Origin of the sequence: Embleya sp. NPDC050154 (assembly GCF_044460165.1) — a bacterium.
Taxonomy (GTDB): domain Bacteria; phylum Actinomycetota; class Actinomycetes; order Streptomycetales; family Streptomycetaceae; genus Embleya.
Window position 1 is genome coordinate 429,637 of the sequence record NZ_JBITJP010000001.1, and the last position, 55,702, is coordinate 485,338.

General features: G+C 71.8%; 54 protein-coding genes and 3 riboswitches (1 of these 57 cut by a window edge). Of the genes, 26 read left to right on the forward strand and 28 right to left on the reverse strand.

Translation table 11 applies throughout. The annotated features are described in order from the left end of the window. Positions 1–282: 282 nt before the first annotated feature. The 3 genes from ACIBSV_RS01985 to ACIBSV_RS01995 form a co-directional block, all read right to left on the reverse strand. A complete protein-coding gene (locus ACIBSV_RS01985) occupies positions 283–1,248 on the reverse strand; it encodes an ABC transporter substrate-binding protein (protein WP_395858949.1) in 966 nt (321 codons plus the stop codon). Positions 1,249–1,396: 148 nt separating this feature from the next. Then, entirely contained in the window at positions 1,397–2,542 is a 1,146-nt protein-coding gene (locus tag ACIBSV_RS01990; RefSeq protein ID WP_395858950.1) for an ABC transporter permease, read from the reverse strand. Then, positions 2,539–3,312, reverse strand: a complete 774-nt coding sequence (locus ACIBSV_RS01995) for an ATP-binding cassette domain-containing protein (RefSeq protein WP_395858951.1) — start codon at positions 3,310–3,312, stop codon at positions 2,539–2,541. The genes ACIBSV_RS01990 and ACIBSV_RS01995 overlap by 4 nt, the downstream gene beginning before the upstream one ends. A gap of 373 nt (positions 3,313–3,685) precedes the next feature. Between ACIBSV_RS01995 and ACIBSV_RS02000 the strand changes: the two genes are divergently transcribed. The 3 genes from ACIBSV_RS02000 to ACIBSV_RS02010 all read left to right on the forward strand — a co-directional run bounded on the left by ACIBSV_RS02000 (position 3,686) and on the right by ACIBSV_RS02010 (position 7,335). Next, entirely contained in the window at positions 3,686–5,128 is a 1,443-nt protein-coding gene (locus ACIBSV_RS02000) for an AGE family epimerase/isomerase (RefSeq protein WP_395858952.1), read from the forward strand. Positions 5,129–5,267: 139 nt separating this feature from the next. Beyond that, positions 5,268–6,299: a LacI family DNA-binding transcriptional regulator gene (locus ACIBSV_RS02005; protein ID WP_395858953.1), complete on the forward strand. Its 1,032-nt coding sequence runs from the start codon at positions 5,268–5,270 to the stop codon at positions 6,297–6,299. A gap of 88 nt (positions 6,300–6,387) precedes the next feature. Next, positions 6,388–7,335 carry a carbohydrate kinase gene (locus tag ACIBSV_RS02010; protein WP_395858954.1) on the forward strand — a complete coding sequence of 316 codons (948 nt, stop codon included), beginning with the start codon at positions 6,388–6,390 and terminating at the stop codon, positions 7,333–7,335. A 28-nt stretch (positions 7,336–7,363) separates the two neighbouring features. Here the strand turns inward: ACIBSV_RS02010 and ACIBSV_RS02015 are convergent, their stop codons facing one another. Then, the gene (locus tag ACIBSV_RS02015; RefSeq protein WP_395858955.1) at positions 7,364–8,014 is read right to left on the reverse strand and encodes a TetR/AcrR family transcriptional regulator; all 651 of its coding nucleotides are present in this window, start codon (positions 8,012–8,014) and stop codon (positions 7,364–7,366) included. A gap of 220 nt (positions 8,015–8,234) precedes the next feature. Here ACIBSV_RS02015 and ACIBSV_RS02020 point away from each other — a divergent pair, with 220 nt between their 5' ends. Both ACIBSV_RS02020 and ACIBSV_RS02025 read left to right on the forward strand, forming a co-directional pair. Further along, positions 8,235–9,665, forward strand: coding sequence for an amidase (locus ACIBSV_RS02020; RefSeq protein ID WP_395858956.1), 1,431 nt, complete (start codon positions 8,235–8,237; stop codon positions 9,663–9,665). 107 nt (positions 9,666–9,772) lie between these two features. Continuing rightward, positions 9,773–10,300 (forward strand): nucleotidyltransferase domain-containing protein, encoded by a 528-nt coding sequence (locus ACIBSV_RS02025; RefSeq protein ID WP_395858957.1) that lies wholly within the window; start codon positions 9,773–9,775, stop codon positions 10,298–10,300. A 366-nt stretch (positions 10,301–10,666) separates the two neighbouring features. Here the strand turns inward: ACIBSV_RS02025 and ACIBSV_RS02030 are convergent, their stop codons facing one another. Continuing rightward, positions 10,667–11,425 (reverse strand): YqjF family protein, encoded by a 759-nt coding sequence (locus ACIBSV_RS02030; RefSeq protein WP_395858958.1) that lies wholly within the window; start codon positions 11,423–11,425, stop codon positions 10,667–10,669. Between the two features lie 127 nt (positions 11,426–11,552). Between ACIBSV_RS02030 and ACIBSV_RS02035 the strand changes: the two genes are divergently transcribed. After that, complete coding sequence (locus tag ACIBSV_RS02035) at positions 11,553–11,879, forward strand: hypothetical protein (RefSeq protein WP_395858959.1); 327 nt, start codon at positions 11,553–11,555, stop codon at positions 11,877–11,879. Here the strand turns inward: ACIBSV_RS02035 and ACIBSV_RS02040 are convergent. Then, the gene (locus ACIBSV_RS02040) at positions 11,843–12,895 is read right to left on the reverse strand and encodes an ArsR/SmtB family transcription factor (protein ID WP_395858960.1); all 1,053 of its coding nucleotides are present in this window, start codon (positions 12,893–12,895) and stop codon (positions 11,843–11,845) included. The two genes, ACIBSV_RS02035 and ACIBSV_RS02040, sit on opposite strands and share 37 nt — an antisense overlap. Positions 12,896–12,954: 59 nt before the next feature. Between ACIBSV_RS02040 and ACIBSV_RS02045 the strand changes: the two genes are divergently transcribed. The 5 genes from ACIBSV_RS02045 to ACIBSV_RS02065 all read left to right on the forward strand — a co-directional run bounded on the left by ACIBSV_RS02045 (position 12,955) and on the right by ACIBSV_RS02065 (position 19,498). Further along, on the forward strand, positions 12,955–14,136 hold the full coding sequence (locus ACIBSV_RS02045; protein WP_395858961.1) for an MFS transporter: 1,182 nt from the start codon (positions 12,955–12,957) through the stop codon (positions 14,134–14,136). A gap of 108 nt (positions 14,137–14,244) precedes the next feature. Then, on the forward strand, positions 14,245–16,347 hold the full coding sequence (gene ligA, locus ACIBSV_RS02050) for an NAD-dependent DNA ligase LigA (protein WP_395858962.1): 2,103 nt from the start codon (positions 14,245–14,247) through the stop codon (positions 16,345–16,347). Positions 16,348–16,557: 210 nt separating this feature from the next. Then, the gene (locus tag ACIBSV_RS02055; protein WP_395858963.1) at positions 16,558–17,658 is read left to right on the forward strand and encodes a hypothetical protein; all 1,101 of its coding nucleotides are present in this window, start codon (positions 16,558–16,560) and stop codon (positions 17,656–17,658) included. A 435-nt stretch (positions 17,659–18,093) separates the two neighbouring features. Continuing rightward, on the forward strand, positions 18,094–18,402 hold the full coding sequence (locus ACIBSV_RS02060) for a hypothetical protein (protein ID WP_395858964.1): 309 nt from the start codon (positions 18,094–18,096) through the stop codon (positions 18,400–18,402). A 295-nt stretch (positions 18,403–18,697) separates the two neighbouring features. Further along, positions 18,698–19,498: a putative protein N(5)-glutamine methyltransferase gene (locus tag ACIBSV_RS02065; RefSeq protein ID WP_395858965.1), complete on the forward strand. Its 801-nt coding sequence runs from the start codon at positions 18,698–18,700 to the stop codon at positions 19,496–19,498. 27 nt (positions 19,499–19,525) lie between these two features. On the opposite strand, the gene ACIBSV_RS02070 is transcribed toward ACIBSV_RS02065, so the two are convergent. Then, positions 19,526–20,134 (reverse strand): MarR family winged helix-turn-helix transcriptional regulator, encoded by a 609-nt coding sequence (locus ACIBSV_RS02070; RefSeq protein ID WP_395858966.1) that lies wholly within the window; start codon positions 20,132–20,134, stop codon positions 19,526–19,528. 127 nt (positions 20,135–20,261) lie between these two features. Here ACIBSV_RS02070 and ACIBSV_RS02075 point away from each other — a divergent pair, with 127 nt between their 5' ends. Further along, complete coding sequence (locus ACIBSV_RS02075; RefSeq protein WP_395858967.1) at positions 20,262–20,807, forward strand: YceI family protein; 546 nt, start codon at positions 20,262–20,264, stop codon at positions 20,805–20,807. Between the two features lie 274 nt (positions 20,808–21,081). Here the strand turns inward: ACIBSV_RS02075 and ACIBSV_RS02080 are convergent, their stop codons facing one another. Together ACIBSV_RS02080 and ACIBSV_RS02085 are read right to left on the reverse strand one after the other, a co-directional pair. Then, entirely contained in the window at positions 21,082–22,305 is a 1,224-nt protein-coding gene (locus ACIBSV_RS02080) for an MFS transporter (protein ID WP_395858968.1), read from the reverse strand. 74 nt (positions 22,306–22,379) lie between these two features. Continuing rightward, positions 22,380–23,012: an HAD family hydrolase gene (locus tag ACIBSV_RS02085; protein ID WP_395858969.1), complete on the reverse strand. Its 633-nt coding sequence runs from the start codon at positions 23,010–23,012 to the stop codon at positions 22,380–22,382. A 61-nt stretch (positions 23,013–23,073) separates the two neighbouring features. Between ACIBSV_RS02085 and ACIBSV_RS02090 the strand changes: the two genes are divergently transcribed. The 5 genes from ACIBSV_RS02090 to ACIBSV_RS02110 all read left to right on the forward strand — a co-directional run bounded on the left by ACIBSV_RS02090 (position 23,074) and on the right by ACIBSV_RS02110 (position 26,189). Next, positions 23,074–23,832: a DeoR/GlpR family DNA-binding transcription regulator gene (locus ACIBSV_RS02090; protein ID WP_395858970.1), complete on the forward strand. Its 759-nt coding sequence runs from the start codon at positions 23,074–23,076 to the stop codon at positions 23,830–23,832. Between the two features lie 122 nt (positions 23,833–23,954). Beyond that, positions 23,955–24,374 carry a YybH family protein gene (locus ACIBSV_RS02095; RefSeq protein WP_395858971.1) on the forward strand — a complete coding sequence of 140 codons (420 nt, stop codon included), beginning with the start codon at positions 23,955–23,957 and terminating at the stop codon, positions 24,372–24,374. A gap of 178 nt (positions 24,375–24,552) precedes the next feature. Beyond that, on the forward strand, positions 24,553–25,335 hold the full coding sequence (locus ACIBSV_RS02100) for an aminoglycoside adenylyltransferase family protein (protein ID WP_395858972.1): 783 nt from the start codon (positions 24,553–24,555) through the stop codon (positions 25,333–25,335). 58 nt (positions 25,336–25,393) lie between these two features. Next, the gene (locus ACIBSV_RS02105) at positions 25,394–25,795 is read left to right on the forward strand and encodes a VOC family protein (protein ID WP_331771055.1); all 402 of its coding nucleotides are present in this window, start codon (positions 25,394–25,396) and stop codon (positions 25,793–25,795) included. Positions 25,796–25,946: 151 nt separating this feature from the next. Next, positions 25,947–26,189, forward strand: a complete 243-nt coding sequence (locus tag ACIBSV_RS02110) for a hypothetical protein (protein WP_395858973.1) — start codon at positions 25,947–25,949, stop codon at positions 26,187–26,189. A 75-nt stretch (positions 26,190–26,264) separates the two neighbouring features. Here ACIBSV_RS02110 and ACIBSV_RS02115 read toward each other — a convergent pair whose 3' ends face one another. The 14 genes from ACIBSV_RS02115 to ACIBSV_RS02180 all read right to left on the reverse strand — a co-directional run bounded on the left by ACIBSV_RS02115 (position 26,265) and on the right by ACIBSV_RS02180 (position 44,792). After that, positions 26,265–26,903, reverse strand: coding sequence for a hypothetical protein (locus ACIBSV_RS02115; RefSeq protein WP_395858974.1), 639 nt, complete (start codon positions 26,901–26,903; stop codon positions 26,265–26,267). A 240-nt stretch (positions 26,904–27,143) separates the two neighbouring features. Beyond that, a complete protein-coding gene (locus tag ACIBSV_RS02120; protein ID WP_395858975.1) occupies positions 27,144–28,130 on the reverse strand; it encodes an ECF transporter S component in 987 nt (328 codons plus the stop codon). After that, positions 28,127–29,857, reverse strand: coding sequence for an ABC transporter ATP-binding protein (locus ACIBSV_RS02125; protein WP_395858976.1), 1,731 nt, complete (start codon positions 29,855–29,857; stop codon positions 28,127–28,129). Before ACIBSV_RS02125 ends, ACIBSV_RS02120 begins: the two co-directional genes overlap by 4 nt. Then, a complete protein-coding gene (locus tag ACIBSV_RS02130) occupies positions 29,854–31,089 on the reverse strand; it encodes a CbiQ family ECF transporter T component (protein WP_395858977.1) in 1,236 nt (411 codons plus the stop codon). The genes ACIBSV_RS02125 and ACIBSV_RS02130 overlap by 4 nt, the downstream gene beginning before the upstream one ends. After that, positions 31,086–32,114 carry a hypothetical protein gene (locus ACIBSV_RS02135; protein ID WP_395858979.1) on the reverse strand — a complete coding sequence of 343 codons (1,029 nt, stop codon included), beginning with the start codon at positions 32,112–32,114 and terminating at the stop codon, positions 31,086–31,088. The genes ACIBSV_RS02130 and ACIBSV_RS02135 overlap by 4 nt, the downstream gene beginning before the upstream one ends. Next, a complete protein-coding gene (locus ACIBSV_RS02140; protein WP_395858980.1) occupies positions 32,111–33,607 on the reverse strand; it encodes a prenyltransferase/squalene oxidase repeat-containing protein in 1,497 nt (498 codons plus the stop codon). Before ACIBSV_RS02140 ends, ACIBSV_RS02135 begins: the two co-directional genes overlap by 4 nt. Positions 33,608–33,704: 97 nt before the next feature. Next, a riboswitch (cobalamin riboswitch) is annotated at positions 33,705–33,846 on the reverse strand. Positions 33,847–34,027: 181 nt separating this feature from the next. Further along, the gene (gene metE, locus ACIBSV_RS02145) at positions 34,028–36,352 is read right to left on the reverse strand and encodes a 5-methyltetrahydropteroyltriglutamate--homocysteine S-methyltransferase (protein WP_395858982.1); all 2,325 of its coding nucleotides are present in this window, start codon (positions 36,350–36,352) and stop codon (positions 34,028–34,030) included. A gap of 156 nt (positions 36,353–36,508) precedes the next feature. Further along, positions 36,509–36,730, reverse strand: a riboswitch (cobalamin riboswitch). Positions 36,731–36,950: 220 nt separating this feature from the next. Next, positions 36,951–37,484 (reverse strand): flagellar hook-length control protein FliK, encoded by a 534-nt coding sequence (locus ACIBSV_RS02150; protein ID WP_395858983.1) that lies wholly within the window; start codon positions 37,482–37,484, stop codon positions 36,951–36,953. 184 nt (positions 37,485–37,668) lie between these two features. Next, positions 37,669–37,743, reverse strand: a riboswitch (cobalamin riboswitch). A 255-nt stretch (positions 37,744–37,998) separates the two neighbouring features. Beyond that, positions 37,999–38,370, reverse strand: coding sequence for a signal peptidase I (locus tag ACIBSV_RS02155; RefSeq protein WP_395858984.1), 372 nt, complete (start codon positions 38,368–38,370; stop codon positions 37,999–38,001). A 42-nt stretch (positions 38,371–38,412) separates the two neighbouring features. Further along, positions 38,413–39,726 (reverse strand): low temperature requirement protein A, encoded by a 1,314-nt coding sequence (locus ACIBSV_RS02160; RefSeq protein ID WP_395858985.1) that lies wholly within the window; start codon positions 39,724–39,726, stop codon positions 38,413–38,415. A gap of 446 nt (positions 39,727–40,172) precedes the next feature. Next, positions 40,173–42,170 carry an IPT/TIG domain-containing protein gene (locus ACIBSV_RS02165; RefSeq protein WP_395858986.1) on the reverse strand — a complete coding sequence of 666 codons (1,998 nt, stop codon included), beginning with the start codon at positions 42,168–42,170 and terminating at the stop codon, positions 40,173–40,175. 242 nt (positions 42,171–42,412) lie between these two features. Then, a complete protein-coding gene (locus ACIBSV_RS02170; protein WP_395858988.1) occupies positions 42,413–43,354 on the reverse strand; it encodes a GNAT family N-acetyltransferase in 942 nt (313 codons plus the stop codon). A gap of 144 nt (positions 43,355–43,498) precedes the next feature. Then, on the reverse strand, positions 43,499–43,981 hold the full coding sequence (locus ACIBSV_RS02175; protein ID WP_331771068.1) for an NUDIX hydrolase: 483 nt from the start codon (positions 43,979–43,981) through the stop codon (positions 43,499–43,501). Positions 43,982–44,072: 91 nt separating this feature from the next. Next, entirely contained in the window at positions 44,073–44,792 is a 720-nt protein-coding gene (locus ACIBSV_RS02180; RefSeq protein ID WP_395858989.1) for a maleylpyruvate isomerase family mycothiol-dependent enzyme, read from the reverse strand. Positions 44,793–44,863: 71 nt separating this feature from the next. On the opposite strand from ACIBSV_RS02180, the gene ACIBSV_RS02185 reads away from it, so the two are divergent. Further along, positions 44,864–45,784: a LysR family transcriptional regulator gene (locus tag ACIBSV_RS02185; RefSeq protein ID WP_395858990.1), complete on the forward strand. Its 921-nt coding sequence runs from the start codon at positions 44,864–44,866 to the stop codon at positions 45,782–45,784. 181 nt (positions 45,785–45,965) lie between these two features. Beyond that, the gene (locus tag ACIBSV_RS02190) at positions 45,966–46,826 is read left to right on the forward strand and encodes a hypothetical protein (RefSeq protein ID WP_395858991.1); all 861 of its coding nucleotides are present in this window, start codon (positions 45,966–45,968) and stop codon (positions 46,824–46,826) included. Between the two features lie 166 nt (positions 46,827–46,992). On the opposite strand, the gene ACIBSV_RS02195 is transcribed toward ACIBSV_RS02190, so the two are convergent. Continuing rightward, positions 46,993–47,763 carry an SDR family NAD(P)-dependent oxidoreductase gene (locus ACIBSV_RS02195; protein WP_395858992.1) on the reverse strand — a complete coding sequence of 257 codons (771 nt, stop codon included), beginning with the start codon at positions 47,761–47,763 and terminating at the stop codon, positions 46,993–46,995. A gap of 258 nt (positions 47,764–48,021) precedes the next feature. After that, the gene (locus ACIBSV_RS02200; RefSeq protein ID WP_395858993.1) at positions 48,022–48,930 is read right to left on the reverse strand and encodes an LPXTG cell wall anchor domain-containing protein; all 909 of its coding nucleotides are present in this window, start codon (positions 48,928–48,930) and stop codon (positions 48,022–48,024) included. A 512-nt stretch (positions 48,931–49,442) separates the two neighbouring features. Between ACIBSV_RS02200 and ACIBSV_RS02205 the strand changes: the two genes are divergently transcribed. After that, positions 49,443–49,832 carry a hypothetical protein gene (locus ACIBSV_RS02205; RefSeq protein ID WP_395858994.1) on the forward strand — a complete coding sequence of 130 codons (390 nt, stop codon included), beginning with the start codon at positions 49,443–49,445 and terminating at the stop codon, positions 49,830–49,832. Between the two features lie 78 nt (positions 49,833–49,910). Here ACIBSV_RS02205 and ACIBSV_RS02210 read toward each other — a convergent pair whose 3' ends face one another. Together ACIBSV_RS02210 and ACIBSV_RS02215 are read right to left on the reverse strand one after the other, a co-directional pair. Continuing rightward, positions 49,911–50,219 carry a hypothetical protein gene (locus ACIBSV_RS02210; RefSeq protein WP_395858995.1) on the reverse strand — a complete coding sequence of 103 codons (309 nt, stop codon included), beginning with the start codon at positions 50,217–50,219 and terminating at the stop codon, positions 49,911–49,913. Positions 50,220–50,392: 173 nt separating this feature from the next. Further along, entirely contained in the window at positions 50,393–50,641 is a 249-nt protein-coding gene (locus tag ACIBSV_RS02215) for a hypothetical protein (protein WP_395858996.1), read from the reverse strand. A gap of 11 nt (positions 50,642–50,652) precedes the next feature. Between ACIBSV_RS02215 and ACIBSV_RS02220 the strand changes: the two genes are divergently transcribed. The 6 genes from ACIBSV_RS02220 to ACIBSV_RS02245 all read left to right on the forward strand — a co-directional run bounded on the left by ACIBSV_RS02220 (position 50,653) and on the right by ACIBSV_RS02245 (position 55,265). Beyond that, the gene (locus tag ACIBSV_RS02220; protein ID WP_395858997.1) at positions 50,653–52,047 is read left to right on the forward strand and encodes a Twin-arginine translocation pathway signal; all 1,395 of its coding nucleotides are present in this window, start codon (positions 50,653–50,655) and stop codon (positions 52,045–52,047) included. Between the two features lie 10 nt (positions 52,048–52,057). Beyond that, positions 52,058–52,351 carry a 4a-hydroxytetrahydrobiopterin dehydratase gene (locus tag ACIBSV_RS02225; protein WP_395858998.1) on the forward strand — a complete coding sequence of 98 codons (294 nt, stop codon included), beginning with the start codon at positions 52,058–52,060 and terminating at the stop codon, positions 52,349–52,351. 402 nt (positions 52,352–52,753) lie between these two features. Beyond that, entirely contained in the window at positions 52,754–53,686 is a 933-nt protein-coding gene (locus ACIBSV_RS02230) for an alpha/beta hydrolase (protein WP_395858999.1), read from the forward strand. 16 nt (positions 53,687–53,702) lie between these two features. Beyond that, positions 53,703–54,422: a helix-turn-helix transcriptional regulator gene (locus tag ACIBSV_RS02235; RefSeq protein WP_395859000.1), complete on the forward strand. Its 720-nt coding sequence runs from the start codon at positions 53,703–53,705 to the stop codon at positions 54,420–54,422. A gap of 54 nt (positions 54,423–54,476) precedes the next feature. Next, the gene (locus ACIBSV_RS02240; RefSeq protein ID WP_395859001.1) at positions 54,477–54,770 is read left to right on the forward strand and encodes a 4a-hydroxytetrahydrobiopterin dehydratase; all 294 of its coding nucleotides are present in this window, start codon (positions 54,477–54,479) and stop codon (positions 54,768–54,770) included. 297 nt (positions 54,771–55,067) lie between these two features. After that, positions 55,068–55,265, forward strand: a complete 198-nt coding sequence (locus ACIBSV_RS02245) for a hypothetical protein (protein WP_395859002.1) — start codon at positions 55,068–55,070, stop codon at positions 55,263–55,265. A 390-nt stretch (positions 55,266–55,655) separates the two neighbouring features. Here the strand turns inward: ACIBSV_RS02245 and ACIBSV_RS02250 are convergent, their stop codons facing one another. Beyond that, a protein-coding gene (locus ACIBSV_RS02250) for a DUF4267 domain-containing protein (RefSeq protein ID WP_395859003.1) crosses the window boundary here: on the reverse strand, positions 55,656–55,702 show its final stretch. It continues 400 nt past the right edge of the window; 47 of the gene's 447 nt are visible here — the last part of the coding sequence; its start codon lies off the right edge, out of view; the stop codon is at positions 55,656–55,658.

Genomic DNA, 55,702 nt, shown 5'->3' on the forward strand with positions numbered 1-55,702 from the left:
CCACAGCCGGGGGGGCCCCACCCCCCCCCCCCCCCCCCCCCCCCCCGCCGCGGCGGGGGGGGGGGGGGGGGGGGGGGGGGGGCCCCCGGGGGCCCCCCCCCCCGCCTGCGTGCGCTCGCGGATCGACCGTGCTCGGGCCGCTGGGCCGTGTTCGGATCGCTCGGTCCGAGGCCGCCTCGCGGCAGGCCGCACGCACGTCCGGCCCCGGAGGGGCCGGGGCCGGACGCCGGGCCGGGTGGGACCGCGCGCCGCGCGCGGGTCGTCCGGACCAGGTGTCAGGGCTCAACAGGCGCCCTTGTAGAGGTACTTGCTCACGTCGGGCTGGTCCATGTTCTCCTTGGTGACGGCGACCAGGTCGGTGGAGATGGTCTTGGGGACCGACTTCTTGTCCAGTGCGGCGACGGCCTGCTCGACACCCTGCGAGCCGATGTCGAACGGCTTCTGCGCGATCAGGCCCTGGATGGATCCCTTGCGCATGGCCTCGACCTGCTTGGGTGTGGCATCGAAGGCGACCAGTTTGACCTGACCGGCCTTGCCGGCCTGCTCGATGCCGGTGGCCGCGCCCTCGCCGCTGAACACATTGGCGGCGAAGACGCCGACCAGGTCGCGGCGCGAGGCGATCGTCGAGGTGACGATCGAGGCGGCCTTGGCCGGATCGTCGTCGTTGTACTGCACGCCGAGGTAGGTGATGCCGGGATGCTTCTTGATCTCGGTCTCGAAGCCCTTGAGCCGCGCGTCCGTGGTGGAGATGCCGGGCTTGACGCTGATCGCCGCGACCGTGCCGCGGTCCTGGACCAGATTCGCCAGGGTCTGCGCGGCGAGCATGCCGCCGCGTTCGTTGTCGGAGGAGATCGAGGTCTCCCGGATCGAGCCGTCGTCGAGCTTGGTGTCCACCTCGATCACCTTCGTACCCCGGGACTTGAGCTGTTGTTCGGGTTGCCGCAGGGCCTGGGTGTCGGTCGGCGCGATGAGCACGGCGTCCGGGCGCTTGGCCGCGACGGCGTTCACGACGGGGGTCTGCAGCGACGCGTCCCACTTGTCCGCGCCGGTCACGTCGAGCTTCACGCCGAGTTCCTTGGCCTTCTGCTGCGCACCGCAGGCCATCGAGATGTAGAACTCGTCGCCCTTGACGCCCTGGATAAAGGTGATCTTGCGCCCGCCCCCGGAACCGCTGTCACTGCCGCACCCGCCGAGGGTGACGGCCGCGGTCAGGGCGATGGTCACGGTGACGTACGTCGGTGTCTTCATCGGGCAGTGCCTCCTGGCGGTGGTGGGGCGAAGCGATGGTGGGACCGGGCGGCGGGGCCGGCAGCCGGGGCCGGGGGATGGGCCCGGACGGCCGACGGGTCGAGCGGGGGCGGCCGGACCGGGCGCTCCGGACGAACGGCCCGCGCGGTCAGCGGCGTTGTCGGCCGCGGCGGCGCAACTGGTCGGCGTACACGGCGGCGATCAGCACGGCTCCGACCGCGACGCTCTGCCAGAACGGTTGTACGCCGAGGATGACGAAGCCGTTCTGCAGGATGGCGGGGATGAACACGCCGATCAGCGTGCCGACCACGGTGCCGACACCGCCGAACAGGCTGGTGCCGCCGAGGACGACGGCCGCGATGGCGCCGAGCGAGTCGTTCGCGTGGCCGCCGATCGTGGTGGTGGTGAAACGAGCGAGGGAGAGCACACCGGCGAGACCGGCCAGCGTGCCCGACAGGGCGTACACCTTGATCATGTGCCGGTCGACGCCGATGCCCGCGCGACGGGCCGCCTCGGCGTTGGAGCCGACCGCGTAGGTGCGTCGGCCGAACCGCGTGGTGGCCAGCGTGAGCGCGCCGAGCGCGGTGACCACCAGGGCGATCACCACCAGCCAGGGGATGCCCAGGAATCGGCCGTTGCCGATCGTGTCGGTGAATCGGGTGGGTACGCCCCGGACGTCCTGACCCTCCGTCATCACCTGGGCCAGGCCGAGCGCCATGCCCAGGCTGCCGAGCGTGACGATCAGCGCGGGCACTCGGGCCTTGGCGATCAGGAAGCCGTTGAACGCACCCCAGGCGGCGCCGGCGGCGAGACCGGCGAGGACGCCCAGCAGAATCGCGCCCCAGCCGGCGTCCGCGCCGGCGACGGCGGTCATCGTCTTGGCCGCCGCGACGCCGGAGAACACCAGGACCGAGCCGACCGAGAGGTCGATGCCGGCCATGATGATCACGAAGGTCATGCCGACACCGACGATCAGCAGCACCGCGGCGTCGGTGGCCACGTTGCGCAGGTTGAAGGTGGTCGGGAACTCCTCGGGCCGCATGATGGAGAAAGCGGTCACCAACACCATCAGGACCAGGAAGGTCCACCACGAGTTGGTGCGGGCGAACCGGCGCCGGATCGCGGCGCGCAACGCGGATCCCGGACCCTGGGGGGCGTCCTCGCCGTGTTCGTCGGGCCGCCCCTCGTCCCGGCCCTCGGGTCGGTGGTCGGGCCGGGCCTCGGGCCGCTCGTCGCACCGGTCCCTGTCCGGTTCCGGGTGACCCGGTGGGGTGGCCGTCTTGTCGAGGTTCATACCGGCGCTCCTTGCGTATCGAGTCCGTCCAGTGCGCCGGTCATCGCGCCGACGAGTTCCTCCACCGTCGTGTCCGCCGCGGTGAAGCTCGCCACTCGACGACCCAGGCGCAACACCTCGACGCGGTCCGCGACCGACAGCACCTCGGGCATGTTGTGGCTGATCAGCACCACCGCGATGCCGCTGTCCCGGACCCGGCGGATCACGTCCATCACCCGGCCGCGCTGCAGAACGCCGAGCGCCGCGGTGGGCTCGTCCATGAAGATCACCTTGTCCGCCCAGGCGACCGCGCGGGCGATGGCCACGCTCTGCCGCTGGCCGCCGGAGAGTGTCCCGATCGGGGCGTCCACGTCCTGCAATTCGACGCCGAGCCGGGCGAACGCCTCGACCGCTCGCGCGCGCATCGCGGCCTTGTCCAGCACGCCCAGACGTCCGGCCAGGCCCTTGCGCAGCAGTTCGCGGCCGAGGAAGAGATTGGCCGGGCCGTCCAGGTCGGGCGCCAGGGCGAGGTCCTGGTAGACCGTCTCGATGCCCAACTCCTGGGCGTCCGTCGGTCGTTGCATGGTGACCGGACGGCCCTCGAAGAGAATCCGGCCGGCGTCCGGACGTTCGGTGCCGGCGAGCGCCTTGGTCAGAGTGCTCTTGCCCGCGCCGTTGTCACCGATCAACGCGACGACCTCGGCCGGGAAGACGGTGAAGTCGGCGCCGCGCAGGGCCTGCACCTGGCCGTACCGCTTGACCAGGCCGCGGCCTTCGATCAGGGGTTGCACGTGCCCAACTCCTTCGGATTGTCGGGTTGTTCCGCACGAGCCGTCTCGGCCGGGACCGGGGGCGCCGCGAGTTCGCACGTGTGTCAGAACGGGGGCGAGGGGAGTTGGTGCGATCCGCCGTCTGACAACGGTGTCAGTACAGTGCTGGCCCCACCGGCAGGTGTCAAGAGTTTCGGCAACCTCGGATGTGACGCGCATCTCCCGTTGTTCTGTTGGGGATTACGGCGATTGCCCCCGAGATGGGTCACACCATGGGCTGCTCGTGCGATGGCTGGGGGTTGATCGAGGGCTGGTTGAGGTGTGGCGTATCGACAGCTTGCGGGGAGCCGAGTACGGTCCGTCTGACAACGATGTCAGAGGGAGCGTGCGGCATATGGCGGCTGAACCCCTGGGGGACTCCCCCGAACACGTGGCCTGGCTCGACGCGGAGTGCGATCGACTGATCCGATTCGCCCGGGGCTCGCGGCTGGCCGAAGGCGGCTTCGGGTGGCTCGACGACGTCGGCAGGCCGGTGGCGGACGGGGTCGTGCACACGTGGGTGACGGCACGGATGACGCATGTGTTCGCGCTGGCGCAGCTTCGCCGGGACGGTGGGGCGGGCGTGGGCGAGGCCGGCGGGGTGGCCGCGGGTCCTTCGGCCGAGAGGTTCGCGGCGGATGGGTTCGCCGCGGATGGGTTCGCCGCGGATGGGTTCGTGAGCGGGCCTCTCGGGTCGGGACCGTTCGGCGGGCGGTCGTTCGGGGACGGCCCGCCGGGAGGGACGGCCGGCGGCGACGATGTCGATGCCCGCGAGGCGGCGGGCCTGGTGGCGCACGGTCTCGCCGCGTTGACCGAGCTGCTGCACGACCACGAGCACGGCGGCTGGCATCCGGTGGTGACCCGATCCGGGCGACCCGTACTCGACGCCGAACGCCTCGACGGCAAGCGCATGTACGACCACGCGTTCGTCGTCCTGGCCGCCGCGAGCGCGTCTGCCGCCGGCCACCGGGACGCGTCCGCCCTGCTCGCCAAGGCCCTGGACCTCGTCGAACTCCGGTTCTGGGAGGCCGACCGGGGTGCCTGCGCCGAATCCTGGGATCGAACCTGGACCATCGGCGAGCCGTACCGGGGCGCCAACAGCAACATGCACGCCGTCGAGGCGTTCCTGGCCGCCGCCGACGCCACCGGCGAGCACAAGTGGCGTACCCGCGCCCTGCGCATCGCCGAACGCGTCGTCCACGACCACGCCCGCGCCAACCGATGGCGGCTGATCGAACACTTCGACCCGGATTGGACACCGCGCCGCGAGTACCACCGCGAGCGCCCCGCCGACCCGTTCCGCCCCTACGGCGCGACCGTCGGGCACTGGTTCGAGTGGTCCCGGCTGCTGCTCTCCCTGGCCGACTCGCTGCCGGATCCGCCCGGGTGGCTGCGCGCCGACGCGGTCGACCTGTTCGCCGCCGCGGTACGCGAGGGCGGACACGCGGACGGTCGGCCCGGGTTCGTGTACACGCTCGACTGGGCCGGGCAACCGGTCGTCCGTACCCGCATGCACTGGGTCCTGGCCGAGGCCATCACGGCCGCGGCGGCACTGCGTCGGGCCACCGGGGTCGCCGACTACGATGACTGGTACCGAGCTTGGTGGGAGCATGCCGACGCCGTGTTCCTGGACCGCGAGCACGGCAGCTGGCATCACGAACTCGACGCCGACACGCGGCCCTCGGCCACCGTCTGGCAGGGGAAACCCGACGCGTACCACGCGGTCCAGGCCACCCTGCTGCCTCGGCTGCGGTCCGCTCCGACCATCGCCGAGGCACTGCGCCGAGCCACCCGCTGATCCGACGACCACCTTCATCGCCCGCCGCCCGACCCCGATACCCCGTTTCCCGCTCCCCCGCCCCCGCTTTCCACGTCCCACGAGCTACGCACCATGGGTGCCGGGCACGAGCCCGGCCGCTCGAAAGGTAGGACCCCCGATGGCCGGCCCCACGACACCGGAGCGACCGCGCGGGCGCGGTCGCTCCACGATGAAGGACGTGGCCGCCATCGCCGGCGTCGGCATCAAGACCGTCTCGCGAGTGATCAACGGTGAGCCGAACGTCAGCGCCGTGAAGCAGCAGGCGGTGTGGGCGGCCGTCGCGCAGACCGGGTTCCGCCGCAACGACAGCGCGGCGCAGCTCCGCTCGGGACACACCTCCAGCATCGGCCTGGTCCTGGAGGACGCCGCGGACCCGTTCTCCTCCGCGCTGACCCGGTCCATCCAGGACATCGCACACCAGCACGGCACGGTGTTGTTCAGCGCGTCGTCCGCGGAGGATCCCGACAAGGAGCGCGATCTCGTGCTGGCCCTGTGCGCGCGCCGCGTGGACGGACTGATCGTGGTTCCGGCCAGCGGCAGCCACACCTACCTGTTGCCGGAGATCGAGGCCGGGATGGTGTGCGTGTTCGTCGACCGCCCGCCGGGCGACATCGAGGCGGACACCGTACTGGTCGACAACGTCGGCGGTGCCCGGAACGGCGTCGAGCACCTGATCCGGCACGGCCATCGGCGGATCGCGTTCATCGGCGACCGCCTGGAGATCTTCACCGCGCACGAACGACTGCGCGGCTACCGCGAGGCGTTGACCGAGGCGGGCGTCGAACTCGATCCGCGTCTGGTCTACAACGGGCCGCCGTACGGTGCGGAACTACGCGTGTGGTTGCGCGCGATGCTCGGCGGCGCGGATCCGGCCACGGCGGTCTTCTGCGGTAACAGCCGTTTCACGGTGGAGACCGTGCGGGAGATCCGCCGGTCCCCGGTGCAACCCGCCCTGGTCGGTTTCGACGACTTCGAACTCGCCGACATGCTCGTGCCCGCCGTGACGGTGGTCGCCCAGGACCCGTTCGGCATCGGTCAGGCCGCCGCGCACCTGCTGTTCCGCCGGCTGGCGGGCGACGCGACGCCGGTACAACACATCCACATGCGCACCCGCCTGATCCCCCGCGGCTCCGGCGAGGTCGGTCCGTGACCGGCCGCACGTCCCCCCAGGCCCGGCCGGTCGGGGCCGGTCGTCGGGTCACCCACCGCAACGACGGCTCAGCCGGGAGGACCCACCCGTGATCACCGTGATCGGCGAGGCGCTGATCGACCTCGTGTCCGTGCGGGGCGGCGAACCGCTCGCCCACCCCGGGGGCAGTCCGGCCAACGTCGCGGTGGGTCTGAGCCGGCTCGGCGTGCCGGTCCACCTGATCACCCGCCACGGGAGGGACCCGCACGGCGCGTTGATCGCCGCGCACCTGGCCGCGAGCACGGTCGAGGTCGCGCCCGGCAGCGCGCACGCGGGTCGAACGAGCGTGGCGCGCGCCGATCTGGACGCGGCGGGTGCGGCCACCTACACCTTCGACATCGCCTGGGAGCTGCCGGAGCCGATCCGCGTTCCGGCCACGACCCGGTGCGTACACACCGGTTCGATCGCGGCGACGCTCGCTCCCGGCGCGGACGCCGTGCGGCGTGTGCTGGCGGCCGAGCACGCGAGCGGGACGACGTTGGTCTCCTACGACCCGAACTGCCGGCCGTCCCTGATGGGCGATCGGGAGCGGACCCGGACCCGGATCGAGTCGTTGGTGGCCCTGTCGGATGTGGTCAAGGTCAGCGACGAAGACCTCGAATGGCTATACCCGGGGCGGGACTTCGTCGCGGCGGCGGATGCCTGGCGGGCACTGGGTCCGAGCCTGGTGGTGGTCACGCGCGGTGCCGAGGGCTCGTACGGGGTATGCCGGGCGGGTCATGCGACGGCGCCGGCCCGACCGGTGCGGGTGGTGGACACGGTCGGCGCGGGCGACGCGTACACGGCCGGCCTCCTGGACGCGCTGCGTCGCCGGAATCTGCTGGACCCCGCCGGCATTCGCGACCTCGACCCGACGACGCTCGGCACGCTGCTCGCGGACGCGTCGGTGGTTGCTGCCCTCACCTGCTCCCGAGCGGGCGCGAACCCGCCCACGGCGGCGGAGCTGAGCGCGTATCGGCGCACGCACGGGCTCTCCTGTGAAGCCGGTCGGGAGTAGCGAGCGAAGCAGGGGTCGCGACGGTGGCTCAGCCGGTCCCGGGCGGGCGGTGCCAGAGGTTTTCCAGGTGGGTGTGCAGGACCTCCCGAGCCTGCTCCGGGGTGAGGTGACCGATCAGGACGTGGGTGGTGAGCCCGTCCGCGAGGGCGAGCAGGGTGCGGGCCTCGCCCTGTGCGTCCAGCGGTGCGGCGTGGTCGGCGACATCGGCTCCGGCGGCGTGGTCGGCGGCGGGGGTGTGGTCGGCGGCGGCTGCCGTGACGAGGTGGGTGAATGCCGCGTGGAGCGCCGCGTAACTCGCCGTCAGCGGTCCGGCGAGCGCGTCGCTGACGGCCGCCTGGGCGACGAAGGCCAGCCAGACCCTGGCCTCGGCCCGGTGCTCCTCGTCGAGCAGCGCGATCTCGGTGACCGCGTGGCCCAGTTCGGAGCGGGCCGACTGGGCCGGGCCGGCGACCAGTCGGGCCCGGACGCGTTCGTCGATGCGTTCGCCGATCTGCCCGAGCGCGAACACCAGCATCTCCTCCTTGGTGGCGAAGCAGCGCTGGACGGCGCCCATCGACACCTGCGCCCGGGCGGCGACGTCGCGCAGGGTCACCCCTTCCAGGCCGCGTTCGTCGGCGAGGGAGCACACGGCCTCCGCGATCTGCCTGCGGCGGCTCGCGTGGTCCACCTGTTTGGGCATGTCCGGTTGCCTTTCCGTATCCCGGCGCGCTCGTGCACGGTCCGGTCGACTCGTTCGCGACCACGCGCCGCCGATTCGCGGTCGGCGCGTCGCCCGTTCGCGGCCGGCCGCGCGCGACGCTCGTTCGTGCCGGCGACTTTATCCGATGCGCTCGTATCGATTCCCGGGTTACAGTTCCGATGCAAGTGCATCGGAACGTGGACGGAAAGGAGTGCGCACCATGCGGGAGGCCCTGTGGAGGATGTCCGCCGCCGCGTTGGCGGCGGCGGTGCGCGATGGGGAGGTCTCGGCCATCGAGGTGGTGGACAGCCATCTGGAGCGCATCGCCGAGGTGAATCCGCAGGTGAACGCGGTCACCCAGGTCATGGCCGAGCGCGCCCGAGAGGCCGCGGCGCGCACGGACCGCCGGCGGGCCGCCGGTGCGACGCCGGGTCCGCTGGCGGGCGTGCCGTTCACGGTCAAGGAGACCACCGCCGTCGAGGGTGTGCCGACCACATTCGGCGTGCCGCGCTTTCGCGACCTGGTGGCGCCGTCCGACGCGCCGCCGGTGGCCCGGCTGCGTGCGGCCGGCGCCATCCCGATCGGACACGCCAACATTCCGACGCTGATCCTGGCCGGGATGCACACGCGCAGCGAGTTGTTCGGCGACACGGTCAACCCCTGGGATCGCGACCGCACGCCGGGCGGCACCAGCGGCGGCGACGCGGTGGCGGTGGCCACCGGCATGGCCGCGCTCGGACTCGGCAACGACTCGGGCGGGTCGCTGCGGGTGCCTGCCCAGTTCTGCGGCGTGGCCGCGCTCAAGCCGTCCACCGGCCGATTCGCCGCGGACCATCGCGCGTTCGGCCCGGACGACCCGGGCCCGGCGTCTCAACTGCTGGTCACCGACGGCCCGCTCGCGCGCACCGTGGGCGATCTGCGGCTGGTGCACGAGGTGCTGGTCGGGGCCGATCCGCGCGATCCGCAGGCGATGCCGGTGCCGGCGTACGGCGAACCGCTCCCCGGTCCCATCAAGGTCGCGGTGGTGAGCGATCCGGGCGGGCACGGGGTGCATCCGACGGTGCGCGCGGCCGTGGAGACCGCCGCCGTCGCGCTGCGCGACGCCGGGTACGACGTACGCGAAGTGGCGGATGTGCCGAGGCTGGACGAGGCATTGGAGGCGTACGGCCGGATCACCGTGACCGAGTTCGCGCCGACCTGGCCGATGGTGCGCACGCTGCTCGGCGAGGGCGGCGATCGGTATATCGCGATGGCGATGGAGCAGACCCCGCCGGTCGGCGCGGACGAGTTGGTGCGGCTGAGCGGAACCTGGCTGAACATCCGCCGCTCGTGGGCCGAATTCCTGGACGAGTACCCGCTGTTGCTCGGCCCCTCGTTCACCGAGCCGCCGGTCGAACCGGGACTGGAGTCGCGCGATCGGGCCGGGCGGGACCGGGTCGCCTCGGGGATGCGGCTGTGTACGGCAACCAGCTTCGTGGGCGTGCCCGGCGTGGCCGTGCCGACCGGGGTGGTCGACGGGCTCCCGACCGGCGTGCAGATCGTCGGGCGCGCGTTTCGGGAGGACCTGTGCCTGCTCGCCGCACAGGCGATCGAGGACCGGCTCGGGGTCCTGGCCCCGATCGATCCGCGCGGGCCGGCCGGGGGGCGATGAGGCCGCTGTTCGACTCGGGGTCGGCCTAGGGTCGTTTTCGGTCACGGGTGGATGACGTCGTGGGCGGACCGTGCCGGCGCCGGGGGCGGGAGCCCTACGGTAAACCTATGACTGTGTCGTCGGATGCCGACCGGCAACTCGCACTGATCGTCGAAATCCAGGACCTGGCCCGGGAGTTGGGTATAGAGGTCTGGTTGCGTGGCGGATGGGCGATGGACTTCTTCCTGGGCCGGATAACCCGGGAGCACGCGGACGTGGACTGGTTCGCGTGGGCCCAGGACGCCCCGGCTCTCACCGCCGCGTTCTCCGCGCGTGGATTCGTTCGCCTGCCTCGTGCTCCCGCCGAGCAACAACTCGATTACACGACGGGGGCCGTGGAGTTGGGATTCGCCTTCCTGGCCCGCGATCCCGACGGTCACGTGATCGTGGCCGGCGGACCGTGGGCGGGCTCCCGGTGGCCGGAGGGAATGCTGGACGGCCCGCCGGGCAAGTTGGCCGGGCTGTCCTGTCCGATCATCTCGCCCGAGGCGCAAATAGAGATAAAGCTGATGACGCCCACGTGGATGCCGCATCGTCCGCGTCGGGCCAAGGACATCGAGGACGTGGACCGACTGCGGAAGGGGATGGCCGGGTAGTCCGCGCCCGGGTCGTCGCGACCGTGGTGGGGCGCGACGAGTTCGTGGCGTGGGACGCCGGGTTCGTGGGGTGGGGGCGGTGGGGCGGCCGACGTGGGGTCGGCGGCTCGGAGGCGACCGGCGTGGGGTCGGTGCCTCGGGGGATCGATCGTATGAGCGATCCGTTCGCGTTGTTCGTCCGCACTCCGGCGTGTCCCGGCCAGAGTGGAGTGTCGAGGTGGGGTGTGACCGTGTGGCCGGTGGTGCCGACCGTGTGCGGGGGTCGATGCCGGGCCCGGGGTCACCGGCGTCCGAGGTGACCGGCAGCCGACCGGCGGTGATCGCGATCGTGCGCGCCGCCGGTCGTCGGCCGGTCCCGGGAGCGTCTCAGCCGGGCTGCCCACGGGGTTCGTCGTCGACCGGGAGGGGTGGGCCGAAGCGGACCGGGACGCCGGGTGAGTAGAGCACGCTGTCCGGCTTGCCGCCGACCTGCGGCAGGCCGGCGGCCGCGACCAGGTCGTCGTCGAGATGCAGCAACTCGGCGCGGTGGAGCGACCATCGCGGGTGTGCGTTGGGCAGGTAGAGGGTGCGTCCGGCGACTCGGGTGTGCAGGCCCCAGCGGGCGGTGACGAAGTGTTCGAGCGGGCTGGGGTCGCTCACCGGTGCGCCGACCCGGACCTCGACCGTGCCGCCTCTCGGCGCGCCCTCCGGGCGATGTCGCCGGGTCGTGTAGCGCACCCGGTCCCCGGTGTGGTCGATCCGCATCCGGGCCCATCGGTAGGGCAGGCGCAGGGTGGCCCTGGCGGTCAGGACCGGCACCAGGCGGGCGGCCTCCAGCGAGCGGAACACGACGCCGCGCCGGCCGGCCCTGTCCACCGAGTACAGCCGCACGTTGGTCTCCGGGAAGGTGCCCAGCCACGGCACGCCCGGCAGCCGCAGGAAGCCGACGCCCACCATGCGAAACGGTACGAGGCCGACATAGGTCACGCCGTCCAGGACATCCGGCCGGGTTCCCTCCGGAAGCAGCGGGGCGACCGCCTCGGGCGGCACGGCCCAGTGCACGAAGGTGAGTTCGCTCCAGCGCTGGGTGAGCAGCACGTGCGGGATGCCGCGCGGCGACAACGGCGTGACGGGTTCGGTCCTCATCCGGTCATGGTGGCCCATCCGGTACGGCCCCGCGCGCCATCGCGCGGGCGGCGGTCCGCGGTTCGGGCCTCGCCTCGGCGGGAAGGTCGTCGTAGGCTTCGGTTCAGTCGAGCCGGGGGACGACGCGATGCGGCAGCAGTGGCCCGAGGGACCCGAGGCCGACCCGGTGGCGGCGCGGGAGCGGTACGACCGGGACATGCGGGCGTCGCGCGGTGCGTTGCGCGAGGTCTTCCGCGCCGACACGCGCGACGCGCACTTCGGCCTGGGCCTGGTACTCGTGGCCGGTGTGGTCGCGGCCTTCCTCGGTGGCCTCGTCGTCGGGGCCCTGGTGGTCGCCGCCTTCGCCACGCTGTTCGTGCTGACGCTGACGGTGATGCTCGTCCGAGGCATCCGGGGAGCGGAGGCGGGGCGCCGGGCCTATCGCTTCACCTTCGGCTGGTCACAGTGGTTCTGAAGCGCGCTCTCGGTCGGTGTCTGGGCGGTGATCAGGGACTCGCCCGCCGGTGAGCGGTAGTACAGGACGGAGCGGCCGGAGCGGCGGCGGAGGATGAGGTGGGCGTCCAGGAGGACTTTGAGGTGGCGGCCCACGGAGCCCAGGCCCTGGCCGGTGAGCGCGACCAGTTGGGTGGTGCTCTTGGGGGTGTCCAGGCGGATCAGCACGCCGGCGCGGGCCGGGCCGAGCAGGCGGGCCAGCGAGTCGGGGACGGCGCTGTGGTGGGGATCGGCCAGCGTGCCCGAGCAGGGGTAGATCACCGCGTAGTGGCGGGCCTCCGCCCAGGCCACCCAGCCGCGCCCGGCGGTGACCGGCACGAACGACAGGCGGGCGCCGCCGAGTTCGCGGGGCGGGTAGTCGTACGCGTTGATGCGCAACCGGCTCGCGCCCAGCCAGCGCATGCCCGGGCGCAGCTCGTCCAGGGCCGCCGCCCAGCCGCCTCGGCTCAGTTGGCCGGTACGCGCGACGATGTCGGCCTCGATGATCCGTCGCCGGCGTGGCCAGTCCGGCCGGACCACCCGGGCCCAGACCCAGTCCAGGATGTCCGCGGCGCGTTCGGCGAGGTCGGATCGGTGCAGGGCGGCGGGTAGCGGGCCGCCCATCGACACCTCCAGGTCCGCCCGGGCCGCGGCGCCGGACGTGCCGCGGATCCCGGCCAGTTCCGCGGCGAAGGCCGATCCCGCGGCGAGGGCGGGTTGCGCGACGAAGGCCCGCTCCCCCGCACACGGGGGCGGCGGCGTGAGGAAGTCCGCGTTCCAGGTGCCGCCGAAGCCGATCCGCAACAACGATGCCGTGATCGGGTCCCCGGCCAGCCGGGCGCGATAGGCGGGCAGGTGCGCGTTCAGCCAGACCCGCTCGCCCGGATGCGCGGCCGACCCCCGTTCCAGGGTCTTCAGCGTCGCGGTGACCTCGGCCAGTGGCGACACCGTGAAGCGGCTGCCCGCGAGGGTGTCCGCGTCGACCTGCCACCACCCCATGGTTTCGCCTCCCGGCGAAACACTAACGTCCGCCGCCCGTCGGGCCGGAGGCTCTCGCCATGCGCACCTATCGAGAGTTGTTCGAAGCGCCGGAGTACACCCCGCTGTTCGCCGTCTCCTCCGCGCACGTCGCGGCCACGACGGTGAGCGCACTGGCCCTGGGCACGCTCGTCTACGACCGGACCGGCTCGCCGTTGCTGGCCGCGCTGGGGATGTTCGGCGGCTCGCTCGCGCAGGTGATCGGGGCGACGACGCTGATGTCGGCGGCGGACCGGTTGCCGCCGCGGGCCGCGATGACGGTGATCGGACTGATCTTCGCGTCGGGCACCGCCGCACTGGCGATCCCCGAGCTGCCGCTGTGGGCGGTGTTCGTCATCGTGTTGGCCGAGGGCGCGGTGGCCGCGGTGGGCGGCGGCGTGCGCTACGGCCTGCTCAACGAGATCCTGCCCAGGGACGGGTTTCTGCTTGGGCGATCGGTGCTCAACATGAGCAACGGGACGCTTCAGATCGTCGGCTTCTCGCTCGGCGCGGTCCTGGTCGGCGCGCTGACCGCGCGCGGCACGCTCGTGGTGGCCGCCGGGTTGTACCTGCTCGCCGCCGTGGTGGCCCGGTTCGGCCTGGCCCGGCGACCGCCGCGCGCGGCCGGACGGCCGTCGCCGGCCGAGACCTGGCGCAACAACACGCTGCTGTGGTCGGTCAAGCCGCGCCGGTACGTGTATCTCGCCCTGTGGGTGCCCAACGGCCTGATCGTCGGCTGCGAGTCGTTGTTCATCCCGCTCGCGCCCGACCACGCGGGCCTGCTGTTCGCGTTCGCGGCGCTGGGGATGCTCGCCGGGGACGTGCTGGGCGGTCGCTTCGTCCCGGGACCGTGGCGGCGCCGGCTCGGGCCGCCGATGTTGCTGCTGCTGGCCACGCCGTACCTGCTGTTCGCGGCGCACCCGCCGCTTCCGCTCGCGGCGGCCGTGGTCGCGCTCGCGTCGATCGGGTATTCGGCGAGCCTGCTGTTCCAGGAACGCCTGATGGCGATGACGCCGGACGAGTTGAGCGGGCAGGCGTTGGGACTGCACTCGTCGGGGATGGTCGCGATGCAGGGGATCGGCGCCTCGATCGCGGGCGGGATCGCCCAGGTGACGTCGCCGACCACGGCGATCACCGTGCTGGCCGGCGCGTCGATCACGGTCACGCTGACGTTGGCGGCGGGGCTGCGGGCGCACCCCTGGCCGGTGGTCCAGGGGGCGTGAGGGGCGCGGGTGAGGCGGTCGGCGGTCCGGCGCGGGCGCCGGCCGGACGGCCGGGTTTCGCAACCGCGCCATCCGGCCGATGTCGGTCCGGTTCGAGAGTATGTGCGCATGACCGACACCCCGGCGCCGGCCGCCGTTCTCGCCGACTTCGACGCGTATGCCCAGGCCGTCGAGGCCGTGACCGCCGCCGCGCGGGCCTACTACGGCGGCGCCGAGTCCACCGTCGACGACGACACGTACGACAGCCTGCTGCGCGGGATCGGCGTGTACGAGCGCGAGCACCCCGACCGGGTGCTCGCCGAGTCGCCGGTGGGCAAGGTCGCGGCGGGCGCGCTGTCCGGCGGCGACGTGCCGCACACGGTGCCGATGCTCAGCCTGGACAACGTGTTCGATCCCGAGGGCCTGACCGCGTGGGCCGCCTCGCTGGAGCGACGGATCAAGCGGCCGGTCGCGGCGCTGACGGTGGAGCCGAAGATGGACGGCCTCGCGGTCGCGGTGCGCTACCGCGAGGGTCGGCTGGAGCGGCTGGTCACACGCGGCGACGGCGTCGCCGGGGAGGACGTCTCGCACGCGATCGGCACCGTCGTCGGCCTGCCGGATCGGCTGACCGAGCCGGTCTCGATCGAGGTGCGCGGCGAGGTCCTGCTCACCGCGGAGCAGTTCGAGGCGGCCAACGAGATCCGCCGGGAACACGGCGCGACGGTGTTCGCCAACCCGCGCGGCGGCGCGGCCGGCACGCTGCGCGCCAAGGACCGGCCATACGTGATCCCGATGACCTTCTTCGGCTACGTCGCACTGCCGCTCGCCGACGACGAGAGCGCGTTCGCCGAGGACTTGCGCACCGCCGACCACTCCGCGGTGATGGCCCGGGTCGAGGCGCTCGGCGTGCTCACCACCGGGCGGACCTCGGCGCGGCTGCGGGTGTGCGCGAGCGTCAAGGAGGTGCAGGCCGCCGTCGACGAGATCGCCGGGTCGCGCGCCGACCTGCCGTTCGGCATCGACGGCGTGGTGATCAAGGCCGACAGCGCGCAGGACCAGGCCGACGCGGGCAACGGGTCGCGCGCGCCGCGCTGGGCGATCGCGTACAAGCTGGCCGCCGTGCACAAGATCACCCGGCTCGTCGGCGTGGACTGGGCGGTCGGTCGGACCGGGGTGATCGCGCCGCGCGCGATCCTGGACCCGATCGAGATCGACGGCAGCATCGTCGGCTTCGCCACGCTGCACAACCCGGCCGACATCGAACGACGCGGGCTGATGATCGGCGACCAGGTCAGTGTCTACAAGGCGGGCGACATCATCCCCCGGGTGGAGGCCCCGCTGGTGCACGTGCGCACCGGGGACGAGACGCCGATCGAATTCCCCACCGCCTGCCCGCAGTGCGGCGGCGAGTTGGACACCTCGCAGCAGCGCTGGCGGTGCGCGCAGGGCCGCGCGTGCGGTCTCCAGGCCGGGATCCTGTACGCGGTGGGCCGCGACCAGCTCGACATCGAGGGCATCGGCGGCCGGATCGTCGGGCAACTCGTCGCCTCCGGCGCGGTCGTCGACATGGCCGACCTGTTCACCCTGACCCGCGAACAGTTCCTGGCGCTGGACCGGGTGGACAAGATCGCCGACAAGCTGCTGGCCGGCATCGAGGAGGCTCGGGTCAAGCCGCTCAGCCGGGTGTTGTGCGCGCTGGGCGTGCGGCAGACCGGGCGGTCGATGTCGCGGCGGATCGCTCGGCACTTCGGCACGATGGACGCGATCCGGGCGGCGGACGTGGAGACGATGGCACAGGTCGAGGGGATCGGTCCCGGCAAGGCGGCGGTGATCGTCGCCGAGCTGGCCGAACTGGCCGACGTGATCGACAAGTTGGTCGCCGCCGGGGTGAACATGACCGAGCCCGGTGGGCGACCGGTCGCGGCCGAGAGCTCGACCGAGGCCGAGCAGGGCGGCGCGGTGGGCCCGATCGAGGCGGGCCCGCTCACCGGGAAATCGGTCGTGGTGACGGGTTCGATGACCGGGGCGCTGGCGGCGCTGTCCCGGAACGAGATGAACGAACTGATCGAGCGCGCCGGCGGCACCGCGTCCTCCGGCGTGTCCGCCAAGACCTCCCTGGTCGTCGCGGGGGACAAGGCGGGCTCCAAGCGGGCCAAGGCGGAAAAGCTCGGCATCGAGATCATCACCCCGGAGCAATTCGCCGAACTGGTAGGGGCGTTGCTGCCGGCGTGAGCGCCGCGCCCGTGCCCCCGTCGGGGCACGGGCATGGGGACGATCCATAGCAGATCCACATTCGTCCTGCGGTGGAAACGGGCGATATCGCTGTGCCGCGCCCCTGACGCCGGCATCGTCGCGTTCGGGAGCCGGTGGTGGCCGGGAAGGTCCGCGGTACGCGGAAACCCCTTGGCCGCACCACCCTTCGACGACGAATGGAGTCCCCCCATGGTCGAGGCACATCCCCCGCGAATACCACTGCCGTTCGCCCTCGACCGCAATCCGCACGCGCCCGACGCGGAATGCGGGCTGTTCGACTGGGCCCGACGGCACCACCTGCTCGACGGCCCGGGCATCGAGAAGCGACTGGTCGGAGCACGACTCACCGATCTCGCCGCCTATACCCACCCCGACGCCGCTCCGGAACTGCTGTGCCTGTACGCGCAGTTCATCGCATGGCAGTTCCTCGCCCACGACCGCTACGCCGAATCCGAGGAGCACACCGCGCCCACGGAGGAGCACCTGATCGATCAGATCGAATCGGTGTACCGCACCGGGCGGGCCGAACCCGGCGCCGGCGCGATGGCGCACGCCCTGGCGGACATCCTGGAGCGGGTGTATCCGGCCATGAGCACGAAGTGGCGCGAGCAATTCGTCGTCGAGGGCGTGGAAACGCTGCACCGGGTGGCGCGCCGGTCGGCGAACACGTCCCATCCGGCGACCCGGGAACTCTCCTGCGGCGTGGACGCCTACATCCGGTATCGACGGGTCGCCAGCGGGCAGTTCCCATGCCTGCTGCTCGACGAGTACCTCGCGGGCGGCGAACTCCCGGCGGCGATTCGGGACGGCGCCGCCTACGACGACGTCCGCAACGCCCAAGCGGACGTGGTCTCTTGGACCGGCGACTACTACGCATCCCGGGACGGCGTCGGCACCGACCCGCCCGCCGACCTGGTCGGCGTGCTGGCCTACGTCGAGCACGTCGGCCGCGAGCACGCGGAGGCGGCGGTGGCCGCGCGGATCCAGGATCGGGTGGCCGACTTCATGGCCGCGCGGCGCGCCCTGCAGGGCGGGCGCGGCGCGGCGGCGGCCGACCCGAGGACCGAACTGGTGCTGGGGCGTTGCGTGTCCGTGATGCACCATCGCATGGCCGGCACGGAGGCCTGGGCCTGGGAGAACATCCGGTGCGTCGGCCGCCGCCAGGGCTCCGGGCGCGGCCGGGCGACCGGCGGCGGGCTGCACGTCCCGGAGTACGTCGCGAACCTCCTCGATTCACGCGGTCGCCCCCGGGGCTGGGACGGCGGCGCGGCAGGACACCGGTGGCCCTAGGGCGGTGCCACCGACGCGGCGCGGCGAGGGGCGCGGGCTGTACGGCGCGGCGGTCGGCGTTCCGGCGGTCCTGGGCCTTTTGCCGGCTCGGTGGATGAGCGAACACCTGGGGATCACCGCGGTGTTCGCGCTCTCGACGGCGTGCGCGCTCGGCGCGTTCGGCACCGCGATCGTGCTGCCGAACGAACCGACCGGCGGCCTCGACGAACCGGGGCGGCGTGTTGGCCGGCCTGTGTACCGGTGTGCTCGCCCGGCCGGCGGTGGTCTTCGCTGCCTGCACGTTCGCGGCGGGCGTGATCCGCACGTTCCTGCCGCCGCCGGTGTCCTCGGATCGGCTTTCCTTGGTTCACGCTCGCGCTGTCGACGCAATCCGGGACCACACCGGCGGCCCGTTGGTGAGCCGGGTGGTTCGGTGATCGGCACCGGCACGCCCGGTTGTTCGCACCGTCGATCGCGGCGACCGCGCTGGGTAGCGGGCTGTTGGCCCGCCCGGACGAGCCGGTCACCGTGCTGATCGGCGCGGCGTTTTTCGGGGCCGGTTTCGGCACCGCCCGGAACGTGTCCCAGTCGCTGATGTTCGAGCGGGTCGCACCACACGAGTTCGGCCGGGTCAGCGCGCTGTGGAATCTCGCGTTCGACGCGGGCATGGGCATCGGCGCGGTCGGGTTCGGTGCGCTGATCGGCGGTGCGGGCTACCCGGCGGGCTTTCCGGGCACCGCCGCGCTCGTCCTGGCCGGCCTCTGATCCTGGTCGCCGTGGACCGGCGCGCTGCGGGTGCGGACACGCGACCCTCGCGTACGGCGCGCCCTCCGGCGTGAACCGCGGGAACGGGCGCGGGTGACGCGACCCCGGCGTGCGGCGGGGTTCGCGTCCGGTAGTGTGGCCGCCGCGCCCAACCGTGGGCAAACCGGATCCGAGTTTCGAGGAGGTGGCACCGATTACCGCTGTATCAGGTCGGGTGCTCTCCTTCCACGACCGTGCGGTCCACCTGGCATAGGTGAGTCCACGAGAGCACCCTTCGGCATCCCGAAAGGCTCTCATGTCGGTTTCCGCGTCACCGTGGCCCACATCCGTGATCGTCACCAGACTTCGTACCGCCGGTTGCGTATTCGCCGAGGACGAGGCCGAACTGTTGGTCGCCGCGGCGGCCTCGCCGGCCGAACTGGCGGTCATGGTGGATCGCCGCGTCGCCGGCCTTCCGCTCGAACACGTACTCGGCTGGGCCCAGTTCCGGGGTCTGCGGATCGTCGTCGACCCCGGGGTCTTCGTCCCGCGCAGGCGTACCGAGTTCCTGGTGGACCAGGCCGTCACGCTGGCCCGTCCCGGCGCCGTGGTGGTCGACCTGTGCTGTGGCTCGGGCGCGCTGGGCGCGGCCCTGGTGGCGGCGGTCGACAAAGTCGAGGTGTACGCCGCCGACATCGACCCGGCGGCGGTGCGGTGTGCTCGGCGCAACATCGCCGCCGACCGGGTCTTCGAGGGCGACCTCTTCGCACCGCTGCCGGCGACGCTGCGCGGGCGGATCGACGTCCTGGTCGCGAACACGCCCTACGTACCGACCGATGAGTTGCAACTGCTGCCCTCGGAGGCCCGGATCCACGAGCCCCGGGTGGCGCTGGACGGCGGCGCGGACGGCCTGGACGTGCAGCGCCGGGTCACCGCGGCGGCCCCGGACTGGCTCGCCCCGGGCGGCCGGTTGCTGGTCGAGACGAGCGAAAGGCAGGCCCCGCAGGCCGTCGAGGTCTTCCGTCGCGCGGGCCTGATCCCGCGGGTCGTGGAGTCCGAGGAGTGGTACGCCACGGTCGTGATCGGCACCCGGCCCACCGGCCGGAACGAGTTCTAGGCGAGGACGGGCGGAGCGGCGGACCGCCTAACGGCCGGCTCCGCCTTCTCCCGCACACGCGGTCCCGTCGAGTCCATCGAGTGGACAGTCCATCCCGGTATCGATCTCCTCCGTCTCCGTCCCGTCCGCGTCCTCGTCGTCGGCGCCCGCGCCCGCGGCCGCGGCCCGCGCGCTCGCGCAGACCACGCCCAGGCCGTCCTGGATGGCCCGGCCGATCTCGGCCAGCGCGGCCACCTGGGTCGGCGTCAGCACGTCGAACAGGTGTTGTCGCACCGTCGCGGCATGGGTCGGCTCGGCGGCGCCGAGGGCGGTCAGGCCCGCGTCGGTCAGGCGCGCGACCCAGCCGCGCCGATCCCCCTCGACCGGGCGGCGGGAGACCCATCCCGACTTCTCCAGGGCGGTCACCGCGTGCGAGACCCGGCTGGTCGACGACAACGACGCCGCGGCCAACTCGCTCATCCGCAGGCTCCGATTCGGCGACTCCGCGAGCAGGCCCAGGATCTCGAAATACGTCATCGGCATGCCTGCCTCGCGGCGCATCCGCCGGTCCAGATGGGCCGCGAGTTCCCTGGTTCCGGTGAAGTACGAGCGCCAGATCTCGTGCTCCGAGGCGGTCAGCCGATCGTCGTCGTTCATGGGAACAGCATAGGTCTTGTTGAAGACTCAACTTGTGGGTGTTATGTTTCTGAGCGTTCAACAAAACCGCCGCGGCCTGTGGCGGCCGATCGACGCATCCCGTCGCAGTGCACCATAAGGAGCTCCCATGACCACCTCCGTCGAGACCGTTCCCGGCTACATCGCGGGCACCTGGGCCATCGACCCGGTCCACTCGGACGTCTCGTTCTCCGTACGCCACCTGGGCGTGGCCAAGGTGCGCGGGCGCTTCGACACCTTCGAGGGCTCGATTGTCACCGCCGAGAACCCGCTCGAGTCGTCGGTCACCGCCACCATCGAGACCGCCTCGGTCAACAGCAACAACAAGATGCGGGACGACCACATCCGCAACGAGGACTTCCTCAACACCGACGAGTTCCCGAGCCTGACCTTCGTGTCCACCGGTATCCGCGCCGAGTCCTCCGTGGTCTACCAGGTCGACGGCGACCTCACGCTGCGCGGCGTGACCAAGCAGGTCACCCTCGAACTCGAGGTCAACGGCTTCGGTACCGGCTTCGACGGCAGCCCGGTCGCGGGCTTCACCGCCACCACCGAGATCAGCCGCGGCGACTTCGGCGTCACCGGCGGCCCCGCGGGCGCGGCCGTGGGCGACAAGATCACCATCGTCCTGGAGATCGAGGCCAAGCAGGCGTGACACCCGCGCGCCGACCGACCGCCACCCCGGACGTGTCCCGCGCCGCGGCGAGATCCGGTTCCGGTCCGCCGACCTCCGACCTGGTCGGACGTCGGCGGACCGTTGCACCCGACGGTACGTACGACGTCGGCACCACGCGACGCCTCGGTGACTCGGCGGATGTGCCGGACCCGGCGGGCCCGCGTACGCCGGGCAACCCCGCCCGGTAACCCCTCCCTCGGCGGCCCCCCTCGGTGGCTTCGCGCCGCGCCCGCTCGGCGACCCCGCTCGGCGCTCAGCCGCGACCGGCGCCGACCGGCCGCCCGATCCGGGCGCAGCCCACCGCGGCCACCAGGCACAGCACCGACAGGGCTCCCAGCAACAGCGGAATGGAGCCCGCCGAGGACGTGACCTCGAAGACCCCGCCGAGCAGCGGCGGGAAGGCGATGCCGCCGATCATCGAGGCCGCGATCACCCATGCGGCGGCGCTCGCCGAGCCCGGAACCCGGGCGGCGAGCCAGGCCAGGCCGGTCGGGAAGATCGGGGCGATGGCGAGTCCGACACCCAGATAGGCGTACGGCGCCAACACCGGGACGGCCGCGAGGAAGAGGAAGCCGGTCATCGCGGCGCACCCGGCCAACACGACGGCCTGCGGACTCAACCGCAGACTGATCGGCGCGACCAGGAACCGGCCGACGGTCATCGCGAGCCAGAACCCGGCGGTCGCACCGGCCGCGGTCGAGGTGGAATGGCCCAGCGCCTCCAGATGGGTGGGCTCCCAACCGCCGACGCCGGTCTCGATCCCGACGTGCAGGATGTACACACCGACGAAGGCCGCGACGAGCAGCGCCGTCGTACCCGGCGCGAGTCCGGAGCGCGGGACGCGGCTCCCGGTGCCGACCGGGGTGTCGCGCACCGCGAGCAGCGGTGGCACGAGCAGCACGCACACCACGCCGCAGCCGACGAACACCGCCGGATAGCGGCCGGCGCCGAGTGCGCCGAGCAGGACCGGTCCGGCGATCGCGCCGAGGCCGAAGTGCGCGTTGAGAATGTTGAGCATGGCCGGTCCGCGGCGACCGAATCCGGCCGCGACCATGACGTTGAGCCCGTAGTCGATGCCACCGAACCCGAGCCCCAGCACGAACACCGCGGCCAGGGCGAGCGGCCAACTCCCGGCGAGGCCGAAGCCGACCGCGCCCGCCGCCATCGACAGGCAGGACACGGCGAGGAGTTGGCGATCCGGACGGCGGCGGCGCAACGCCGCGCCGCCGAGTACGCCCAGCAGCGCGCCGGCGAAGTGCGCGCTGAGCGCGAGGCCGGCTCCGGCGGGGCCGAGGTCGAACTCGTCGCGCAGCGCCGGGATGGCCGGTCCGTACAGCGCCTGGAGCGCGCCGATCAGCACGAAGGCCACACAGGCCGCGATCGCCGCGCCGGGTGGGAACGCCGGGGCGTCGTCGGGTGGACCGACGGCCGGCGCGGGTGCCGCCGGGCCCGGCGCCGGGGCGTCCTCGGCGCGCACGGGCCCGATCGTGGCCGCGCCCGGGGGCTCCTGTCGTCCGGGTCTGTCGCCGGGCCCGCCGTCGCGCCCGGCGTTCACCGGATCGATCCCGCGAATCGGGTTCCGGCGAGCGCGGCACGGAGCGTGGGAGTGTCGGTGAACAGCACCGATTCGATTCCCAACTCCCGGGCCGCTTCCAGGTTTTCCGCGCGGTCGTCGACGAAGAGGAGTTGGCCGGGGTGCGCGTCCAGCCGCTCGCACAGGTGCCGGTAGATGCGCGGGTCGGGCTTGGCCAGGCCCAGGTCTGCGCTGAACACCCGGTGCCGGAACAGCGCCGCCCAGGGCTGCTCTTCGATCCGTCGGGCCATCTCGGCCGGGGCGTTGGAGAGCAGCGCCAGGGCGATGCCCCGGTTGGTAGGTTCGCCCAACTCGGCCAGCAGGTCCAGGGTTTGCTGATTCAGGTGCATCCACGCGTCGAGGTCCGCGGCCACCAGGAGGTCCACCAGTTCCGGATCCGGAGCGGGCCGCTCCAGGCCCGCGCACACCCCGCGCCAGAACCCGGCGGCGTCGATGACGCCGGCGTCGTAGGCCGCCCGGTCCGGCCAGTAGGCGGGCCACAACCGCCCCTGGGTGACCCCGAGCGCTCCGGCCAGCGCCTCCCCCGCGTGGTCCGGCGGCGGCGTACAGATGACCCCGCCGAAGTCGAAGACGATCCACTCCGTGCGCATGAGAGCTCCTCGATCGAGTCGTCGATTGACTTTCGAACATACAACACGTTTGATTGCACACATGGAAGGTGCGGAGCGGCAACTTTCGCTCATCGAGAGAATGCGTACGACGGAACGTGTCACCGTGGCCGAGCTGGCCGAGGAGACCGGTTGCTCGGAGATGACCATCCGGCGCGACCTCGACCAGCTCGCCGAACAGGGGGTCCTGCGGCGGGTCCGGGGCGGCGCGGTCAGCCTCGTGCTGCGCGGCGAGGTGCTGCCCTTCGGTGTGCGCGAGCACGAGGCGCCGGAGAGCAAACGTCGGATCGCCGCCGAGTTCGATTCCCTGGTCACCGACGGCGAATCGCTGATCCTGGACGGCGGCACCACGAGCCTGGCCATCGCGCGCGTGCTGGCCCGACGCCGGGTCACCGTGGTCCCGCTCGACCTGCACTCGGCCCACCTGCTCGGGAACGCGCCCGACGTGCGCCTGCTGGTCCCGGGCGGCCAGACCACGCCGGGCGCCCTGACGCTCGGCGGCCACCTCACCGAGACCTCGCTGCGCACACTGCGGGTGGACACCGCCGTGCTGGGCGTCTGCGGGCTGTCCGTCACTCACGGGCTGACCGCCAACGACCTCACCGAGGTGCCGGTCAAGCAGGCCGCCATCGCCTCGGCGCAGCGCGTCGTCGCGGTCTGCGCCGGAAGCAAGTTCGGTCGCACCGGCCTGGGTCACGTGTGCCCGGCCACCGACCTCGACATCGTGATCACCGACGCGAGCGCGCCGGCCGACGCGGTGTCGGGGCTGCGCGAGCTGGGCGTGGACGTACGGGTGGTGTGACGGTCCCAGGGGCCGTTCCGGGGCTCCGACCAGGGTGGTTGACTTCAAGTTTGCTTGAAGTTCCATACTCCTTCCCGAAGGGCACGCCGCCCTTGCGACACCAGCCACTTGGGAGAGTTCACATGAGCACCGAATCGTCCGACCTCGTCGCCATCCGTCGTCTCGTCGCGGACGCAGTGCAGCTTCAGAACGACATCGAGGGGCTCATGGCGCTGCACACCGCCGAGGTGAACATCGTCAATTTCGGCGGGCGCCGCGTGTCCGGCCGGGACGCGCTGACCGCGGCGATGCGGCAGGCGTTGGCCTCGCCCCTGGCGGATGTGACCACCACCGCCGAGATCCAGGACGTGCACTTCGTCCGCGCGGACGTGGCGATCGTGGCCTGCCTCAAGCAGGTCTTCGACGGACGGCCGAACGTCGGCGCGGAGGATTCGGCCACGCCCGCCCTGCCCGCGACCTCCGGCCAACTCACCTACGTGCTGGTCAAGGAGGACGACGACTGGCGGATCGCCTCGGCCCAGACCACCCCGATCCTGGGCTGATCCCGACGGTGCGGGCCCTGCCGACTCGTGCGCGACTCGGCGGGGCCCACCCGCGCCTCGGCCACGTCGGCCGAAACCGGTTGGTGCCCGGGAGGCCGACTTCCTACCATGCGATGCAGGCGAAGGGGCCCGGCCGCCTGCCGGCGGCCCGCGTCCGAAGGGGACGGAGAGCACACGGGTGGCACCGACCGATGACGTCGTTCGCGTCGTTCGCGACACACTCGACACGAACGACGTCATCGGCATGTACCTGCACGGTTCCGCCGTGCTCGGCGGCCTGCGCCCGCACAGTGATGTGGACGTGCTGGTCGTCGTGCGACACGGCACCACGACGACACAGCGTCGGGCACTGGTCGAGGCGACCTTGGAGATCTCCGGCGAGCGCGCCCGATCCGGGCCCGCGCGGCCGGTGGAGTTGACCGTCGTCGTGCAATCCGAGGTCAGGCCGTGGCGCTACCCGCCGCGCTGCGAATTCCAGTACGGCGAGTGGCTGCGCGAGGAGTACGAGCGTGGCGAGACACCGGCGCCGACACCGAGCCCGGATCTCGCGCCGCTGATCACGATGGCGCTGCTGGGCCGGGCGCCGCTGCTCGGGCCGCCACCGGACGAGGTGCTCGACCCGGTCCCGCGCGCCGACCTGAATCGGGCGATCGTGGCGGGTGTACCCGAGTTGCTCCGGGAGTGGGCGACCGACACCCGCAACGTACTGCTGACTCTGGCCCGGATCCGAGCGACGCTCGCGACCGGGGTGATCACCTCGAAGGACGTCGCCGCCGACTGGGTGCTCGCACGCCTCCCGGCCGAGTACCGACCCGTGCTCGCCCGGGCACGGGCCGGCTATCTCGGCGCCGAGCGCGAGGATTGGCAGGACCTGCTGCCTCGGGTGCGGGCGCTGACCGAGTACATGGCTGCCGCGATCGAGCGCTCGGCGGGCGAACCGGGGTACACCGGCGCGCAGTAGGCTCGGGCCATCCCGCTCGAACGGGTGGGGGGCACGGCGGCCACGAAGGGCGGAACACGTGTCGAAGGCGAGCTTCTCCGGCGTCCACCATGTCGCACTGAACGTACGCGACCTGGACGCGTCGGTCCGGTGGTATTCCGAGGTCCTGGACTTCGCACCGCTGATCCCGTGGGACACCGACGACTTCGAGCGGCGGATCATGCGTCACCCGAGCGGCGTCGTCGTCGCCTTGACCCGGCACCGGCACCCGGAGGCGGGCGCCGAGTTCGAGGAGCACGTGACCGGACTCGACCACTTGGCCCTGACGGTGGACTCCCGGGCGGAACTGGACGCGTGGGAGGCCCGGTTGACCGAAGCCGGTGTCATCCACTCCGGGGTCCGGGTCACCCCGAGGACCGGGTTCACCCTGATCGCGTTCCGGGACCCCGACAGCATCCAACTGGAGCTGTACCTCGCATAGTGCCGGACGGTCGCCGCACGCGATCGCCCCCGACCCCGTGCCGGCCGGCAACTCCCCCCACATACCCGGAAGTTGTTCCGAAAGGATCTTGACGGCACTTCGGTCGACCTGAAGCATGAGCGTTCGTACATGATCGACGAACGGGGGAAGCATGTCGAAGTTGACACGTCGCGTGGCGGGTCTGGCGCTCGCCGCGACGGCGTCGGTGGGATTGGTAACGGCGGCGGCCGGTTCGGCGCAGGCCGCGGGCGGCAGTTACATCGCCACGTACCGGTATCTGTCCGAGTGCCAGAACACGGGCGCGATGTACGTGCACTATGCCGGCGCAAGCACCTACCACTGCACCGGCAACGGCGCGGTCGGGTTCTCGCTGTATGTGGAGTACTGGGCCTGACCCGGCCAGGTACCGCCTCTCGACGAGGGGCGGTATCTCGGCGGTTGGGCCCCCGGCGGGGACGGGGTGCGGCCGTCAGCCGGCCGTGGCGGCCAGGCGGCCGGGGGCGGCGGATCGGCGGCGGCACAGGTACGCGATGGTCACCGCGGCGAGTAGCGGGCCCCACAGCACGAGTGGCGCGTAGGACATGTAGTAGTAGGCGGATTCCCAACCGCCGGCCCGCGACGGGAAGTCGTCCGGAAGCGGATCGCCGTTCAGCTTGGTCCGCGTCACCTCCGTGACGACTCCGATCGCCGTCCACATCAGGGTGAGGACGGTCGCCCCGATCGCTGCGGGCACCGCGGCCGCGGCCGTCGGCACCCGGCGTCCGCGCAGGACCGGAACCCAGCGTGGGAACACCTCGCCCCAGCGGGCGATCAGGCCGATCGCCGTGAACGCGAGGAGTTCGGACAGGACGGACAGCAGCACGACGTAGCCGTCCATGGCCCAGTCCGGCAACATCCCCCCGCGCTTGTCGTCACCGAAGATCACCCCGAGGCGCCAGATGCTCGACGGCAGGACGACCAGGGGCACGGCGTACGCGGCCCGACGCGCCCACGTCGGCACCCCCGGGACGGGCTCGTGGGCGGCCCGCCAGGCGCGCCGCAGCCGACCGGCGGACGTTCGTGCGGCCTTCGAATCCGAGTGCGCGACCTGCGATTGCGCCTGGTGCATCGGTGTTCCTCCCGTTGACGGACCGATCGGTCCCTGCGCTACGAACCTCCCAGAGGTCGGCGTGGGCGCGGATCGCTCGACGGTCGGAACCGGGCTACGCGCCAGGGCTGATCGGTCCCCCCTCGCGGGTACGCCGCCGGTCGCCCGGGCAGGGCGTCCCGGGTCCGATGACAAGGCGTCGGGTACGCCCGAGGTCGCGGGGGTGCGGTCGGGCCTGCCGGCGCGATGAACGAGGACGGATCAACGGTTTCGGTCACGAGTGCGACTGTGGGCGGTGCCGTCTCCCTTCGGCGGTGCCTTTCCCTCCGCGGCGGCCGTGCCGGCCGTAGTGCCCGCCGTGCCCGCCGTGCCCGCAACTTCCGCGGTGCCCGCCCTCGGGCGGTCGCTGTCCGCCCGGGCGGGTTCGAAGACGATCGGCGCCTCGAACGCCGCTTTGCGGGACGCGCGGCGCAGCGCGGCCAGCACTGCCGGACCCACCAGCACGATCGCCACGCAGTTGGTGATCGCGCGCCCGGTGTCCCAGCCGAAGGTGGACGTGAGCATGGTGAACACGAAGAATCTGTGCAGGTTGTCCAGGATGCCGTCGCCGGGTACGAACGCGGGGCCCACCATGCTCTCCGAATCGGCCAGGAACGGCCAGAACCACATGTTCATCAGGAAGCCGAAGGCATACGCGGAGAACACCCCGTAGCCGGCCAACATCACGATCTCGCGCCTGCCGCGGACGCGTTGCGGCAGCAGCCCCGCGCCGAGGCCCACCCATGCCGAGGCGAGCATCTGGAAGGGCAACCAGGGCCCGACCCCGGCGGTCAACAGGGCCGAGGCGAACAGGGACGTACACCCGAGCACGAAGCCGAAACCCGGCCCGAACACCCGCCCGGCCAGCACGAGCATGAAGAACACCGTCTCGATGCCCGCGGTGCCGGCCCCCAGCGGACGCAGGGCCGCGTTGATCGCGGACAGCACGCCGAGCATGGCCAGCGCCTTGGAGTCGAGACCGCCGCTGGTCATCTCGGCCAGCACCACCGCGACCACGAACGGCAGGGTGACCGCGAAGATCAATGGCGCGTCGCCCGAGTGCGCGGCCGATTCCGGCGAGGGCGAGGCGAACAACGGCCACAGGAACATCGCCAGGCCCGCGATCGAGGCGATGGTGAGCACGATCGCGGTGCGCGGGGTGATCCGGATGGCGTTGCCGCGCTTGGTCGGGGTCGGTGCGATCGTCATCCGGTCGTCTCCCGGTCTTGGGCACGGCCGCGAACGTCGCGTGGCGCGGGCACGGACTCCGGCGGGACGAGCCGCGAACGGTCGGCGTCGTCGGCCGCGTCGGCTTCGGCTTCGGCTTCGGCTTCGGCAAGGGCGTCGCCGACCGTGGCGACGGTCAGCCACTCCGCGGGCGCGAGGATCTTGGCCACCTGTGGCGCGAACGCCGGCGAGGACACCACGACCTCGGCGGTCGGGCCGTCCGCGACGATGTCGCCCTCGGCCATCACCACCACACGGTCGGCGACCTGGGCGACGAATTCGACGTCGTGTGTGGCGAGTACGATCGCCCGTCCGGCGTCCGCGAGTTCGCGCACGACGCGGACGAACCGCCGCTTCGCGTGGTAGTCGAGCCCTCGGGTGGGCTCGTCCAGCAGCACGACCCTTGGTGCGGCGACGAGTTGGATGGCCAGGACGAGCGCGAGGCGCTGCCCCTCGGAGACGTCGCGCGGGTGCAGGGCCCCGTCGATGTCGGGCGCGATGCGGTCCAACAACGCCCGGCACGCGCCGGCCTCGGCATCGGATTCCCGGTCGGCCTCGGCGCATTCCGCGTCGACGGTCTCCAGGTAGAGCAGATCGCCGGGGGTTTGCGGGACCAGGCCGACCAGTGCGCGGGCGCGCTGCGGGGCGGCTTTGCCCGGATCCTCACCCGCGACGTCCACCGTGCCACCCTGGCGGGGTCCGGAGCCCTGAAGGGCCCACAGCAGCGAGGACTTGCCGGAGCCGTTGCGGCCCATCAACGCGGTCACCTGCCCGGGAGGCAGATCCAGGTCCAGGCCGCGAACCGCGATCACGTCGCCGTAGCGCACGATGATCCGACGCGCCGTCAGCAACGACGCCGACGGGCCAGCGGGCGAACCCGGCTGCGGCGGCGTCCGGCCGACCAGGCGTGCGCGCAGCGGCGCGGCCAGGCGGCGGGCGTCGCGCACCGACAACGGCAGGGGTGACCAACCGGCGAGCCGACCGAGTTCGACCACCGGTGGGGCGATGTCGCAGGTCTGAAGGATCTCGGCGGGCGGGCCGTCGCGGACGGTGCGGTCGCCGGGCAGGTGCACGAGTCGGTCGGCGTACTGCACCACACGTTCCATGCGGTGCTCGGCGACGATCGCGGTGATGCCCAGGTCGTGGACCAGCCGGGTGATCGCGGCAAGTACGTCCTCGGCGGCGGTCGGGTCCAGCGCGGAGGTGGGCTCGTCCAGGACCAGTACGCGCGGGTGCGCGGTGAGCACCGAGCCGATCGCGACGCGTTGCTGTTGGCCACCGGAGAGGGTGCGCAGCGGGCGATGGCGCAGTTCGGCGATGCCCAGCAGGTCCAGGGTCTCCTCGACGCGCTTGCGCATGACCGGCGAGGGGATGGCCAACTGCTCCATTCCGTAAGCGAGTTCCTCCTCGACCGTGTCGGTGACGAAGCCCGCGAGGGGGTCCTGACCGACCACGCCGACCAGGTGCGCGAACTCGCGCGGTGGCCGGGAGCGGGTGTCGATTCCGTCGACGAGCACGCTGCCGCGCAGGGTGCCGCCGGTGAAGTGTGGGACCAGACCGTTGATCGCGCCCAGGAGGGTGGACTTGCCGGCGCCGGTGCGACCGACGACCAGGCACAACTCCCCTTCGGGAATGCTCAGTTCGACGTCGCGCAGCGCAGGTTCCGGCGCGTCGGCGTAGGTGATGGTGACGTCGCGGAATTCGATCACCGGACGGACTTCTCCCTGATGGTGGTGCCGGCATCGGCCGGGCCCGGGGTCGGTGTGCCGGCCGTCGTATCCGGCCGGGGCACGGTGTCGCCGAGCCGGGGCACGGTGAGCGGGGGCGGCGGTGCCAGCCACGCGGGCAGCGCGCCCACGACCAGCGCGAGCGCCGGCAGCGGCGCCAATTCGGGCCACGCGAGCGGGCTCAGCGACGGATAGAGGTTCCCGGCGTCGATCCGGCTGGTCAGGTAGAGCAGCGCACCGGTGCCCAACCCGCACGCGGCGACCGCGAATTCGGCGAACCGCCAGCGATCCGGCAGGTAGACGCTGCGGTTGATCCGCCGGCCGGTGAGCACGAAGCCCATGCCGGCGACCACGATCCCGCCGGGCAGCATGGTCGCGCCCAGATAGCGCGGGGCGCTGCCGTCGAGCAGCGCGTACACCCCCACGCAGACGCCGAGCAGGCCCACCAGGGTCAGTACGCCGGTGAGCAGTCGGATGGCCCGAGGCAGGTGCCGGTTGCGGCCGTACCCGCGCGAGTCCATCGCGGCGGCCAGCGCGAGCGATCGGTCCAGCGCGTCCTGGAGCACCGGAATCGCGATCGAGCGCAGCGCCCGCATGCCCTTCTGCGCGCCGCCGCGCAGCCGGCGGGCCCGGCGTACCCGATGCACGCTCTCGATGAGTTGCGGTGCCACCGACAGCGCGACCACCACGGCCGCGCCCACCTCGTACAGCGCCGCGGGCACCGCCTTGAGCATGCGTTTCGGGCTCGCGAGTGCGTTCGCCGCGCCCAGGCACACGATCATCGTGGCCAGCCGCAGCCCGTCGTAGAACCCGCCCAGCACGTGCTCCAAGCCCACCGGGCCGAACAGGTGGATGCCCGCCGCCCACGCGGGCAACGGGATCTCCGGGAGGTCGACGAGCACATGGCCGCTCGCCGCCCCCGCACCGAAGATGATCCGGAACAACACGCGCATCACGATGATGAACAGGCCCAGGAACAGGTACATGCGAAAGGCCAGAGCCCACGGCGCGTCGCCGCGTCGGTTGGCGACGACGAACCCGGCCACGGCCAGGATCAGCGCCAGCAGCAGCGGATTGGTGGTGCGACTGGCGGCAGTGGCCAGGCCCAGGGCCCACAACCACCACGCGCCGGGATGCACGGTGCGCGGCAAACGCCCGCCGCCGCGCCGGAACGCGGCGGCGATCGGCGTTTGTTTCGGGTGGGGCACGGTCATCCCGATCCGTCCGCGCGTGTTCGCCGGCGCCAGGCGGTGAACCCGGCCGCCGCGCAGATGGCCACGAACAGGGCGATGCCGACGATGGTCATGGTCGGGATTCCGTCCTGCTTCTTCGTCGCCAACTCCTCGCCACCGGTCCACGTCTGACCTTGTGGCGTGACGCCCGAGGGCTGCGCGGACGGCGCGGCGGAACCGGGCTCACTCGCCGCCGCGGTCGGCTCCTCGCTCGTGGGCGCGGCGGGCGGCGGCTCGGATTCCATCGGGTTGCCGGACACGCCGGGCCCCGGGGCGAGCGGATCGCTCGTCGAGGTGCCGGCGCCGGTAGCGGTCGTGGTCGAACCGTTGGACGTGGTCCCGGCGGACGTCGAACCGGTCCCGCCGGCACTGGAGTTGCCGCCCGGGGCGGTCGACGTCGTGCGGTTGGCGCCGTTGCCCTGCGGCGGTTGCGGGTTGTCGGTCCGGGGCGGCGGGTCCTGCGTCGCGGGTGCCGCCGGGCGCTTCGGTGCCACCCGGGGTGGCGGGTTGGTGGTCTCGGTCTTGTTCTTGGAGAACGACCAACCCTCGAAGCTGCCGAGCGGTGGCTTGCGGTTCATCACACCCCACTGGCTGTACGTCCACGAACCGCCGTTGGACGAGTGCCAGTACGACCAGTACGCGGAGGCCGGCGGCGTGTCGATGCACGCCTCGGAGTTCGCGCCGGGCCTGCCCTCGACCCGGCAGATGAACGCCTCGCCCCAGCGGGCCACACCGGCGATCTCGATACCCGCGTTCTTCAACGCGGCGTGACCGGTGGCCTGGTCACCTCGTGCGCAGCGCACGATGGTCGTGCCGCCCAGTTCCTGGAAGTCGATCACCACCGTCACACCGTTGGCGTCCGGGCAGTAGCCGGGGGTGCCCTTGGCGGTGTCGACCGCGTGCGCGGTCGGCGCGGCCACGGTGACCTGGGCGGTGGCGGGCAGCGCGAGCAGGGCCAGCGCGGTGACCACGCGGGCTGTTCGGCCGCCCCTCCCACGGCGCCTCATGTGCGCTTTCCGTTCGTGCGCCGCGCGCCGGCACGCACGGCGAGGCCGGTGCCGACCAGTCCGAGGGAGAGCATGAGCAGTCCGCCGACCTGGGCGCCGGTTTTGGCGAGGCTTCCGCCGCCGCCCTTCGTGGTGCCCCCACCGCCCGAGCTGCTCGTGCCGCCCGACACCGAGCCGCCGGTGCCGGCGGTGGTGGTCGTCGCGGACGCGGTGATCGACGCGCTCGCGGTCTGGGTGAGCGAGGTGGTGGGTGTGCCGGACGTCGACGCGGACGGCGTTTGGGACCCGGTGTGAGTGGCCGAGCCGGTGGGCTTGGGGGTGCCGGAGTCGGTCGGCTTCGGCGAGGTCGAGGCGGTGCCGGTCGGCTCGGTGGGGGCCTTGCCGAGGTCACCCAGCGGGACATCGGCCAGCACGAGCAGGGCCTGCGGGGTCGCGCGGCGCCATTGGTCGCGCTGGAAGTCCGGAATACCCTCGGCCTGGGCCGAGGTGAGGGCCTCCGCGTTGTAGGCGATCGTGCCGATCTCCTTGTCGGCGGCGCCCGCGTTGTCCTTGGTGATCTGGTGCTTGACCACCCACGCGGCGGCCTTGTCCGCCTCGGCCCGGTAGCCGGCCGCGTGCAGGGCCTGGCCGGCCAGGCCGGTGCTGTTGGTGTTCGATGCCGCGGTGGGTCCGGAGCCGCCGAACGAACCGTCCTCGCGCTGCTCGGACTTCAGCCAGTCCACGCCCTTCTTCGCTGCGGCCGCGGCGCCGACCGACTTGCTCTCGGTCGCCGCCGAGAGCAGCGCCTGCACGGCCATGCCGGTCGAGTCCGGGTCCAGCACGGTGGTCGGGGTGTCCTGGCAGGTCGAGCCGGTGCTGCCCAACTGACCCGGATACAGCCGGAATCCGCCGCTGGGGCACTGCTGCTTGATCAGGAAGTCCACCGCGCTCTGCGGCACCCCGCCGCTGCGGGCCAGACCCAGCACGGCCAGCGACTGCCCGAACGCGTTGCTCGAGTCGGGACTGCCGGTGAGCTTGTCCCGGATCCGACCCGCGTCGTCGCCGGCGTCCGCCCCGGCGATCAGGTCCAGCGTCTCGGCGCGCATGTCCAGGCCGCCGAACCTGGTCGGATCGCGGTCGGCGATCACGGCGGCGAAGAGCACCTTCGCGGTGGCACCCGCGATCCGCGAGCCGGGCATGCCCCACTCCTCGGCGCTGTTGTACTTGCGGATGTTGGCGGCCACCGCGTCCGCGGCGGCCTTGACCGCGGCGGGCTGTGAGCGGGTGGCCGACAACGCCATCATCGTGTCGATGGTCAGGCCCCAGTCGGAGCCGGCGAACCCCGGTATGCCGCCGTCGACCAGTTCCCCGGCCTGCCATTTCGCCGCCGCGACGGCGTTGTCGGCGTGCGGGTTCGCGGCGTCTGCCGACGCGGAGAAGACGGGGGAGGCCGCGACCAGGACCGCGCCGCAGACCGCGACGGCGCCGGTGTTCCTCACGGTGAGCCAGGACATCGATGGGACCCTTCCGAGACCAACGCGTCCCGGGAGCCGACCAATGCGGGCATCGGTCGGGCGTCCGGGCCTCAGCGTGTAGTCCACGACAGCTGGAGCCTTCAATTCGTACGCACCCAGGCATTCCGACTCGCGGCGGCCTTTCGGCCGCCGCCTACGGTTGCGGGTCAGTGCCGGACTTCGACCGGCTTCCCCTGGGTTTCGAACTATGAAGTTGAGGGTGCCGACACACGTCGGCGTGTGGAGCATACGGAGCATTCCGGCTGTCGGACAACAGCACGAGCATGCGATCAACGGTGCCGTGCGTCACCAACCGTGAGCCCGCGGTGGACAATCGCACGCCGTTCGGGCACGCATGGCCGCCGCGACGACCCGGACCGCCGGGGCGGGGCGTGCCTTCCCCGCCCCGGTGGTCCCGACTCAGGACGCGGCGTCGGGGAGCGTCGCCCGTACCCCGCGCGCCGCCGCCACCAGGTTCTCCAACGAGGCGCGAACCTCGGGCCAGCCGCGGGTCTTGAGGCCGCAGTCGGGGTTGACCCACAACCGCCCGGCGGGGATCGCGGTCAACCCCTCGTGCAGCAGAGCGGTCACCTCCTCCGCACTCGGGACGCGCGGGGAGTGGATGTCGTACACACCGGGACCGGCCTCGCGCGGATAGCCGTGGGCGGCGAGCTCCCGGGCGACCTGCATGTGCGAACGGGCGGCCTCCAGGCTGATCACGTCGGCGTCGAGGTCGTCGATCGCCTGCACGATGTCGCCGAACTCGGCGTAGCACATGTGCGTGTGGATCTGGGTGGCCGCGCGCACGCCGGAGGTGGTCAGGCGGAACGACTCGGTGGCCCAGGCCAGGTATTCGGCGCGGTCCGCGGCGCGCAGCGGCAGTGTCTCGCGCAGCGCTGGTTCGTCCACCTGGATGACCGAGCCCCCCGCGTCCTCCAGGTCGCGGACCTCGTCGCGCAGCGCCAGGGCGACCTGCCGGGCGGTGGTTCCGAGCGGCTGGTCGTCGCGCACGAAGGACCACGCGAGCATGGTGACGGGGCCGGTGAGCATGCCCTTGACGGGGCGGTCGGACAACGACTGGGCGAACGAGGTCCAGCGCACGGTCATCGGCTCGGGACGGGAGATGTCGCCGGCCAGGATCGGCGGGCGCACGTACCGGGTGCCGTACGACTGGACCCAGCCGTGCCGGGTGGCCACGTATCCGGTGAGTTGTTCGGCGAAGTACTGCACCATGTCGTTGCGTTCGGCCTCGCCGTGCACCAGGACGTCGATTCCGGCCTTCTCCTGGAAGGAGATCACGTCGCGGATCTCGGACTCGATGCGTTCCTCGTAGCCTGCCTCGTCGATGCGTCCGGCGCGCAGGTCGGCGCGGGCGGTGCGCAGCTCGCCGGTCTGCGGGAAGGAGCCGATCGTGGTCGTCGGCAGCAACGGGAGTCCCAGGTGGGCACGTTGGGCCGCGGCGCGCTCGGCGTAGGGCAGGCTGCGCCGGCCGTCCGCGTCGGTGACCGCGGCGGCGCGGGCACGTACGGCGGGGTCGCGGGTCAGGGCGGAGGTCTTGCGCGCGGCCAGGTCGGCCCGGTTGGCGGCGAGATGGGTCGCGATGGTGTCCGTGCCCTGGCCCAGGCCGCGGGCCAACGTGACGATCTCCTCGGTCTTTTGCCGGGCGAAGGCGAGCCATCGGGAGACCTGCGGGTCGATGTCGCGCTCGTCGCCGGCGTCCAGGGGCACGTGCAACAGGGAGCAGGACGCGGACACGTCGACGCGCTCGGCCAGGCCCAGCAGGGTACCCAGGGTGGCCAGCGACCTGCCGAGGTCGTTGATCCACACGTTGCGCCCGTCGACGACGCCGGCGACCAGGCGCTTGCCGGGCAGTCCGCCGACGGCGGCCAGGGCGTCCAGGTTGGCGAACGCGGCTCCGGTGAAGTCGAGGGCGAGCCCCTCGATCGGCGCCTTGGCCAGGATCGGCAACGCCTCGCCGAGGCGGTCGAAGTACGAGGCGACCAGCAGCCTGGGCCGGTCGGTGAGCGCGCCGAGGTCGCGGTAGGCGCGTGCGATGGCGTTGAGTTCGGCGAAGCTGCGGTCCTGGACCAGCGCGGGTTCGTCCAGTTGCACCCACTCGGCGCCGGCCGCGCGCAGGTCGGCGAGCACCTCGGCGTACACCGGCAGTAGTCGATCCAACAGGGTCAGCGGCTGGAAGTCGGCCGCGACGCCGGGCGCGGGCTTGGCGAGCAGGAGGTAGGTGATCGGTCCGACCAGTACGGGGCGGGCGGTCAGGCCCTGTGCGACGGCCTCCTCGAACTCGGCGACCTGCTTGGCGGAGTTCGCGGAGAACACGGTGTCGGGGCCGAGTTCGGGGACCAGGTAGTGGTAGTTCGTGTCGAACCACTTGGTCATCTCCAGCGGCGCCACCTCCTGGGTGCCGCGCGCCATCGCGAAGTAGCCGTCCAGGGCGTCGGCTTCGACGGCCGCACGGTGGCGGGGCGGGATCGCGCCGACCATCACGGTGGTGTCCAGGACGTGGTCGTAGAGCGAGAAGTCGCCGGTGGGCACCTCGTGTACACCGGCATCGGCGAGCCGATCGCGGTTGGCGCGGCGCAGTTCGGCCGCGGTCTCGCGAAGCCCGTCGGCGGTGACCCGACCGGCCCAGTAGCCCTCGATGGCCTTCTTCAACTCCCGGCGCGGGCCCTGTCGGGGGTAGCCGTACACGGTGGCGCGGGTTGCCGCGGCTGCGGACTTGGTGGTCACGGAACTCTCCTTCGCGAGTTGTCTCCGGAATCCCGGGACGGATCGAGGGCGCGAAGGGATGGCAAGCCGCCGGGGCGTTTCGGCGCTGTCGCGCACGTGTGCCACCGGGGTTGTCCGCCGACCCGCCCACGAGGTCACCGAGATCACCGTGTGCCTCGTCGGCACACGGGCAGTGGCAGGTCTTCGGACTCGTGGGCGCGTCCACCGAAAGGGCGGACTCCTACTGGCCGTCGCTTCCCGGGCCCGTCCTGGGGCCCAGTGCTGTTGACGGCGGTCGTTCCCACTCACCGCTGCGGGGCAGTCCCGGATTCACACCGGGTTCCCTCTTACGACGCGCCTGCCTGGCGGGCAGGGCGAACCGACTGCGTCCGTCAGCTTAGCCGGCGATGGGCGCGTCCGGCAGGCGAGTCCACCCGGTGGACGGTGAAACGACGTACGCGCGAGGCGGATGCCGCCGCCGGCGCCGATCGGGCAGGCGTGCGCGGTCCGTTCCCGGCGTTCGTTCCGACCGAATCACGCGCGTCGGCGATGACCGGCGGAACGAACGCGGTCGCGGAGCCGAGGACGACCTCGCTTCGGATCCGACGCCGGGTCGGCCCTACGGGCGCGTGGGGGCCACGCGCGGGGGCGGATTGGTGGTGGAGGTCTTGTCCTTGGAGAAGGACCAGCCCTCGAAGCTGCCCAGCGGGGGCTTGCGGTTGGTCGCACCCCACGAGCTGTACGTCCAAGTGCCGTTGTTCGGCGCGTGCCAGTACGACCAATACGCGGACGCCGGAGGGGTGTTGACGCAGGGCTCGGTGTCCGTGCCGGGCTTGCCCTCGATCCGGCAGATGAACGCCTCGCCCCACCGGTTCGTGCCCTGGATCTGGAAGCCGGCGTTCTTGAGCGCGGCCAGACCGGTGGCCTGGTCGCCGGGCGCGCAACGGGTGAGCGTGGCGCCGCCGAGTTCCTGGAAGTCGACGATCACGGTCACCCCGTTGGCGTCCGGGCAGACGCCGGCGGAGCCCTTGGTGGGGTCGATGGCGTAGGCGGCGGGTGCGCTCACGGTGATCTGGGCGGTGGCGGGCAGCAGGAGAAGGGCGAGTGCCCCGACCAGCCGGCCTATTCGAGCCTTGTTCCCACGAGATTTCACGTGCGGATTCCCTTCGTGCGACGGGCGTCGGCACGAGCGGCGGAACCGATGCCGCCCGGGCCGAGCGATGTTCCTCACAGGACCGCCGACCCCGGCATCGCGCCGACGAGACACCGCCGGACGTGAAATCCGGGCTTCAGCGTGCAGTCCACGACAGCTGGAGCCTTAAACTCGTACGAATCCAGGCATTCCGACTCGCGGCGGCCTGTCGGCCACCGCCTACGGTTGCGGGTCAGCGCCGGATTTCGACCGGCTTCCCCTGGATTGCGAACTATGCGGTTGTGTCGCCGACCCGGACAGGGTCGGCTTGCGGAGCGTATGAGATGAGCTGCTCGTCGTACAACAGGTCGCGCGAGCAATGCACGGTGCCGTTCGTCACCGCGTGGGAGGCGCCGCCCGGGAGGCGCCGGCCGGGAGGCGCCGGCCGAAAGGCGCCGGCCGGAGAGGCACCGCCCTGAAGGTCGGCCGACACGGTGGCCGGCCCGGTGGTGGGCCGCGGCGCCGGCGCCGCGGCTCAGGTGGGTTCGCCCACCCGATACCCCGGCACGGACGGCCACCGCACCGTGAGCACCACCGACTCCTCCTCGGCCGCCCAGGAGTGGTCGACACCGCGACCCCACACCACGTAGTCGCCCTGCTTCGCCAACAACACGCTGCGGCCCGGCAGTTCGACCGGGAACCGGCCGCTGATCAGGATCAGCAGCGCGGTCCGCGCCTCACCGCTCACCCACTCGGCGCGCGCGTCGCCGGGTAGGTGGACGCCCCACTTGATCTCCACCGCCTCGCTGTGCCGAGGGTCGCCGACGTCCTTGAAATGGCCGAGCAGCCAACCCCGGTCCAGCGCCGCGTCCGGGCCCGCGTTGCCCACGTACACGCTGTCGTTCATGGCCGGGGACGCTAGCAGAGCAGGCTCCCCGGCCCCGAAGGGTCAGCCGGCCGAGGTCACCTGCCGCGCGTCCGGCTCCTCCGCCGCGCGGACCTGGCGGAGGTGGTCGGACACGGTCATGATCGCGAGGAGCGCCGTGGCGACCGCGAGTACCGCCCAGCCCGTGCCCGCGACGGACGCGACGAGGGGTACCGCCACCACCGCGGTGACGATGTGTCCCTGGACCGGGCCGGTGGCCAACACGAAGCGGTGCCACGCGTGACCCGCCAGGAAGGTGGCCAGGCCGGCCCCCAGCCACCAACGGTTCGTGTCGCCGCCCAGGTGATGGATGGCGTCCGAGATGCCCGCCGCGATCAGCACGATACCCGCGATCATCACCGCGTGGGCCAGGCCGAACGCCACGTAGCCGAGCATCTGGCGACGCTCGACCGACGCCTCCGACATGGCGCGCACGGTGCGTTCGTCGTCGCCGCCGAAGTAGGTCCACCAGATGCCGGTGGCGACCGCGATGCCGAGCAGGATGCCCCCCGCAAGCTTCCAGTCGACCGGTCGACCGCCCGCTCCGATGCCGACGGCCACGACCGATTCGCCGAGCACGATCAGGATGATCAGGCCGTGCCGCTCGACGAAGTGGTGCGGCTCGACCACGAAGCCGCGGATCCGACCGATCACCATCGACAGGTACATCACCACCACGGCCGCCACCCAGCAGGCCCAGGTGCCTGCGTCCGGCAGGTGCGGCGCGACCAGGATCAGCAGGCCGCCCGCCGCGTTGAACGGCGCGAGGCGCAGGATCCCGGAGCGGGCCGAGGGTTCGGACGCGGTCAGGAACAGCGCTACGTGCATCCCGACGGCGACCAGGAACGCGAGGCCGAATGCCCAGCCGTCCGGGTCGAACGCGTACGGAAGGTCCAGGCCCATCACGAAGAACGAAGTCATCGTGAGCGCCAGCAGCAGCCGGACCACCGTCGCGTCGGGACGGACCGCGTTCGTCAACCAACTGAACGCGCCGAACATCCACCACATCGCCGCCAGCGGCAACATGCCCTGGAGCAGCCCGGTCCAGCCCGGGTGCGACTCCACCTGGTGGGTGGCCTGAGTGAGCACGAAGACGAAGACGAGGTCGAAGAACAGCTCGATCGGGGTCACACCGGTGGGCCGCTCGTTCTCGGCCGGCGTCTCGATCGGGTCGTGCGGGAGTTCGAGGGGAATCTCGTAGCCGAGGTCGAATTCGGGTCCGGGCGTGGCTGCGGGTTCGGGTACGGATCCGGCCGGCGGCGTCTTCGCGGATGCGGACTGCGCCGGTATCGAGGCGTCGATCCGATCGGGTTCACGGGGTGTCGAGGAGGGGCTCATGCGTTCGCTTTCGTGTGTCCCGGGGTGCGCCCATCGGGGGGCCGAGGCGCGGCACCGAAGTGCGATCCGACCGAGATGCGACCCGGTCCGGAGTGGAGTCGCGCGCGTGCGCGGGCCCATCATCATCGCGACTTCCGCTTCGGCACAGGGGGATTCCGTCGCGTTCGCGATCGGCGTAGCCCGGGCACACGCTGCGGCGGGCCGGTAGTCCGGCCCGCCGCAGGTGTCCTGTCTACCCGTCGGAAGCGGTTCGGGGCAGTGGCTCGCGTGTTCCGGCTACCCGGCACCGACGGCGGCCCGCGTATATCGGCTGTCCGCGGCCGACGCCCGCTCGCGCGTCCGGCCGTCGCGCCCCCGCACGGGGCCGACACGGCCCGGCCGCCCGGAACCGCGCGGACCGGTCGCCCCGAACCCGCGCGGACCGACCATCCGCAAGCGAGGCCGGCTCAGGAGCAGAAGATGAGCAGCGACGTGACCGCGGTGCACGAAGCCGAGGAACTGTTGTTGGCCGGATTGGGGTCGTTGGGCGTGCTCGCCACACGGCTCGCGGTGACCTCGTACTCGGCGCCCAGGCTGAGCAGGGCGACCGGTGCGGTGAAGTGCCGGGTGGTCGCCGCGTTTCCGGCCAGCGGGCCGACCGTGCAGGTCACCGTGCGATTGGCCACCGAGCAGTCCGGCGACGTGACGGTCATCGGGACCGGCAGCGGCGCCGTGACGGTGGCCGAACCGAGCGCGTCGGGGCCCCTGTTGGTAATGGTGACCGTGTAGTCGATGCGCGCGTTGAACAACGACGGCACGCCGGTGGCCCGGAGTGTCACCGCCACGTCGGCCGCGCTCGCGATATAGGTGTATCGGTCGCCGGGACCGGTCGCGCTGGTTCCGCCGGGGGTGCTCACCTGTACGTCCACCGAACCGGCCGGACCGGGCGGCGCGGTCGCCGTGCACGTCGTCGCGGTGCAGGACACCGAGCCGGCGGGCCGGCCGGGGCCGAAGGTGATGCCGGTCGCGCCGGCGAGGTTGGTGCCGGTGATGGTGACCACGGTGCCGCCGGCCGCGGGGCCGGAGCCGGGGCTGATCGAGGTGACCGTCGGGGCGGCCAGGTAGGTGAAGCGGTCCGCGGGTGTGGTCGCACTGGTGCCGCCCGGGCCGGTCACGGTGACGTCCACGGTGCCGGGTGTGCCGGGCGGCGCGGTCGCGGTGATGGTGGTGTCGTCGACGACGGTGTAGGAGGGAGCGGGGGTCGCGCCGAACGCGACGGCGGTGGTGCCGGTGAATCCGGTCCCGGTGACGGTCACCGCGGTGCCGCCGGCCGCGGGGCCTGAGCCGGGGGTCACCGAGGTGACGGTGCGCGGTTGCGGGACGCCGACGACGACGATGCCGTACGGGGTGTTCCCGACCGGGATGGTGGCCACCACGGTGTCGGACGCGGTGTCGATCACCGACACGTCCCCGGACACGGCGTTGGTGGTGTACACGAATCCGCCCGCGACGTGCAGCGTGAGGTTGGCCGGATAGCTGCCCACCGCCACGCTGTCGATCACCGTGTTCGTGGTCAGGTCGACCACCTTGACGGCGGCCGGGAACGCGGAGACGTAGGCCCTGGTCCCGGCCGCGTTCACCGCGACGTTGCTGCCCTCGGCGATCGGGACGGTGGCGGCGAGCGCACCGCCGGCGGTCAGGTCGAGGACCCACAGGCCGGATTGGTCGTCCACGGCGTACAGGCGCCTGCCGTCGGGACTGAGCGCGGCACCGTCTGGCGAGCCGCCGAGTGCGATGGTCGCGCCGACGCCGGCGGTCGCGGTGTCGATCACCGAGACGTTGTGGCCGGCGTTGTTGACGGCGTACACGTGCGCACCGTCCGGGGCGACCAGTACCGCGATCGGGTTGGTGCCGACCGCGATGGTGGCGGTGGGGGTATTGGTCGCGAGGTCCACGACCAGAACGGAATTGTTCTGGGCGACGTACAGGCGGGTGTCGGTCGGGTCGACGGCCATCGCGAACGGCGCGCCGGCTGTGGCGATGGTGCCGGTGACGGTGTCGGTCGCGGTGTCGATCACGGAGACGCCGGCAGAGCCGAAATTGGCCACGTACACCCGGGTGCCCGCGTGGTTGGCGGCCAGCCCGTAGGGACCGCTGCCCACCGGGATGGTCGCCGTGGTGGTGTTGTTCGCGGTGTCGATCACGGACACCGTGTTCGAACCCGAATTGGCGACGTAGGCGGACACGCCGGGACGCGCGGCGGAGGCGGGTGCGGCCTGGGCGACCAGGCAGGCGAGGAACAGGGTCACGGCGGCGATCAGGGCGATCGGCCTGCGGGGGTTGCGGAGTCGGTGGGGGCCGTACGGGTGGCGCGTTCGGTGCACGTGGCGCGTGTCGGGTGCGTCGGCTGAGCGGCGGCGCCGGCGGTTGGGTTCGTGGCCGTGGAACACGGAACGGAGCGACATCGGGATCCCCTCCCTGAAGATGGACCACACCCGGCCGTCTCCATCGGGGCACGTCGATCCCCGCCCCGTACGACCCTCGGGCCCCCACCCGAATCGAGACGGCCGCGAATCACGGATCGCGATTCGTCGGTGCATCGCCGGAAACGTACCGGGCGAGCGGGTGGCCGTGTGACCGAAATGGCCAAATGACGGCGATGGGGCGGGAGTTGGTGTAGGTGCGGGCGGGGGCGCTCGACCGGCGGCTACTCGGGGGCGGAGAAGACCATGCGGACCTCGGTGGTGCGATAGCCGGCCCGGCGGAAGGCGGCGGCCATCGGAGCGTTCGTCGTGTCGGTGGTGGCGGTGATCACTTCGGCGCCTCGGGCGGCGTGCAGGCGGGTGATCTCGGCGAGCAGGTCGGCGACGTAGCCGCGGCCGCGCAACTCGGGGACGACGCCCAGGTACCCGACGTTGGGGTGGTAGGGCGTCGCGGACGGGATGGCCAGGCCGACCAGGGTGCCGTCGGCGGTGTGCGCCAGGCGCCACCACTCGCGCCGGCCCGGGCAGCCGAGATAGAAGTCCATCTCCTGCCGAGCGACGACCTCCGGGCCGTGCGCGGCCAGGCTCTTGCGCGTCTCCGCGTCCAGACTGCCCTCGGCGATCCGCCGGAACACGGCGAGGAACGCGTCGTCGTCGGCCTCGGTGAAGGTGAGTCGTCCGGAGCCGGCCGGTACGCCCACGTCCGGCGACCACTCGAAACGCAACCGCTCGACCTCGTGGCTCAGACCGGCCGCGAGCGCGGCTTCGCGCCGCCAGGCGAGTGCGGCCGAGGCGGCGGGGTCCTCGCGCCACCCCCCGGTCAACGTCACGTTGTACAACGGCAGCCGGTCCGCGCCGGCCGCGCGGAACGCCCGCAGGCTCGCCGCGATCAACTCCGCGCCGATCGCGGCCCGGTCCTCGACCCGCGAGTCGACGTACAGGCAGTCCAACGCGACCGGATGCGCGCTGTCGGCCGGGCCCCACCACAGCGCGCGGGCCAGGATCCGGCCGTCTTGCTCGGCGATCCAGGTCCACTCCGGCCGATACATCCCGTCCGCCGCCTCGGCGAGGTACCGATCGGCGGAGATCGAGCCGATCGGCTCGTCGACCTCGCAGGCGAGGACGTGTGGGAGATCGCATTCGGTGATGGAACGGAACGACGACAACCTTGCCTCCGGGCGCCTGTGGGTGATGTTCGCGAATGCGAAGCAGGCGTCGAATCTACGCGCGGGGCGCGGTTGCTGTCCGTTCGGGTCGGGGCCTCGGCGGGTACGCGTTCGAGTCAGTGCCTCGGCAGGTACGCGCCCGAGTCAGTGCCTCGGCAGGTACACGGCGCGGCCGAGGCCGCGGGCCTCCATCGCTGCCGGCACGCGCGGGGCGACGGTGCTCGGCAGGAGCTGCGCGGCTCGGTCGAGGGTGACGAAGGCGTAGTCGTCGAGTTCGTCCTCCTGGATCCGGATCGCGGCGATCCGCTCGGGCGTCAGGGTGCCGCCGTCGAAGGTCCAGCCGGTCAGCGGTCGCGGCCTGGGATCCTGCTCGGGCACCCAGTCGATCACCAGCAACTCGCCGACGTCCAGGTCGAGTCCCAGTTCCTCACGAAGTTCCCGCGCGCACGCGTCGTGCGGCGACTCGTTGCGATCGACGAAGCCGCCGGGCAGATTCCAATAGTCGCGGTAGTTGGGTTTGACCAGGAGCACCCGGTCCTCGACATCGGTGATCAGCGCGGAGGCGGCTGCGTACAGGGTGGGCAGTTGCTCGTACCACTGCTCGGGCGGCAGGAACTCTTTGGTCACCCGATCGACCCTAACCGCATCGGAACCGGCCCGGAGCGGGCGGGTTCCCGGCACCACACGACTCACCGAGACTCACCACGACTACTCCGAATCACCCGGTGACGAAGCGGTCCCGATGCTCGCCGCGCAGCCGACCGGGCGGGAGCCGACGGCCGAACGCGACCAGGAGCAGGTCCTGGCCCGAGCCGGTCAGTGGCGTACCGGTGCCGTAGGACCAGTCCAGGTCGTCGGCACGCAGGTGCACACCGGTCAGGTCGACGCCGAAGAACTTGACGCCCCGGGGGCTGATCGCGTCCAGCAGGATGCGCAACCGGTCCTCGGGGACGGTGCGATCCAGGCCGAGCGCGACCGTGATGTCCAAACCGTGCACCACGTCGTGACCCAGGCCCGCCGTACGCCCACCCGGCGGCTTCCAGGGGTGCTCCGCGTTGTCGGCGAGCGCGGCGGCGATCTCGTGCGTCGACAGCGCGGCCGCGTCCGCGCGGGCCAGGCGGTCGGTCGTGCGATGCAGATTGCCTCCGGACTTGAGCAGTTCCAGGCCGACGCGGGGCAGCGAGTAGCGAAAGCCCATCGACATGTGGGCGGCCACCTCGCGCACCCGCCACCCGGCGCAGAGCGACGGCGCGTCCCACTGGTCGGCTCGGAGATCGGCCAACAGGGCGGCCAGGTCCCGGCGTTCGGAAGCGATTGCGGCCTTGAGTCGCGCGGCGGCGGGCGGTGGGGTGTTGGGGCTCGGGGTGCTCGCGGTGCTCGGGTCCTTCTGGGGATTCGGGTCGTTCGGTGGTGGCGGTGGGTTCGCGGGGCCGGTCATGTGATCAAGCGTGGCGAGCCGTGATTGATAAGTCCAAGACGCATCTTTTCTCGGAGCTAGAATCGATGGTTATGGAACTCCGGCAGTTGCAGTACTTCGTCGCCGTGGTGGAGGAGGCCAACTTCACCCGTGCCGCCGCCCGCCTGCACCTCGCGCAGCCGGGTATCAGCGCCCAGATCCGGCAGTTGGAACGCGAACTCGGCCAACCGTTGCTCGACCGCTCCGGACGGACGGTGACACCGACGCCGGTGGGCGAAGCGGTCCTGCCGTACGCGCGGGCGGCACTTGCGGCCGTCGAGGGAGTCCGGCACACCGTCGAGGAGTTCACCGGCCTGCTGCGCGGCCGGGTCACCCTCGGCCTGGTCTCCGGCGCCGCGACCCACGAGTTCGATGTGGCCTCGGTGCTCGCCGACTTCCACGACGAGCACCCCCGGGTCGAGATCGCGCTCACCGAGGACACGTCGGAGCACATGCTCGCCGCCCTGCGCCGCGGCGAACTCGACCTCGCGATGGTCGGGATCGTGGACCCGGAGCCCCCGCCGGGCCTCACCTTCCGGGTGCTCGTCGACGAACCGCTGGTCGTCGCGACGGCCCCGGACGATCCGCTGTTGACACCCGGCCGCACCAGCGTCCCGCTGGCCGAACTGCGCGATCGTCCGCTGATCAGCCTGCTGCGTGGCACCGGTTTGCGCGGGACCCTCGACCGCGCGTGCGCCGAGGCGGGATTCCGCCCACGCATCGCGTTCGAGGCCGCCGCGCCCGAACTGCTGGTACAACTGGCCGCCCGGGGCCTCGGCGTGGCCGTACTCCCGGCCCTGCCTCCCGCCATGGCGACCGTGGCCGGTCTGCGCACCCTGTACCTCACCGACCCGAGCCCCCGCGGCCGCATCGCCCTCGCCTGGCCGACCGACGGCCCGACCGGTCCGGCGGCCGGGCGACTGCTGACCCGCCTGCTCGAGAGCCTGCCCAAGTCCGGAATCCACACGGTCTGATCGGCATATCCATTTCGCGCGGAGATCGTGCTCTCGCCCCACATGGTTGATCTTGCCGTGTCACCGGATGGTAGGTTTCCCACGATTATCAGCCGGTACGACGAAATCCGGCCGCTGCACCGGATCCCACGGCGGCCGGGCACAGCGGTGGGTGTCGGCCGCGATTCGAAACGGGTCCCCGATGTCCGAGCATGATTCTGTTCGCGATTCCGTTCGCGCCGGGCGGCGCAAGCGAGTTCGCGGGCTCGCCGTGACGGCGTGCGCGTTGGCCCTGTTGGCCGGCTCCACCGCGTGCGGCGGAGACGACAGGAAGAAGGCTGCCGCGCCGCCCCCGGCGAGCGGATCGCAGACCCCCGGGTCGGCGTCTGCGGCCGCGCCCGGCACGCCGCCCGCCACCGGGGCCGCGGGGGCCGCCTCGCCGACCACGTCCTCGACGGGCAAGCCGTTGCGGCCCTGCGCCACCGTCACCGCGACCGACAAGCCCACGCGCGGGACACTCACCCGTGAGGATCTGCGCTCGGCGGGGACCGACCCCAAGCCGGTGACTGTCGACGAGGTCTTCGGCCTGGCCCAGCTTCCCTACAAGTACCAGGGCGGCACCCTGACCCGGACCTGCGTGAAGGTCCTGGAGGACTGCACCCCGATGGCCTCCGGCGAAGCGGCCGAGCTGATCAAACAACTGGGCTGCGTGCGGGCGGTCTCCGCGCTATACGTGGACAAGGCCAACAACGTACAGACGACGGTCGGCGTGCTCACGATGCCCACCGCCATCGCCGCCGCGACGCTCGCCCAGTCCAACGCCGGCTACTACAACCAGGTCACTCCCCCGACCAACCGGGAGACCGAGGTGTTCGCGCCCGAAGCCGCCTACACCTGGATACACGAGTCGCTGTACCGCTACTTCATCTACGAGATGACCGGCCGCATGGACGGCAAGGACCGCGATCCCGGCGAGGTCGCCAAGCACACCGCGGCCACGAACGCGATCTACCACCTCGTCGGCGACTCCCTGGACCGCCGCGCCGCCGGAGCGCCGTCGTAGCAACGACGGTTGCCGTCGCGGGCTCCGGGGTTCGCCCGGCACGGCGCCGGCCGAATCGACCCGGTCCACCACGGTCGCGTGACCGTGGTGGACCGGGTCGTGTGCTTTTCGGGCGTCGCGCGCGTTGCGCTTTTCGCGCGCCTCCCGCGCTCGACCGCGCGTGGCGTCAGCCTGCGGTCAGGCCGCTGTCGTTGTGCAGGACGGCGCCGTGCACGTTGCGGGCCTCCTCGGAGGCCACGAAGGAGAACATCGCGGCGATGTCCTCCGGCTGGGCCATCGGGCGCGGCGTCATCGCCCGGCCGACCAGATCCCAGTCGACGTCCGCCGGCATCTGGTAGTTGGCGACCAGGTTGGTGTCGATCCCGCCCGGCGCGATCGCGTTCACGCGCAGCGGCTGCTTGGCGAACTCCCAGGCCAGCGACCGGGTCAACTGCACCACGGCGCCCTTGCTCATGGTGTAGACCACGCTGTACGCCAGGCCCATCACAGCGGCGTTGGACGCGATGTTGACGATGTTGCCGGAACGCTCGAGCAGGTGTGGGATGGCCGCCTGGCACATGAAGAAGTAGCCGTCGATGTTGACGCCCATCATCCGCCGGTAGTCCGCCTCGGTGACCTCCAGGACGTGCTCGGCCCGCGCGATGCCGGCCACGTTGCCCAGTACGTCCAGCCCGCCGAACTCGGCCACTGCCGCCGCCACCGCCGTGAAGCACTCGTCCCGGTCCGCCACGTCGGTGACCCGGGTGACGACCTTCCCCGCGAGCCCGGCCGCCAGTTCCGCGGTCTCGGCCAGCGCCGCCGCCGCGATGTCCAGCGCGAAGACGTTCGCGCCCTCCGCCGCCAGGCGCAGCGTGGTCGCGCGGCCGACCCCCGAACCCGCTCCGGTGACCACCGCGGTCTTGCCGTCGAACCGGCCGGACACGTGGGCTATCGACATACGTTCACTCCATCGGACGAGAGCGGTATGGGACGCGAAAGGGCGCCCACGACCAGAGGTGACGGATCGTGCCACAGGCGGGTTGGGGAAACCAGGGTCATCGACGAGGCGGCGGGATGTCGCCGACGAACCCGCCGCACGCACGCGTACGGCCCGGCCGGGATGTCCCGGCCGGGCCGTACGTGGTGTCACCGGCGGGTCCTGTCGAGGCTCCGGGGTGGGAGTCTCGGGTGGCCTGCCCGGTGGTGATTACGTGGCTTACGCGGTGGTGCCGGTGCCGGTGCCGGTGCTGTTGCGGCGGCGGCTCCAGGCGAAGGCGCCGAGGCCACCGACCAGGAGTACGCCGGCCGAGGCGCCGAGCACGATCGCGCTCGAGTTGTCCGAACCGGTCTCCGCGAGCGACGCGGGGGCGGTGTCGTCGACCGGGGTCACCTCGGGCTTGCCGACGGGCGGCGTGCTGCTGGTCTCCTCGACGGCGGGGGCCGAGGAGGAGGTCGCGGGCTTGCTGGTCTCCACCGGCGGCTTGGTGGATGCCGTCGGCGGCTTCGTGGTCTCGACGGGCGGCTTCGTGGTCTCGACCGGCGGCTTGGTGGTCTCCACCGGGGGCTTCGTCGTCGGCGGCTTGGTCGTCGGCGGCGTCGTGGTCGGCGGGGCGCACTTGTCGCCGCCGTTCCACGCCGTGATCAGGTTCGCGATCGTGCTGCGGGGGTACGCCGGCAGCGGGTTGGCCACGCCGTCGTACTTCTTGCCGTTCCCGTACAGGTCGACCTGCCCGAAGCAGGTCGGTCGGTACGCGCTCACGTCGAGCGTGACCTTCGGGTTCTTCTTGCTGAGCTTCTTGGAGTCCCAGCCGAGGAACTTCTGGGTGCCCGAGGTCGGCCAGGTCGGACCCTCGGTGTTGTACGAGGCGAGCGAAACCGCGTACTCGCACTTGTTCTTCGGCTTGTCCTTGAGCCGGACCTCGATCCGGGTCACCAGGGTGCCGTCCATCCGGCCGCTGGTGGTCCAGTGCTTGCCGCCGTCGAGCGAGTACTCCACGCCGACCCGGGCGCAGGTGTCGTGGTCCTGCTTGGCCTCGGCGGTGCCGGCCATGACGACCGGCAGCGCGAGCGCGAGTACACCGACGCCGACGGCGCCCGATATGTGCCTGCTGATGTGCAGCTGCACTGAAGTGCTCCTGAAACTGGAAGGGGGTGCCTGCTTCGGGACGAACCCGCGCCCGTCGTCCGGCGAGCGTCCGACGAACGTCCGGAGAGCGCGGAGAGCTTGGGAGCTCGGAGAACGTGGAGAACGTGGAGAACGTGCAGGGAGCGTGAAAGACGGTCGGACGAACGAGCGATCCCGGGATTGCCCCGAAGGCTTGGATTATGTCGGCTCGGCTCGCGAACGCAAGGCGGGCCCCCGGGCGGACGGGGCCTCGGCCTTCATCCGGGTAAAAGCGCGTCTACTGTGCGTGCCCAACTCCCCTGTCGGCACGCCGAGTTACCCGGCCGGGCCCGCCGAGCGCCGCACCGACGACGGCGGTGGGCGTCGTGTTCGGGACCGGACGTCCTACCCACCGGTAGGACCGGCACCGTCCGGCGAACCCGACCGCGCGTGGCCGCACGCAATATTTCGGGAGGCCGATCCCGCCTGACCGGTATGACAAATCGTCGTCGACCTCATGGGGGCACACCAGGATGAGACCCGAGAAGGAGCGTCTGTTCGACGAGTTCGTCACGACCCGCTACCACGCGCTGCGGCGCACCGCGTATCTGCCGTGCGGGGACTGGCGCCAGCAGGAGACCGGAGGAGCACTCCCCGCCTGGACCGACTGCGTACGCGGAACCCTCCCCGACGGCTCGCGGACCGTCACCGGTTCACGAACCCTCGACGACGGCGACACGACCGTGGAAGTCCTCATCCTGATGCCGGACGGCACCGCACGCGCACTCATGTCGGGCACCCGCAACAGTCGGACCGGCGCACTGCTGGGCGGCCCCCCACTCACAGGACCCGAACTGTTCACCCTCGCCGCACAGCCGGACATCTTCTCGACCATCGCGCGAGGCCCTTCGGGCCCGCGCTGAACCGGCGGACCACCCGACCGGCGGCGCGGCGCTCCTCGCGGAAACGGATCCGAAACCGGGTGCGGCCGGGACTTGCGATCACCGCAGCGTGTTGCCGTGGCGGAGGAACTCGGGCAGCCACGACGGCGCTCGCGTGCGATCGGTCATCGCCCTGTACCTGGCTGACATCGCCTCGTCGTTCCGCTCGACCTCCGCGCGCAGGATGTCCGTGCGCTCGTTCTGGTCGGCGTGCGCCAGAAGAGCCCCGACCAGCGCGGGCAACGTGCCGCTGGGCACGGCGAACGTCTGCCACCGATACTCGCCGGTCGGCAGCTCGTACTGCGCCTTCAGCAGGTCGGGGTCGTACTCGAATCGAAGCAGCTTCCAGTCACGCTCGGGCCGAGTCATGGCCTCTCCTCCAGGTGTGGGGTGGGGTGGTAGTGGCAGTCACGGCAGTCGGTGGCGGTCGGGCGATCCCGGCCGGGAGAGAGTGACGAACCCGGTCCCGCAAACGCGCCGGTGGCTGCGGGACCGGGCGCCACCGCCCGCAGGTGACGACAGCGGGCGGCATCGGGCGGGGTTCACCCACCCGAGTTCGAGATCCGACCGAGCGGCGGAGTCGGAAACGTCCGCATCAGATACATCCGAGACTCGTGCACCAGCGCCGTGAGCTCGGCCCGCGTCACGTCCAACGGCGCACGGCCGGGGACTTCGATCCGGATGGGATGGTGCTCGTTACCGGACGGGCCCACACGCATCTCGGTCGTGCCCGGCATGATGCGCTCCTGACTGCGATACGGCTCGAACAGGACGATTATCGCGATCCGCAAGGTGCGATCCGATGCCGCTGTCGATGGCAATTCGATGGCATTACCGGGCTGTTTCGCTGTTCCCGATGCCGGCTGTCGTTACCGTGGTGTCACCGCAGGCGCGCGAATCTGGGGACCACATGGCGATCGACCGCACACCGAACACCCGACTGCGTGCAGTGCGCGAGGACCAATGGCGGCAATCGCGAGCCGAGTTCGCCCTTGAGCTCCAAGCCAAGGCCGACGAGATCGGCGAACGTCAGATCTCCGTCGACGCTCGCCTCATCGCCCGCTGGGAGGACGGCGAGACGGCACGGCCACGACCGATCTATCGACGCGTCCTCGTCGCCCTCACCGGCCTGTCCGAGGTGGAACTGGGCATCGGACCGAAACGCCCGGAGGTGGCAGCGGATCGCCCATCGCTCGTGCCTACGGTGGGCCCTGTGGACCGCCGCCAGTTCCTCGCCCTCACCTGCGCCTCATCCATGCCGATCGCGACACCCGGTGCACGAGGAGGACGCCCGATCGACCCAGCGATAGTCGACTACTTCCGCGAACAGCTCGACGGCCACTACCGAGCAGATGTAATGCTCGGCCCCCACAACCTGATCCCTACCGTCGTCGTGCAGTACCAACTGATCGTGAGACTGCTTGACGAAGCGATGGGAGACACACGTCGGAAGCTGCTACAGGTCGCCGCTGCTTACACCGGACTGACGACGTGGCTCTACCAAGACGTCGGCGACCTCGGCCAGGCCGCGATGTGGGCAAACCACACCCTGGAACTTGCCCACCGCGCGGACGACCGGCAGCTCGTCGGCCATGCACTCACCAACAAAGCAATGGTGGCCATGGATGCCGGGGACGGACAGGCCACAGTCGAACTGACCGCCTCGGCCCTGCGGGATTCGAAGCAACTCTGCGCGAAGGTCCGCGTCCAGGCCATGCAGCAGGCAGCCCACGGGCACGCCCTGCTCGGTGAACGCGCTCGCGTCGACATCCTCCTCGACGGCGCCGCCCGATTGATGGGGCGTGTCGACGACGATTTCCCATGGGGCAACGCATGCCGACGGTCCTGCGATTACATCGAGATCCAGCGAGCCACGTGCTACAGCCGCATGCACCTGGGCGCGGAGGCAATCCGGCTATGGGACCAGGTATTGACGGCCCTGCCGCCGACGTCTCGGAGAGACGGCGGCGTGTTCCTTGCCAGGCAGGCGTCCGCTCTCGCCGACCAGGGCCGTCTGGCCGAGACGATCGACGCCCTCACAGGCGCCGTGCAAACCGCACACGAGACGGGATCTGCGCGGCTCCAACGTGAGATCACTGCGACTTGGTCGCAACTCGCCCCCTGGCAATACGACCCCACGGTGAGGCAGGCTGAGCAACTGGTCGCCGAACTAGGCAGCCCTGCCGGTCGATTCTGAGGAGCGCACCGTGGGAGAACGCACACCCCTGGCCGCCGAGGACGTAGCCGCGCGGCTCGCCGAGCGCGACGGCTGGTCGGGAGACACCACCGGCATCACGAAGAGCTTCGCCATCGACTTCCAGACCGGTGCCCGTCTCATCGGGAACGTCGCCCTGATCGCCAAGGAACTGGAACATCACCCGGATGTCGAACTCCACTGGGCGGAAACCCGGTTCAGCATGACGACCTACACGGCAGGCGGCGTCGTCACGGAACTCGACTTCAAACTAGCCGACGCCATCGACGCAATCGCGGACAGGTAACCCGGCCGGGTCGCTGGCATGCTCAACGCCGAATGCCCCGACGGCCTGGCTGCGCGCGTTGCGCATGAGTGGCTCCTCGCCGACGCTCCCCAGGTGTACGAGATGCGATCCGGCTGATCGCCCGGTCCGCCGAGGCCGGAGGACGCCGCGACGCCACGCCCAGCATCCGCGCTCTGCTGCTCGACCGAGTCGCCTGGGCTCACGCCCGAGCCCACCACAGGGACCGCCGAGCCCGGCTCAATGACCGAGGCAAGGCGAGGCCGGCCGTTAACTGGTCGCCAGAGCCGTAGCCGTGCGCCCGACTCCAGGCCCGACGCAAGGCCGGGATCATGACCCGGATCACAAAGCGCGCGAAGAAAGGGTGACAGGGTGTTGTCGCGGCAGGCTGCGACCGTCGACGGCATGACGATCACGGATGAGGACTGCCTCCCCGAAACCCTGGCCTTCAACGCGCAGTTCGAGGCTGCCGCCGCGAGCCGACCGACTCGGGCGCAGGCGCCGAGTCCGGCCACGCTGGCGCTCCTGCGGCGCAACCGGCTCGGCGGGGACACGCCGCCCGTGCGGCTGCCGCACGGCCGGGACCGCGTCGTCGACGGCGGCGTGAAGGTACGGGTCTTCGAACCGGACCACGCCGACGGCGTGTACCTGCACATTCACGGAGGCGGCTGGGTGTTCGGGTCCGCGGGCGGACAGGACGAGCGGCTTTGGCAGCTCGCCGAGCAGGCGCGGCTGGCCGTGGTGAGCGTCGAGTACCGCCTCGCACCGGAACATCCGTTCCCCGCCGGGCCCGACGACTGCGAGGCCGCCGCCCGGTGGCTGGTGAAACACGCCGCCGCCGAGTTCGGTACCGAACGGCTGCTGATCGGCGGCGAATCGGCCGGCGCCCACCTGAGTGTCCTGACCCTGCTGCGCCTTCGCGACCGGTACGGCATCACCGGCGCGTTCCGGGCGGCCCACCTGCTCTTCGGCCCGTACGACCTGTCGATGACGCCGAGCCAGCGCAGGTTCGGCTCCCGACAGTTGCTGAGCAATACCGACACGCTTCGAAGCGGCTATGAGCTGTTCACGCCGGGGATGGGAGAAGAGCAGCGCCGCGCACCGGAGGTCTCGCCCCTGTTCGCGGATCCGACCGGGCTGCCGCCCGCCCGGATCGTCGTCGGAACCGAGGATCCGCTGCTGGACGACTCGCTGTTCCTGGCCGCACGATGGCAGGCGGCGGGTGCGCGCGTGCACCTCGATGTCGTCGCCGGCGCGATGCACGGCTTCACGCTGTTTCCACTGACCATCACCGAGCGGGAGCTGCGGCGACAGCGGGACTTCCTGGCCTCGGCGTGAAGGTAGCGTCGGCGGCATGAAACGCACTGCGCGGCTGTACGCGCTGGTCGAAGAGTTGCGCGCGGCGGCGCCGCGGCCTCTGACGGTCGCGAGGCTCGCCGCGCGGTTCGAGGTCGGCACCCGCACGGTACAGCGCGACCTGCAAACCCTGATGCAGGCCGGTGTCCCGGTGCGCTCCATACCCGGGCGCGGCGGCGGCTGGTCGATCGACCCGAAGACGACCCTGCCCCCGATCCACCTCACCCTCGACGAGGCCTCGGCGCTGACCGCCGCACTGGCCGCGGCCGACGCCTCCACCCCCTACGCCGGCGCGGCCCGCACCGCGGCGCAGAAGATCGTGGCCTCGATGACCGGCCCCGCCTCGGTGGCGGCCCGAGAACTCGCCGCACGAATCGTCACCCTGCCCACCCCCGGCGACTCGGCGATCCGTACCGCGGTGGAGCGCTCCCTCGCCGACAACCTGGTGCTGCGGCTGTCGTACACCGACGCGACAGGACACGAAAGCGACCGCGTCGTGGAACCGGCCGGGCTGCTCACCGCCGACGGCCGCTGGTACCTCATCGCCTGGTGCCGAACCCGCCGAGCCGGCCGAGGCTTCCGACTGGACCGAATCGCAGCGGCGACGCCAACCGGTGAACACGCCAACCCTCACGACCTGACCACCCTCCTCCTCGGCTCGGCCGCCGCCGACGCGACACCACCCACCGCTCTGGCCTCCCTCGGCCCTCCCCCATGAGAATCCGAAGACACCACCCCGGCGGACCCGCCGGTCGTATCCGAGGAGCGCACCGTGGGAGAACGCACACCCCTGGCCGCCGGGGACGTAGCCGCGCGGCTCGCCGAGCGCGACGGCTGGTCGGGAGACACCACCGGCATCACGAAGAGCTTCGCCATCGACTTCCGGACCGGTGCCCGTCTCATCGGGAGCGTCGCCCTGATCGCCAAGGAACTGGAACATCACCCGGATGTCGAACTCCATTGGGCGGAAACCCGGTTCAGCATGACGACCTACACGGCAGGCGGCGTCGTCACGGAACTCGACTTCAAACTCGCCGACGCCATCGACGCAATCGCGGGCAGGTAGCCCTGCGGGTCTCCCCGGTGACTGCCGGACCACGGCAACATCGGGCAGACCTCGTCGAGTTGCTGCGGCAACGGCACCGGTTCCGCTTCGTGGACGGTCGTCCGCTCGTCTTGACGCGGCGGCCGCACAACGACGCCGGTGCGAGCCGGACCTCCCAGGTGTCGTTATGGCCTTGCCGTGTCCGCGGAAGCCGGCGATGCTGAGCCGGTGCCAGGACAAGGGAAGAGAAGGCGTCGGCGGCAGGACGACGCACGGCGAACCGCCGCTCGCTTCGCGCCCGACGCGGGCTGTTGGGAGGTGCTCTTCGAGACCCAGGACGAGGTGGCGTGGCGCGCGCACATCCGCGATCTTCGGGCGACGGACCGGCAGATCGACTGGACGGCGGTGCGGATGGACACGTTCTGTGGGCGCCTGATCCGGCCGACCACCTACCGGTTGAGCGTCTTCGTACCGACCCCCAAGCCCCCGGATCCGGGCCGGGGCTCCGCGGCGTGATCCCCTGAGCGGTCCGGGCCGTGGGCGGCGGCCCGTGGGCCGTGGCAGACGATCCCCGGGCCGCGGTCGAGGCTGCGCGCCCACGGTCACCTGTCTCCCCCCATCACCCCCGTCACCGCGGCCGGGCGGGCGGAAGCCCGACTCCTGGCCCTGCGACTGGTCCGCACGCTGATGCCCGGCGGGCAGGCCGGCCGTCACGTCGATACCTATGCGCAGCACGCACCGGCCGACACCCGGGCATCCCTGGAACTCGCGCGCGCCTCCACCGAGACGGCCGACACCCTCGCCGAGATCGTGCCGCTGGTCCCGGAGGCGGCCTACCTCACCGCCTCCGGGCTCGTCACACTCAACAGCTACAACCGGGCACCGGTACCGGCATGGCCCGGGGGGTCAACGTGCGGTCGGGACGTTCACGCGGGGGGTGGTCGGGGTGGGCG

Bases quoted from the DNA above. Each gene is read 5' to 3' on its own strand.
- ACIBSV_RS02070 (WP_395858966.1), bottom strand. From the start codon at position 20,134: ATGAACGACGACGATCGGCTGACCGCCTCGGAGCACGAGATCTGGCGC.
- ACIBSV_RS02190 (WP_395858991.1), top strand. From the start codon at position 45,966: ATGTCCGAGCATGATTCTGTTCGCGATTCCGTTCGCGCCGGGCGGCGC.
- ACIBSV_RS02000 (WP_395858952.1), top strand. From the start codon at position 3,686: ATGGCGGCTGAACCCCTGGGGGACTCCCCCGAACACGTGGCCTGGCTC.
- ACIBSV_RS02195 (WP_395858992.1), bottom strand. From the start codon at position 47,763: ATGTCGATAGCCCACGTGTCCGGCCGGTTCGACGGCAAGACCGCGGTG.
- ACIBSV_RS02065 (WP_395858965.1), top strand. From the start codon at position 18,698: ATGTCGGTTTCCGCGTCACCGTGGCCCACATCCGTGATCGTCACCAGA.
- ACIBSV_RS02095 (WP_395858971.1), top strand. From the start codon at position 23,955: ATGAGCACCGAATCGTCCGACCTCGTCGCCATCCGTCGTCTCGTCGCG.
- ACIBSV_RS02115 (WP_395858974.1), bottom strand. From the start codon at position 26,903: ATGCACCAGGCGCAATCGCAGGTCGCGCACTCGGATTCGAAGGCCGCA.
- ACIBSV_RS02045 (WP_395858961.1), top strand. From the start codon at position 12,955: ATGCGCACCTATCGAGAGTTGTTCGAAGCGCCGGAGTACACCCCGCTG.
- ACIBSV_RS02020 (WP_395858956.1), top strand. From the start codon at position 8,235: ATGCGGGAGGCCCTGTGGAGGATGTCCGCCGCCGCGTTGGCGGCGGCG.
- ACIBSV_RS02055 (WP_395858963.1), top strand. From the start codon at position 16,558: ATGGTCGAGGCACATCCCCCGCGAATACCACTGCCGTTCGCCCTCGAC.
- ACIBSV_RS02185 (WP_395858990.1), top strand. From the start codon at position 44,864: ATGGAACTCCGGCAGTTGCAGTACTTCGTCGCCGTGGTGGAGGAGGCC.
- ACIBSV_RS02140 (WP_395858980.1), bottom strand. From the start codon at position 33,607: ATGTCCTGGCTCACCGTGAGGAACACCGGCGCCGTCGCGGTCTGCGGC.
- ACIBSV_RS02135 (WP_395858979.1), bottom strand. From the start codon at position 32,114: ATGAGGCGCCGTGGGAGGGGCGGCCGAACAGCCCGCGTGGTCACCGCG.
- ACIBSV_RS01990 (WP_395858950.1), bottom strand. From the start codon at position 2,542: ATGAACCTCGACAAGACGGCCACCCCACCGGGTCACCCGGAACCGGAC.
- ACIBSV_RS02110 (WP_395858973.1), top strand. From the start codon at position 25,947: ATGTCGAAGTTGACACGTCGCGTGGCGGGTCTGGCGCTCGCCGCGACG.
- ACIBSV_RS02165 (WP_395858986.1), bottom strand. From the start codon at position 42,170: ATGTCGCTCCGTTCCGTGTTCCACGGCCACGAACCCAACCGCCGGCGC.
- ACIBSV_RS02075 (WP_395858967.1), top strand. From the start codon at position 20,262: ATGACCACCTCCGTCGAGACCGTTCCCGGCTACATCGCGGGCACCTGG.
- ACIBSV_RS02040 (WP_395858960.1), bottom strand. From the start codon at position 12,895: ATGGGGTGGTGGCAGGTCGACGCGGACACCCTCGCGGGCAGCCGCTTC.
- ACIBSV_RS01985 (WP_395858949.1), bottom strand. From the start codon at position 1,248: ATGAAGACACCGACGTACGTCACCGTGACCATCGCCCTGACCGCGGCC.
- ACIBSV_RS02220 (WP_395858997.1), top strand. From the start codon at position 50,653: ATGCCGCTGTCGATGGCAATTCGATGGCATTACCGGGCTGTTTCGCTG.
- ACIBSV_RS02210 (WP_395858995.1), bottom strand. From the start codon at position 50,219: ATGACTCGGCCCGAGCGTGACTGGAAGCTGCTTCGATTCGAGTACGAC.
- ACIBSV_RS02015 (WP_395858955.1), bottom strand. From the start codon at position 8,014: ATGCCCAAACAGGTGGACCACGCGAGCCGCCGCAGGCAGATCGCGGAG.
- ACIBSV_RS02005 (WP_395858953.1), top strand. From the start codon at position 5,268: ATGGCCGGCCCCACGACACCGGAGCGACCGCGCGGGCGCGGTCGCTCC.
- ACIBSV_RS02120 (WP_395858975.1), bottom strand. From the start codon at position 28,130: ATGACGATCGCACCGACCCCGACCAAGCGCGGCAACGCCATCCGGATC.
- ACIBSV_RS02130 (WP_395858977.1), bottom strand. From the start codon at position 31,089: ATGACCGTGCCCCACCCGAAACAAACGCCGATCGCCGCCGCGTTCCGG.
- ACIBSV_RS02180 (WP_395858989.1), bottom strand. From the start codon at position 44,792: ATGACCGGCCCCGCGAACCCACCGCCACCACCGAACGACCCGAATCCC.
- ACIBSV_RS02030 (WP_395858958.1), bottom strand. From the start codon at position 11,425: ATGAGGACCGAACCCGTCACGCCGTTGTCGCCGCGCGGCATCCCGCAC.
- ACIBSV_RS02155 (WP_395858984.1), bottom strand. From the start codon at position 38,370: ATGAACGACAGCGTGTACGTGGGCAACGCGGGCCCGGACGCGGCGCTG.
- ACIBSV_RS02085 (WP_395858969.1), bottom strand. From the start codon at position 23,012: ATGCGCACGGAGTGGATCGTCTTCGACTTCGGCGGGGTCATCTGTACG.
- ligA (WP_395858962.1), top strand. From the start codon at position 14,245: ATGACCGACACCCCGGCGCCGGCCGCCGTTCTCGCCGACTTCGACGCG.
- ACIBSV_RS02160 (WP_395858985.1), bottom strand. From the start codon at position 39,726: ATGAGCCCCTCCTCGACACCCCGTGAACCCGATCGGATCGACGCCTCG.
- ACIBSV_RS02035 (WP_395858959.1), top strand. From the start codon at position 11,553: ATGCGGCAGCAGTGGCCCGAGGGACCCGAGGCCGACCCGGTGGCGGCG.
- ACIBSV_RS02230 (WP_395858999.1), top strand. From the start codon at position 52,754: ATGACGATCACGGATGAGGACTGCCTCCCCGAAACCCTGGCCTTCAAC.
- ACIBSV_RS02235 (WP_395859000.1), top strand. From the start codon at position 53,703: ATGAAACGCACTGCGCGGCTGTACGCGCTGGTCGAAGAGTTGCGCGCG.
- ACIBSV_RS02090 (WP_395858970.1), top strand. From the start codon at position 23,074: ATGGAAGGTGCGGAGCGGCAACTTTCGCTCATCGAGAGAATGCGTACG.
- ACIBSV_RS02205 (WP_395858994.1), top strand. From the start codon at position 49,443: ATGAGACCCGAGAAGGAGCGTCTGTTCGACGAGTTCGTCACGACCCGC.
- ACIBSV_RS02025 (WP_395858957.1), top strand. From the start codon at position 9,773: ATGACTGTGTCGTCGGATGCCGACCGGCAACTCGCACTGATCGTCGAA.